Below are 57,671 nucleotides of genomic sequence, written 5' to 3' on the forward strand. Positions count from 1 at the left end.
CGAGCCACCTTCAAAACCGCGGCCGGCGTCGGTAACTCGGCTCGGCCCCCGGTGCCGGCACTGCACCCGTGCCGGCACCGGCACCGGCCCACGAACTCAGCCGAGGTCGATCTCCGGGTAGAGCGGGAAACCGGTCAGGAGGTCGGTTGCGCGGTGGGAGATCTCGTCCGCGATCTTCGGGTCGAGGATGTGCTGGGCCTTGGAGGGGGCGCCCTTCTTGGTGGTGCCCGGTTCCGTGGTGGCGAGGACGCGGTCGATCAGGCCGGCGATCTCGTCCATCTCGGTGACGCCGAGGCCCCGGGTGGTCAGTGCGGGCGTGCCGATCCGGATGCCCGAGGTGTACCAGGCGCCGTTGGGGTCGGCGGGGATCGCGTTGCGGTTGGTGACGATGCCCGAGTCGAGCAGAGCGGACTCGGCCTGGCGTCCGGTGAGGCCGTAGGAGGAGGCGACGTCGATGAGGTTGAGGTGGTTGTCCGTGCCGCCGGTGACCAGCGTGGCGCCGCGCCGCATCAGGCCCTCGGCGAGGGCGCGGGCGTTGTCGACGACGGCCTGGGCGTAGTCGCGGAACTCGGGGCGGCGGGCCTCGGCGAGTGCGACCGCCTTCGCGGCCATGACATGCGGAAGGGGACCGCCGAGGACCATCGGGCAGCCGCGGTCGACCTGGTCGGCGAGCGACGAGTCGCACAGGACCATGCCGCCGCGCGGGCCGCGCAGCGACTTGTGGGTGGTCGTGGTGACGATCTGGGCGTGCGGGACCGGGTCGAAGTCTCCGGTGAGGACCTTGCCGGCGACGAGACCGGCGAAGTGGGCCATGTCGACCATGAGCGTGGCGCCGACCTCGTCGGCGATCTCACGCATGATCCGGAAGTTCACGAGGCGGGGGTACGCGGAGTAGCCGGCGACGATGATCATCGGCTTGAACTCGCGGGCGGAGACTCGCAGGGCCTCGTAGTCGATGAGGCCGGTGGCGGGGTCGGTGCCGTAGGAGCGCTGGTCGAACATCTTGCCGGAGATGTTCGGGCGGAAACCGTGGGTGAGGTGGCCGCCGGCGTCCAGGGACATGCCGAGCATGCGCTGGTTGCCGAACGCCTGGCGCAGCTCGGCCCAGTCGGCCTCGGAGAGGTCGTTGACGTTGCGGACGCCGGCCTTCTCAAGGGCGGGAACCTCGACACGCTGGGCGAGGACCGCCCAGAAGGCGACAAGGTTGGCGTCGATGCCGGAGTGCGGCTGGGCGTAGGCGTGCTCGGCGCCGAAGAGTTCGCGGGCGTGCTCGGCGGCGAGGGCCTCGACGGTGTCCACGTTGCGACAGCCGGCGTAGAAGCGGCGGCCGATGGTGCCCTCGGCGTACTTGTCGCTGAACCAGTTGCCCATCGCGAGGAGGGTGGCCGGCGAAGCATAGTTCTCGGAGGCGATCAGCTTGAGCATCTCGCGCTGGTCGGCGACTTCCTGCCCGATGGCGTCGGCCACCCGGGGTTCGACGGCACGGATCACTTCGAGGGCGCTGCGGAAGGCGGTGGATTCGGCGGAGAGGGGCGTGGAGAGGGGATCTGACATGACGGCCTCCGGACGTGGCGTTCGGCGTTCACGGTTCGGCCCAGGCGCACGGCACACAGTTCCCGGGCCGCTCCCCGATGGTCGATCCCATCCCAGCGCGCCAGTCACGGCCCATGGGCGAGCCTACCGGGAGCGCCCGGGAGACGGGTTCGCCCGTCCACCATGCGAGCGACGGCCGAACGACGACCGAGCTACGACAGGAAGACGGCAAGAGACGACAGGAAAGGGACTGGACAGCGGCGGTCGGGGTCGGATCCGCACGAGGTGAGCGCTGCCGCGAGGACGCCAGTTCCACCCAGCCAGTTCCACCCGGTACGACCGTGCTCGACCGTGGTCTTCTGCGCTGCTCCGCCATGTCTCTCCCCCGTCCGGCCCGTCCTGTGGACTCGCCAGTCCTACAGCCTGAAGATCCCTGAACTCTCCCTCCCCTACAGTCACTTTGTGCTCTTTGGAATGGTGTGCGCCCTTGGTGCGTCGGTGTGCTTCGGGACGGCGACGGTGTTGCAGGCGATCGCCGCGCGGGCGGCCGGGCCGGGCACCCGGCCCTCAGACCCCTCCGAACCCCCAGACCCCTCCGGTGTGGACGCCGCCCTGTTCCTGCGGGCCGTCCGTGAGTGGCGGTATCTCGCCGGGCTCGCGCTCGACGGGGTCGGATTCGTGTTGCAGATCGCGGCTCTGCGGTCGCTGCCGATCTACGCGGTGGGGGCGGCACTCGCCGCGAGCCTCGCGGTGACGGCGGTGGCGGCGGCGTGGCTCCTCGGCGTGCGGCTGAGCGGGGTCGAATGGGGCGCGATCACGGTGGTGTGCGCGGGGCTCGCGATGCTCGGGCTCGCGTCCGGGGAGGAGGGAACGAAGACCGGTTCGACCGCGCTCACGTACGCGATGCTGGGCACGGCGTTCGCCGTACTGCTCGTCGGGGCGGCGGCCGGGCGGCTGCCCGGGCGGGGGCGGGCGCTCGCGCTCGGGCTGGGCGCCGGGTTCGGGTTCGGCGTGGTCGAGGTGTCGGTCCGCCTCATCGACAGCCTCGCCCCCTCGACGCTCTTCGCCAATGCGGCCACGTACGCGCTTCTGCTAGGCGGCGGTGCCGCGTTCCTCCTGCTCACCTCGGCGCTCCAGCGCGGCTCGGTGACGACGGCCACAGCGGGACTGGTCGTCGGCGAGACCATCGGGCCGGCCGTGGTGGGCGTCGTCTGGCTGGGCGACCGTACGCGCGAGGGCCTGGCCTGGCTGGCCGTGCTCGGCTTCGCGGTGGCGGTGGCGGGCGCGCTGGTCCTGGCGCGCTTCGGGGAGGCTCCGGTGGAGGGAGCGAAGCCGGGATCGGGACCGAAGTCGGAGTCGGAGCCGGAGTCGGAACCGGGATCGGCGCCGCGCACGCCGTAAAAGCTCATGGCAGCGCTTCGCACAGTGCCTCCAGTGCGCCGGGCCAGCCGCTGTCGGACGGAGTTCCGTAGCCGACGACCAGGGCGTCCAGCGGTGCGGGCGTGGCGGCGGAGTGACGGTAGCTGGTCAGTCCGTGGACGGCCAGACCGTGCCAGGCCGCCGCCCGGACCACCGACCGCTCACTGCCGGGCGGGAGTCGGAGCACCGCGTGGAACCCCGCCGCGACACCGGTGGCCGTCACCGACGGGGCGCGGGCCGCCAGGGCCGAGACGAGCTGGTCGCGGCGTCTGCGGTAGCGGAGGCGGGAGGCGCGTACATGGCGGTCGTACGCGCCCGAGGTGATGAACTCCGCCAGCGTCAGCTGGTCCAGGGCACCGCACGACCAGTCCGCGCCGCCCTTCGCCGCAGTGATCTCGGGTGCCAGATCCGGCGGCATGACCAGCCAGCCGAGGCGCAGGCCGGGGGCGAGGGACTTGCTGGCGGTGCCGAAGTACACCACGCGGTCCGGGTCGAGGCCCTGCAGCGCGCCCACGGGCTGCCGGTCGTAACGGAACTCCCCGTCGTAGTCGTCCTCCAGGATCAGCCCGCCCGTGCGCCGCGCCCAGTCGACGACAGCCGCCCGGCGGTCGGGGTGCAGCGGCACGCCCATGGGGAACTGGTGGGCGGGTGTCAGCGGCCCCGCCCCCACGGTGCCGCCCGGACCACCGAAGTCCCGGCCGCCGCCGCCCGGACCGCTGAGGCCCGGACCACCGACGCTCGGACCATCGACGCCGAAGTTACCGACGCCGGGGTTACCGCCACTCGTGCCGCCCTCGGTCAACTCGTCCGTCCGCGTGCCCAGTTCGTCGAACGGCAGCGGTACCGAACCGAGTCCTGCCCGCTCGATCAGCCCCCAGTGCACATCGAGCCCGTACGACTCCACCGCGAGCGCCCGCGCCCCGCTGTCGCAGCACCGCCCCGAGAAGCTTCAGCCCGTGGACGAACCCGGAGCAGATGAGGACGTGTTCGGGGCCTGCGCGTACACCGCGGGCCCGGGCGAGGTAGCCCGCGAGGGCGGTACGCAGTTCGACGCGGCCACGCGGGTCTCCGTAACCGAGCGCGTCGTTCGGGGCCGCTATGAGGGCCCGGCGGGACGCCTTGAGCCACTCGGCGCGCGAGAAGGAGGCGAGGTCCGGGGTGCCGGCCTATGGGGGCATGGCGGCTATCCGGCCAGCCACGGCCTCCACGTCGGCTCGTGGCCCCGTACCCACTTCTGGGCCGCCTCCTCCGGGGACAGTTTCTGGTCCGCGATCATGAGGGAGACCTCGTTCTGGTCCGCGGTCGTCCACTTGAACTTCTTCAGGAAGGCGGCGGCCCCGCCACCGGACTTGGCGAAGTCCGCGTTGAGGTACTTCCGCAGCGGGGTGTGCGGATAGGCGCAGGCGACCGCGTCCGGGTCCGCGTCGCAGCCCTCCTTGTAGGCGGGCAGCTTCACCTCCGTCATGGGCACCTTCTTGAAAAGCCACTGCGGCGTGTACCAGTAGGTGAGGAAGGGCTTCTTCTCCTTGGCGAACTGCCTCATCTGGGTGATCTGGGCCGCCTCCGAACCGGCGAACACCACCTGGTAGTCGAGGTCCAGGTTCTTCACCAGCGCCTTGTCGTTCGTGACGTAGGAGGGCGAGCCGTCGAGCAGTTGCCCCTTGCCGCCGCTCTCGGCGGTGCGCAACTGGTCGGCGTACTTGTCCAGGTTCTTCCAGCTCGTCACATCGGGGTGCTGCTTCGCGAAGTACGTCGGTACGAACCAGCCGATGTGTCCGGTGACGCCGAGGCCGCCGCCGTCCGCGATGGTCTTCTTGTCCTTGACGTACCGCTGTTCCTGCTCGGGGTGGCCCCAGTCCTCCAGGATCGCGTCGACGCGGCCCTGGCTGAGCGCGTCCCACGCGGGGACCTCGTCGACCTGGACGGTGTCGACGCGATAGCCGAGCTCGTGCTCCAGCAGGTACTGCGCGACGGCCACGTTGGCCTGCGCGCCGACCCAGGACTGCACCGAGAGGGTCACGGTCTTCGCGCCCTGCGCGTTGGCGAAGGGCGAGGCCTGCTTGGTCATGTCGGCGGCTCCGCAGCCGGTGGTCAGCACCAGCAGGGAACAGCCGGCCGCGAGCGCACCTGTCATACGTGTACGCATCTCAGGTTCCCTTCTTCGTACGGCGCTGCGTCGGTTGCGTCACCCGGTCGAGCATCAGGCCGAGGCAGACGATCGCCGCGCCGGCCACCAGACCGGTGGCCAGGTCGCCCTGGGCGAGCCCGAACACGACGTCGTAGCCGAGCGCGCCACCGCCGACCAGGCCGCCGATGATGACGACGGCGAGGACGAGGACGACGCCCTGGTTCACGGCGAGCAGCAGGGCGGGACGGGCCAGCGGCAGCTGGACCTGGCGGAGTTGCTGCCAGCCGGTCGCGCCCATGGAGCGCGAGGACTCCATGGCCGCCGGGTCCACCTGGCGCAGGCCCTGCGTGGTGATGCGGACGACGGCGGGCAGCGCGTAGACAACCACGGCGGCGACCGCGGGGGCGCGGCCGACGCCGAAGAGCGCCACGACAGGGATGAGGTAGACGAACTGCGGCATCGTCTGGAAGACGTCCAGGACGGGACGCAGGAGCCGTTCGCAGCGCTCGCTCCTGGCCGCCGCGACGGCGGTCCCGAAGCCCAGGACCAGGGTGACCGCCACCGCCGCGAGGACCTGCGACAGCGTGTCGAGGGACGGCCCCCACACGCCGAGCACACCGATCCCGGCCATGGCGAGGACGGCGGTCAGCGCGGTGCGCCAGGTGCCGATCAGCCAGGCCAGCGCGGCGACGATCAGCAGGACCGACCACCAGGGCAGCCATTGCAGGCCGTCGCGCACCGGGTTCAGGACCCAGGTGGTGAAGTGGGCCGCCCAGTCGGCGGTGCCGCCCACGTAGGGGACACCCGAGTAGAGGTGGTCGGTCATCCAGTCGACCGCGCGGTTCACGGGCTCGGCGATGGGCACGAGCCAGGTCTCCGGCCAGTCGAGCCGGCCGGTCAGACGTCCGGCGACCGCGACGGCCAGTGCGGCGACGGCCGCGTAGGCCCAGCCGGCCCGGCGGCGGGGTCCGGTCTTGCCGAGCTCCGCCCCCGCATCCCCCGCATCCTCCGCGTCGCCCGCCGCTCCTGCGGCTCCGGCCGCTGCCGTCACCCGGTCCAGGACGACCGCGAGCAGCACGATCGGGATGCCGGCGGCGAGCGCGGCGCCCACGTCGACCGAGGCGAGTGCCTGGTAGACGCGGTCACCGAGGCCGCCCGCGCCGATGACGGACGCGATGACGGCCATCGACAGGGCCATCATGATGGTCTGGTTGAGGCCGAGCAGGAGTTCCTTGCGGGCGAGCGGCAGCCGGGCCGTGAGGAGCCGCTGCCGTGCGGTGGTGCCCAGGGACTCGACGGCCTCCATCACTCCGGCGTCCGCGCCGCGCAGGCCGAGCGCGGTGAGCCGGGCCATGGGCGGGGCCGCGTACACGACGGTGGCGAGCACCGCGGCCGGGACGCCGATGCCGAAGACGAGGACGACCGGCAGCAGGTACGCGAAGGCCGGGAGCACCTGCATGGTGTCAAGGACGGGGCGCAGCGCGCGGTACGTGAGGTCGGAGAGCCCGGCGGCGAGGCCGAGGAGCGCACCGAGGGCGACGGACGCGAGGACCGCGACCACCATGAGCGCGAGCGTCTGCATGGTGGGTACCCACATGCCGAGCAGGCCGCAGGTCAGGACCGCGGCAGCCGTCCCGAGCGCGAGCCGCACACCGGCGACCCGCCAGGCGACCAGCGCCGCCGCGGCCGTGACGCCCGCCCAGCCGGCGGCGAGCAGGACGAGGTAGACGGCACGTACGGAGAGGACGACCGCGTTGGAGACGTGCCCGAAGAAGTAGAGGAACAGCGGGTGGCTGTCGCGGTTGTCGACGATCCAGTCGCTGGCTCTGCCGAGGGGTTCGGAGAGGTCGACGGTGAGGGCGTGGGGCCAGGTGCCGCTCGCCCAGCGGGCGTCGGCCAGCGGGACGAGGACGGCTGCCGCGACGGCGAGCAGGACGAGCTTGCCGACGGCCGGGTGCCGGAGGAAGCCGAGGAAGCCGGGCAGGACGGTCCGGGGAGCGGACGCGGTGACGGTGGCCATCAAACCGCCCCCTTACGAGCCGATCCGCTCGACCCGGCCGACCCGGCCGACCCGGCAGATCCGGTGGCCGAGTCGGTCGAGTCGGTCGACCCGCTGGCCTCCTCGGTCGGCCACCCGTCGGCCGGCCCGGTCGCCCATCCGTCATCCGGCCCGGTGGACCGCTCGGAGCCCGCCGGTCCCGACCCCGCCGGTCCCGACCCCGCCGGTCCGGAGGCCACCGGTCCCGAGGGGCGTGTGTCTGTTCCCGCCACCACCCCGAGCAGCGCGTCCGAGTCCACGACTCCGAGGCAGCGCCCCTGGTCCATCACGCGGGCCGACTGTCCCGAGCGCGCGACCGCCTCGATGGCCTGCGAGACCGTGGCCTGCGGCGACAGGGCCGGGCCCTCGCCGGCTTCCTCCGCCGACGCGGCCCGCATGGCCCCGCGCACCGTCATGACCTGCTCGCGCGGCACGTCCCGTACGAACTCGCGTACGTAGTCGTCGGCGGGCGAGCCCACGATCTCCTCGGGCGTGCCCAACTGGACGATGCGGCCGTCCCGCATGAGGGCGATCCGGTCGCCGAGGCGCAGGGCCTCGTTCAGGTCGTGCGTGATGAACACCATCGTGCGGCCCTCCTCGCCGTGCAGCCGGATCACCTCCTCCTGCATGTCCCGCCTGATCATCGGATCGAGCGCACTGAACGGTTCATCGAACAGCAGGACCTCGGGGTCCACCGCGAGCGCCCGCGCGAGTCCGACGCGCTGCTGCTGCCCGCCGGAGAGCTGGCCGGGGCGCCGCTGCTCCATGCCTTCCAGGCCGACCTTCGCGACGACTCGCTGCGCCTTTTCCCGACGCTCGCGCCTGGGCACTCCCTGGACCTCCAGGCCGTACGCGACGTTGTCGAGCACGGAACGGTGCGGCAGCAGGCCGAAGTGCTGGAAGACCATCGCGGCGCGGTGGCGGCGCAGTTCACGCAGCCGCGCCTTGTCCATGGCGCGCACGTCCTCGCCGTCGATGGCGATCGTGCCGGCGGTCGGCTCGATGAGCCGGGTCAGGCAGCGTACGAGGGTGGACTTGCCCGAGCCCGACAGACCCATGACGACGAAGACCTCGCCCTTGCGCACATCGAAGCTCACGTCCCGGACCGCGACCGTGCAGCCGGTACGGGACCGGAGTTCGGCGGCGGGGAGGGAGGCGAGTTCGGGGTCGGCGGGGACCCGGTCGGCCTTCGGCCCGAAGACCTTCCACAGTCCTTCGACGGAGAAGACGGGCTCGTCACCCCGGCGCTCGACAGCGGCGGTGTCAGCGGCGGCAGCGGCAGCGTTCTGAACAGCGGTTGACGTACTCATCACGCACCGCCTGCCAGCAGGTCCACGCACTTCTCGCCGACCATGAGCACGCCGATCATCGGGTTCACGGCGGGCATCGTCGGGAAGACGGACGCGTCGGCGATCCTGATGCCGTCGAGGCCACGGACACGCAACTCGGGGTCCACGACGGCGAGTCGGTCGTCCGGCGCGCCCATCCGGCACGTGCCCGCCGGGTGGTACACCGTGTGGGCGACCTTTCGCGCGTACTCGCCGAGTTCCTCGTCCCCGGTGACATCGGGTCCGGGGCACACCTCGCGCTTGAGCCAGTGCGCGAGCGGCTCGGCCTTCGCGATCTCGCGGGCGATCCTGATGCCGTCGACGAGGGTGCGGCCGTCGTAGTCGTCCTCGTCCGTGAAGTAACGGAAGTCGAGGGCGGGCTTCTCGGCCGGGTCGGCGCTCGTCAGATAGAGACGGCCGCGGCTGCGCGGCTTGGGGATGTTCGGGGTCATCGAGACGCCGTGCTCGGGGCGTTCGTAGCCGAGTCGCTCCGGATTGTCCGTGAACGGGATCTGGTAGAAGTGGAACATCAGGTCGGGGCCCGCCTGTTCGGGGTCCCGCCGCACGAACAGGCCCGCGTCCGAGTCCATCGCGGAGTTCTCGGGGATCGGCCCGTCGGTCTCCCAGACGATGACCGACTCGGGGTGGTCGAGCAGGTTCTCCCCCACGCCCGGCAGGTCGTGGGCCACGGGTATGCCGAGCTTCTCCAGGTCCTCGCGCGGCCCGATGCCGGAGTGCAGCAGCAGCCGGGGCGAGTCGACGGCGCCGGCGCACAGCAGGACCTCGTTGCGCGCTTGTAGGAGGAGTTCGTCCCCGTCCTTCGTCGTCACGTGGACGCCGCGGGCCCTGGTCCCGTCCAGTTCCAGCCGGTGCGCCCAGGTCTCCAGGAAAAGGTGCAGGTTGGGCCGCTCGTCCATGACGGGGTGCAGATACGCGACGGACGCGCTGGAGCGCTTGTTGGTCTCCGGGTGGTACGCGAGGTCGAAGAATCCGGCACCCTCGGTGAAGGGCTTCTTGTTGAACCCCTCCACGCGCGGCACGTTCAGCGTCGACTGCGCGGATTCCACGAAGTCGCGGGCGATGGCGTTCCGGTCCTTCTCATCGACCGGGACGATGTTGTTGCGCAGGCGCGGGAAGTACGCCTCCATGGGGACCGCGCCCCAGCCCTCGGCGCCCGCCGCCTCCCATTCGTCCCAGTCGGACGGCAACGGCTTGAACGCGATGAGGGTGTTGTGCGAGGAGCAGCCGCCGAGGACCCGGGCGCGGCTGTGCCGGATGTGCGAGTTGCCTCGCGGCTGCTCGGTCGTCGGGTAGTCGTAGTCCAGGTCCCCGCCGAGCAGGCCCATCCAACGGCGCAGGGTCAGCACGTCGTCGCGGTCGACGTCACTGGGGCCGCCCTCGATCACGGCGACGGTGACGTCGGGGTTCTCGGTGAGACGGGAGGCTATGACGGATCCCGCGGTGCCGCCGCCTATGACGACGTAGTCGTACGTGTGCTCAGGCTCATGCTGATGCTCGTGCTCGTTTTCGGGCATGCGAGGGCGCTCCAGGGTGCCTTGTGCTGTGGGGAGTTGATGAAGGGGGTCGTGACGGCGGCCGTGCCGAGGGCTGTGAAGGGGGGCTGTGAAGGGGCCGGGGGCGATCGGGGGTGGGGCGTCAGCCCGCGAACCACCGGACCGGCTTCGGCGCGAGGTTCTGGTACACGTGCTTGGTCTCGCGGTACTCGGCGAGCCCCGCGGGCCCGAGTTCGCGCCCGACCCCGCTCTTGCCGAAGCCGCCCCACTCCGCCTGCGGAAGGTAGGGGTGGAAGTCGTTGATCCAGACGGTGCCGTGCCGCAGCCGTCCGGCCACGCGGCGGGCACGTCCCGCGTCGGCGGTCCAGACTCCTCCCGCGAGCCCGTACTCCGTGTCGTTGGCGAGCGCGACGGCCTCGTCCTCGGTGCGGAAGGTCTCCACCGTCAGGACCGGCCCGAACACCTCTTCCCGTACGACGCGCATGTCGCGGTGGCACTGGTCGAGGACGGTCGGCTCGTAGAAGTAGCCGGTGGCGGGACGCTCGGCGGACGGCTCGGGGCGGGCGCCGCCGGTCCGCAGCACCGCACCCTCCGCCAGGGCGGAGGCCACGTAGTCCTCGGTCTTCTCCCGTTGTTCGGCGGAGACGAGCGGGCCGCACTCCACGCCCGCCTCGGTGCCGCGGCCGAGCCGGATCCGCTCGGCCCGCCGCACCAGTTCGGTGACGAAGCGGTCGCGTACCGACTCCTCGATGATGAGCCTGGAGCCGGCCGAGCAGACCTGGCCGCTGTGGATGAACGCGGCGTTGAGGGCCTGGTCGACGGCGGTGTCGAAGCTCTCCTCGGTGGCGCAGGCATCGGCGAAGACGACGTTGGGGTTCTTGCCGCCGAGTTCGAGGGCGACCTTCTTGACGGTGACGGCGGCGGCCTGCGCGACCTTCGTACCGCTGGCGAGACCGCCGGTGAAGGAGACGAGGTCGACGTCCGGGTGCTCCGCGAGGCGGGCGCCGACGCTGTGCCCCGGGCCGGTGACGATGTTGGCGACTCCGGCGGGCAGCCCGGCCTCGACGAGCAAGTCGATGAGGGCGACGGTGGTCAGCGGGGTGATCTCGCTGGGCTTGATCACGAAGGTGTTTCCCGCGGCGAGGGCGGGTGCGATCTTCCAGCTTGCCTGCAACAGCGGGTAGTTCCAGGGCGTGATCATCGCGCAGACGCCGAGGGGTTCGTGCACGACGACGCTGTGGATGTCGTCCGAGCCGGCGTCGACAACCCGTCCGCCGCCCTCTCCGACGACGAGATCGGCGAAGTACCGGAAGGCGTCGGCGACGCAGTCGATGTCGACCCGCCCCTCCTCCAGCGTCTTGCCCGCGTCCCGGCTCTCCAGGAGTCCGAGCCGCTCACGGCCGCGGACGAGGAGGTCGGCGACACGGCGCAGAAGCTCGGCCCGCTCCGTGACGGGCGTGCGGGGCCACACGCCGTGGTCGAAGGCGTACCGGGCGGCCTCGACGGCGGCGTCCGTGTCCGGCACGCCGCCTTCGCTGACCGCCGCGAACGGTTTCGCGTCCGCCGGGTCGAGGATGTCCCGGGTGGCTCCCGACGTGGCCGCACGCCACGTTCCGCCCACATGAATCGTCTGCTGCGCCTGGTGTCCCGACATGATCGGCCTTGCACTTCCGTTCCTGTGTTCGTGCCCCTGTGTCACACCGCGTCGCTCTCGGGGGGCCGGGACCACCTGCCCCCCGACCCGGAATGCATGCGCACTCCGTGGACGAAGTGCGCGGCGTCACTGACAAGCCGCCCGAAACAGGGGCAGAAACGACAGACAGTCGCGTGCGCAGCCGCATGGACTCCCCATCTTCCTTTGACTAAAGTCAAAGGTTATGAGGTCAAAGTCAGAGGCGGGGTCAGAGCCGGTGTCACAGTCGGCGCCCGCGCCGGTGTCCGCGGCGCACGTGACCACTTTGCGTCGCTTCAACCGCTACTTCACGCGTCGGATCGGCGTGCTGGACGATCACTACCTCGGGCAGGACCGGCCGCTCGGCGAGGCCCGGCTGCTCTTCGAGATCGGGGCCGGCGCGTCCCTCAGGGATCTGAGGACCCGGCTCGGCCTGGACGCCGGATACCTGAGCCGGATGGTGCGCGCGCTGGAGAGCCAGGGGCTCGTCCGGGTCACCGTGCACCCGGCGGACAGCAGGCTGCGCCTCGCGGAACCCACACCCGCAGGGCAGGACGAGCTGGCGGAGCAGAACCGCCGTGCGGACGACCTCGCCGAGGGGCTGCTGCGCGGGCTGAGCGAGACCCAGCGGGGGCGGCTGACCGAGGCCGTCGCGGTCGCCGAGCGGCTGCTGCGCCTGGCCGCGATCACGGTACGGACCGTCGACGCCGCGTCGGCCGACGCACGTGCCTGCCTCGCCGGCTTCGCCGCCGAACTCGACGAGCGGTTCCCCGAGGGATACGACACGGCCGACCTCGTACCGCCCGGGCGGATCACCGCCTTCCTCGTCGCGTACGAGGAGGAGCGTGCCGTCGGCTGCGGGGCGCTGTGCGCGCTCGACACCGCGACGGCCGAGATCCGGCACCTCTGGGTACACCCGGACGGCCGCGGGCTGGGCCTGGGGCGACGGCTTTTGACCGAACTGGAGCGCACGGCCGCCGAGCGCGGACACCACGTCGTACGCCTCGACACGCACAAGGTCCTCAAGGAGGCCGCGGCGATGTACCGCACCGGCGGGTACACCGAGATCCCGGCGTACGACGACAACCCCCACGCCGGATACTGGTTCGAGAAGACCCTGCCCCGCTGACCGCCTGGCCGTCACCTGAGCGCCACCGGGTGCGGAACGCACTGATCCCCGGGCGGCTGCCCGGGGATCAGTGGAAGAACAGCGTTCAGCGGGAGAGCGGTGCTCAGATGAGGCCGAGGGCGCGGACCGCCTCGCGCTCCTCCTCCAGCTCCTTCACCGACGCGTCGATGCGGGCGCGGGAGAACTCGTTGATGTCGAGGCCCTGGACGATCTCGTACGAGCCGTCCTTCGTGGTGACGGGGAAGGAGGAGATGAGGCCCTCCGGAACGCCGTACGAACCGTCGGACGGGATGCCCATGGAGGTCCAGTTGCCGTCCGCGGTGCCGTTGACCCAGGTGTGCACGTGGTCGACGGCGGCGTTCGCGGCCGAGGCGGCGGAGGAGGCGCCACGGGCCTCGATGATGGCCGCGCCGCGCTTGGCGACGGTCGGGATGAACTCCTCGGCCAGCCACTTCTCGTCGTTCACGGTCTCGGCGGCGTTCTTGCCGGCGACCGTGGCGTGGAAGATGTCGGGGTACTGGGTGGCGGAGTGGTTGCCCCAGATGGTGAGGCGCTTGATGTCCGCGACCGTCGAGCCCGTCTTCTTCGCGAGCTGCGTGAGCGCGCGGTTGTGGTCCAGACGGGTCATCGCCGTGAAGCGCGCGGCCGGTACGTCCGGGGCGGCGGCCTGGGCGATGAGGGCGTTGGTGTTGGCCGGGTTGCCGACGACGAGGATCTTGACGTCGTCGGCGGCGTTGTCGTTGATGGCCTTGCCCTGCGGCTTGAAGATGCCGCCGTTGGCGGAGAGCAGGTCGCCGCGCTCCATGCCCTTGGTACGAGGGCGGGCACCGACGAGGAGACCGACGTTCGTGCCGTCGAAGGCGACGTTCGGGTCGTCCGTGATGTCGATGCCCTGGAGGAGCGGGAAGGCGCAGTCGTCGAGCTCCATGGCGGTGCCCTCGGCGGCCTTGAGCGCCGGCGTGATCTCAAGGAGACGCAGCTTGACCGGCACGTCCGCGCCGAGCAGTTGGCCGGAGGCGATGCGGAAGAGCAGGGCGTAACCGATCTGGCCGGCCGCGCCGGTGACGGTGACGTTCACGGGAGTGCGGGTCATGGCGTTCTCCGTATGGCAGCTGACGGTGGGGCGTCCCTGCCCCGGGGTACGGAATCCCGGCCCTGTCGCCGCGATGATCGATCACCGGTGCCGATGATCGATCTCTCGGCGTCAAGAGAGATCCAGCGGTCAGGCTATCGCGCATCCGGGATCCCGGACGGCCGGGTCCGATGTGGCCCACCCCACAAGGCCGAGCCCTGGTCACGAACCCGCCGCGAACCGACGCGAACGGGACGCGAACCCGAGGCGCCGGGCCTCACCGAGAGGGCGCGAAGAAGGCGGCCGTCGATCCGGGAGAGTGGGCCGACGACCGCCAGGTGGGTGTGCCGGTCGGCAGAGAGGGCTGTACGCCCTCCCGACGTGATGCCGGACTCCCGTGGGGGTAACGTGCGCCTGCCCCGAAGTACGGCAGGCATGCCTACCTCTCAGCGATCGATCGCTGACACGCCGCGAGCGACGGCTGACACGCCACGATGGATGGCCGGCGCGCCGCAACGCGAAGGGGCGCCCGACTCGATCGAGTCTGGCGCCCCTTCGACCGCGTCCAGTGAGGGCCGGCCCGTATCGCACGCGCTCGCACGATCTCACGACCGCACGTGGTCGCACGTGGCGCACGTGGTTACTTCGTGCACCCCTTCTGACCCGACTGGAGCGTCGCGCAGGCCTTCGCCCCGGTGGCGTTCTTCACCGCGACCATCGGGGTGTAGGCGTCGGTGTCCGTGTCGACCTCCGCGGTCTGCGGCGCGGCCGAGCCCGCCGTTATCCGGACCGCATCCCCGGCTCCGGCCGCCGTGATACGGGCCCAGGCGGCACCGCATGTCTCGCTGTATCGGACCTCGACCTGGGTGGTGCCGACGACGGCCTTCTCCACGGTCTGCGCCAGCGTCCCGCCACAGCCCATGTTCTCCGGGTCCTTGCCCGCGCAGTCCGCGCCGCTGCACTCGACACCGGGCGGCAGCTCCTTGCTCACTGTCGGGCTCGGGGTCGGCTGCTTGGCCTCGTTCCCGCCCTTGCCGTCGTCGCCGGAGTTCGTGAGGAACACGGCCGCGGCTATCACCACGAGCGCGCCCACGACGCCGGCGAGGAACATGGTGAGCCGCCGCTTCCGCCGCTGCCCGTCGGGCGAACCGCCGGGCTGCGGCCGCGCGTCCTGTGGCGGCCCCCCGACCGGACCGTAGGAACCGGCCGGGCCGGCCGGGCCGGCCGGCCCGAAGGCCCCGGACGGACCGAGGCCGGAGGCCTCGGACGCACCAGCGCCTCTGGGTCCGGCGGCCTGGGGCGCCCCCGGAGGCGAAGCGACGACTCCCCAGCCGCCGCCACCCCGCGAACCCGCACCGGCACCCGCTCCGGCACCGGCACCGGCACCGGAGCTTGCGCCCTCGCTGCCGCCGGCATCGGAACCGGCGCCAACACCGGCACCGGCACCGGCACCGGCCTCGTACGGCGGCCTGCGCTCGTCCCCGTCCCCCTGTACAGGGGGCTGCGGAGGCATGGTGGGCGCCACCCCGGCGGGACCTGCGATACCCGGCTTGGGCGCGGCCGTCGCGCTCCCCCCGGCACGCGCCTGCTTCCCGTTCTTTCCCCCCTTGGCCGGAGCCGGCCCGAACTCTCCGAGCGCGGCGCGCGCCTGGGAGATCCGGATCGCCTCCATGGTCATGTCGTGACGCGCCTCCGAGCGGCTCCAAGCCCGCTCGGCCAGCTCCCACATGGTCGTCATATGGAGCGGATTGGTCCCGGTCACCTCGGCCAACGCCACGATCGCGCCCTTGGGTGCGAGCAGCCGGCCGTTCAGATACCGCTCCCAGGACGTCTTGCTGTACCCGGTCCGGTCGGCCACGGCGGCGATACTCAGTCCGCTGCGGTCGACGAGCCGGCGCAGTTGGCTGGCGAACTCCCTGACCTGCGGATCGAGTTCATCCGGCAAGGCCCTCCAACGAGGCATTGCTACCCCCCTCTTTCCCCCGTACGTGCTGGTCTCTTCCCGCGCGTGAAGCCCTGTGCCGAGTCCCCGCTCTCGCTACCCGCAGGGATGCGCCCAGCCAGGATCTCAGTTCCCGGGATGGGGGCGCACGGGAGCATTCAGGCCTGTGGGCACGCACCGTTGCATGCCCGCTGGTCAGCGGTCCAGTGTCCCACCGACTTCCCGCTCGGCTGACGAGAGGGCCCGGCCGGCGCGCAGGACGTCCCGGAGCATCCCGATTGCCCAGATTATCGATGATCTCGGGGGTGATCGACGCACATCCTCGCAATTGTCAATTCATCGACACGCGGGGAACACACGCACGGTCTCCTGCGTCACTCGCGTCTTCAGGGGGATCACACGCACACCTGGGGCAGCGCGGATCGTCGACTGCTCACCTCCGTCACCTTCAAGCGACGGCCGCGGTCGGTCAGCCAGGCTATCGACGGAAGCGGCGGCGCGTACGGCGTCCGGTACGACCGGTGCCGACAACGGCGTATTTTCCGGTCGGCCGCCCCAGAGCGACGGGTCCCTGCGCGTGGGACGTACCGGAACCGTCACCTTCGCGCCACAGGCAACGGACAGGTATTGAAGCGCCGTCGGCATCTCCATGACCCTGGATTCCAGGCGGCGCCCCTCCGTACTCGGGGGAGTGGACGGGCGCCACTCCCACTGACCGGCCCGACGGGACCACCGGTCAGTCTCCGGGCACCGACACCCGACCACGGTTCGTCCTGGTCCGGCGTGTGGTGCGTGGTGCACAGTGGCCCGCCCTCCTCCGGGGGGAGAGGGCGGGCCACTGACTGTCCCGAAGGGGAACGCTCACGTCCTGATCGTGAAGTGCAGCGTCTCGTCCAGGAACGGGAGTTCCAGCCAGGGGTTGGGCTGAGCCATCATCGCGAGCAGTGCGATGGTCATTCCCAGGACGCCGTACGTGACGAGGTCCGTGAACCGGGAGCGGACGGCGAGCATGCCCACGTCGGGCAGCATCCAGCGCATGGCGGCGCCCACGAGCAGCGCGACGCCGATCAGCAGGGTGCCGAGCTTGAACGCGTCCAGCGCGGTCAGCAGCAGTCCGAGTCCGACCATGCCGGTGACCGCGAGGATCGGCCACTGCCGTGCGGGCGCGGGCGCGCCGCGGGGGGCCGCCCTGCCGCCGCCCTCGGGCCGCGCGGTGTCCCGGGTGAAGAGCGGAAATCGCCGCGTGACGCGTCGGGGCTGCCCATCGGGGCCTGGCGCGCTGACGGCGTCACGAACGGTGAAATCGTCGTCCTGGGCGGGAGGGCCGGCGATGCCATCGGCTTCGGCTTTGACTCCGACTCCAGCTTCGGCTGCGGCCGCAGGCTTGCCCTCGGCTCCGGTTTCAGACTCCGACTCCGACTCGGACTCCAGTACCGGTTTCGGTTCCGAGCCCGGTTCCGATGCTGCGGCCGCGTCCGTTCCCGTCTCCGTCTCCGTTCTCGTCTCCGCTTCCGACACCGGGCCCGAAGAACCGGCTTGTGCCGCGGCGTCCCCTTCTGCCGGGGCTCCCGGCTCGTGCTCAGCCGGCACTGCGTTCCGCCGCCTCGACCACGTTGACGAGGAGCTGGGCGCGGGTCATCGGGCCCACTCCGCCCGGGTTCGGCGAGATCCACGCGGCGACCTCGGCCACACCGGGGTGGACGTCGCCGACGATCTTGCCCTCGGCGTTGCGGGAGACCCCGACGTCGAGGACGGCCGCCCCCGGCTTCACGTCCTCGGGGCGGATGAGGTGCGCGGAGCCCGCCGCGGCGACGATGATGTCGGCTCCGCGCAGGTGCGAGGCCAGGTCACGCGTGCCGGTGTGGCACTGCGTCACCGTCGCGTTCTCCGAGCGTCGTGTGAGCAGCAGCGGCATCGACCGGCCGATGGTCACACCGCGGCCGACGACCACGACTTCGGCGCCCTTGATCTCGACTCCGTACTGGCGGAGCAGGGTGAGAACGCCGTTCGGGGTGCAGGGCAGCGGGGCCGGCTCGTTCAGCACGAGACGGCCGAGGTTCATCGGGTGGAGCCCGTCCGCGTCCTTGTCCGGGTCCATCAGTTCGAGGATGCGGTTCTCGTCGATGCCCTTGGGGAGCGGCAGCTGGACGATGTACCCGGTGCAGGACGGGTCCTCGTTGAGTTCACGGACGACCGCCTCGATCTCCTGCTGCGTGGCGGTCGCGGGCAGTTCGCGCTGGATGGAGGCGATGCCGACCTGGGCGCAGTCGCGGTGCTTGCCCGCGACGTACTTCTGGCTGCCGGGGTCCTCACCCACCAGCACGGTGCCGAGTCCGGGCGTGATGCCCTTCTCTTTCAGGGCCGCCACGCGGACGGTCAGATCGGACTTGATCGCGGCTGCGGTGGCCTTGCCATCGAGAATCTGGGCGGTCATGGCCCCTATCCTCGCGGATGACCGGGTCCCGGTTCCAATCGGGCCGGGCAACTACGGCCGCTCGACCCGTGCGCCCCGGGCGCATGGTGCCGGAGGACACTGCTGCGAAGATCACGCAGGTTGCAGCTGCACAACACCTGATTCTCCGGGCTGGACAAGAACTCGCCCTTCCTAGAACGATGAACAGTGCAGTACTGCGGTCAGCGTCGGGGGACAAACCGCTCACATCATCATGTTCCTCCGCGCATGTCCGCCTCGTCCCCGCATGTGCAACGGAGGAAACCCACCATGAGTTTCGGCCCGCCCAACGATCCGTACGGACAGCCGCCCAACGATCCTTACGGACAGCCGCAGAACCCTCAGTACGGACAGCCGCAGAACCCCCAGCAGGGCTACGGCCACCCGCAGCAGGGTCAGCCCCAGCCTCCCGGTTACGGATACCCGCAGGCACCGCAGGGCGTCCCGCCGCAGCAGGGGTACGGCTACCCCCAGCAGGGCCAGCCTCCCGGCTACGGCTACCCCGGAGGGGCGGGCCCCCGGGTCGCCTCCATGGGCCGCCGCTTCGGAGCCCGTTGCATCGACGCCGTGGCCTTCTTCATCATCTACTTCGTCCTGGGCGCCATCGGCCTCGCGAATTCGTTCAACGCGGCCAGCGACTGCGACCCGAACGCCGCCGACTACAACACGTGCATCGACAACGCCAGCTCGGACATCGCGGCCAAGGTGGGAGCCGTGATCGGCGTCCTCGCGGTCGTCGGTCTGCTCTACGAGTGGCTGATGACCGGCCTGGTGGGCGGCACGCTGGGCAAGCTCGCCGTCGGCATCCGCGTCGTGAAGGTCGACACCGGCCAGAAGCCCGGCCTGGGCTCCTCGTTCATCCGCTACATCATCCCGATCGTGGGCAGCCTGGCCTGTGGCATCGGCCAGCTCCTGGTCTACCTCTCGCCGTTCTGGGACAAGTCCGGCCGCCAGCAGGGGTGGCACGACAAGGCCTCAAGCACGATGGTCATCCAGCACTGACCCAGTACTGAACCAGCACTGATCCAGCGCTCATCACCGCATCAGGGCCGTGTCACGACGTGACACGGCCCTGATGCGTTCGCTCGACGGCGCTGGTGGGACTGGTGGGACTAGTGGGACTGGTGGAACCAGCTGATGGGACTTGGGACTAGTGGAAGAAGTGCCGCGTCCCGGTGAAGTACATGGTCACGCCGGCCTTCTTGGCCGCCTCGACCACCAACTCGTCACGGACCGAACCGCCGGGCTGGACCACCGCCTTGACACCGGCCTCGGTCAGGATCTCCAGGCCGTCGGGGAAGGGGAAGAAGGCGTCCGAGGCGGCGAAGGAGCCCCGGGCACGCTCGGCGCCGGCGCGCTCGACCGCGAGCTTGGCGGAGTCGACGCGGTTGACCTGGCCCATGCCGACACCGACGGAGGCGCCGCCCTTGGCGAGGAGGATCGCGTTGGACTTGACGGCCCGGCAGGCCCGCCAGGCGAAGGCCAGCTCGTCCAGCTCGCCCTGCGACAGGGGCTCGCCGGTCGCCAGGGTCCAGGAGGACGGGTCGTCGCCGTCGGCCTGGAGGCGGTCGGTGACCTGGAGGAGCCGGCCGCCGTCGATCTGCTTGACCTCGACCCGCGCGGACGGGCCCTGGTGGGCGCGCAGCACCCGGATGTTCTTCTTCTTGGCGAGAGCCTCCAGCGCGCCGTCCTCGTACTCGGGGGCGACGATGACCTCGGTGAAGATCTCGGCGACCTGCTCCGCCATCTCCTTGGAGACCGGGCGGTTGACGGCGATGACGCCGCCGAACGCCGACATCGGGTCGCAGGCGTGCGCCTTGCGGTGCGCCTCGGCGACGTTCGCGCCGATCGCGATGCCGCACGGGTTGGCGTGCTTGATGATCGCGACGCACGGGTCGTCGTGGTCGTACGCGGCACGGCGCGCGGCATCCGTGTCCGTGTAGTTGTTGTACGACATCTCCTTGCCGTGCAGCTGCTCGGCGTCGGCCAGACCGCCCGACCCGTCAACGTAGAGCGCGGCGCCCTGGTGCGGGTTCTCGCCGTAGCGCAGGGTGTTGCGCTTCTCGAAGGTCAAGCCGATGAACTCGGGGAAGCCCGAGTCGTCGGCGGGCGCGTACGAGCTCGCGAACCAGGAGGCCACGGCCACGTCGTACGCGGCGGTGTGCTGGAACGCCTCGGCCGCCAGACGCTTGCGGGCGTGCAGGTCGAAGCCGCCATCGCGGACGGCGGACAGCACGTCGGCGTACCGCTCGGGGCTGGTGACCACGGAGACGGACGGGTGGTTCTTGGCGGCGGCGCGGACCATCGACGGGCCGCCGATGTCGATCTGCTCGACGCACTCGTCGGGGGTGGCGCCCGAGTCGACGGTCTCCCGGAACGGGTAGAGGTTCACGACGACCAGCTGGAACGGCTCGACGCCCAGCTCGCCGAGCTGCTGCCGATGGGACTCCAGCCGCAGGTCGGCGAGGATGCCCGCGTGCACGCGCGGGTGCAGGGTCTTGACGCGGCCGTCCAGGCACTCGGGGAAGCCGGTGAGCTCCTCGACCTTGGTGACCGGGACCCCGGCGGCGGCGATCTTCGCGGCGGTGGAGCCGGTGGAGACCAGCTCGACGCCCGCCCCGTGCAGGCCGCGGGCGAGCTCTTCGAGTCCGGTCTTGTCGTAGACGCTGACGAGCGCGCGCCGGATGACCCGCTTGGTGCTCTCGGCCGTGCCTGTGCTCTCGGCGGTCACTGGATAACTACCTTTCGTCCCTCAATGCGATAGCCGTTGCGGGCGAGCCGCCCCACGACATCGACGAGCAGCCTTCGCTCGACTTCCTTGATGCGCTCATGGAGAGCGGAACCATCGTCTTCGTAGTCCTCGTTCCGGACCTCGACCACGCCCTGGGCGATGATCGGGCCGGTGTCGACGCCGTCGTCGACGAAGTGGACGGTGCACCCGGTGACCTTCACGCCGTGGGCGAGGGCGTCACGGACGCCGTGCGCCCCCGGGAAACTGGGCAGCAGAGCGGGGTGGGTGTTCACCAACCGGTTGCCGAAACGGGCCAGGAACTCCTTGCCCACGATCTTCATGAACCCAGCCGAGACGACAAGATCCGGTGCGTACGCGTCGGTGGCCTCGGCCAGAGCCGCGTCCCACTCGTCACGGGTCCCGTAATCCTTCACCCGGCACACGAAGGTCGGCAGCCCGGCCCGCTCGGCGCGCTCCAGGCCGGCGGCGCCGTCGCGGTCCGCGCCGACCGCGACGATCTCGGCTCCGTAGGCGGCCGCCCCCTGCGACGCGACCGCGTCGAGGAGAGCCTGCAGATTCGTACCTGATCCGGAGACCAGCACGACGAGGCGCTTGGCCTTGGCCACGGCGGGGCCCTTTCTCGGGGAGTGCCTTTGTACGGTCGTACGAATACTTCGCGCTCCCTGATACGGGGAAGTCTACGAAGCGGCCGACCGTCAGCAACGATACCGGCACACCGGGCGGCCCCCACGGGACGGGGGCGTGGCCGGAAGGTAGCGTCTGGGGAGGATCCGCCCGGGGAAGACAGTCCGCGCAGGGGAACGCCTTTTGCGCACGGGACGTTGACCAGGGACGGGTACGAACGTCCGGGGCATGGTCTCAGGACACGTAACCAGCACCAGCTCTGTGGACACCGACCTGTGGACACGTTGCCCGCCGAATACCACCAAGGGGAAGACGCACACCTGATGCCGGACCGAAGTCTGCGACGCCCTCCGCTCCTGCTGCGCGAGCGGCGCTCCTCTCCCACTCCGCCGCGGGAGAGCGACGACGTGCCCGAGAGCGGGCAGGGCTCCGCGGGCGGCCACGGTTCCGCAGGTGGGGACTCCGGTGCGCCGGCCTCCGGACAGCGGCCCGAGCCGCCCCGGGTGCCGGAAACCTCCTCGGACGACAACCCCTTCGCCCCGCCCCCGGAGGGCTCCCCCGACCAGCCGTGGCAGCCTCGGCGGCCCGCGGGCGGCCAGGGTCAGGACGGCCGGAACAGCCAGGACGACGGAGACACCCCCTGGGGCAGCCAGTGGAGCGACCGGCAGCCCGGCCCCGCGCAGGACGGCCGTTTCGGTGACAAACCCGGTTCCGGTTCCTCGGGCGGCCCTGGTGGCGGCCAGGGCGGTCCGGAGGGGCGCGGCGGGCCGGGGACCGGTATGCGCTGGGATCCGACCGACCCCGCGCAGCGGCACGCTCGGTTCGCCTTGCTGTCCGGCATGTGGGCGTTCTTCTTCGCCCTCTTCAGCTGGCCGTACGTGGCGCTGCTGCTCGGCGCGCTGGCCCTCCACTGGGCGATCAGCGCGCTGCGCGCCAAGTCGCGTCCACCGAACCCGGACACCCCGGCGCCGTCGTCCCAGGGCTCGAAGCCCCAGGCCACCGCGGCGATCAGCGGCCTGGTCACGGCGTCCCTGGCGCTCGTCCTGGTGGCGATGACGTTCACGGCACAGCTCGTGTACCGCGACTACTACACCTGCGTGAACGATTCCCTCACCAACACGGCGGAGAAGTCCTGCGACGACCTTCTGCCGGACCAGTTGCAGGGGCTGCTGGGAACGCGCAGCTGACCAGCAGTCGGTAGAGAGAATCGATCGTCAGTCCGGGGGGGCGATCCGGTCGCCGGGGATGGACGCCTTCTTCAGCGCTGCCCAGCGGGCCTCGCGTGCGACGTCGTCGTGCCAGAGAGAACCGAGGGAGCCGGAGGTGGGCAGGAAGTCGTACGGCTCGAGGTCGGGATCGAGGGCCGCACGACTGTCCCCGGGTGCCCCGGGCGCCTCCTCCGCACGCCGCCCGAACCGGAACCGCGAGAACCATGGGGACGAGGAGGACGAGGAGGACGAGGAGGCTGGTGGCGAGGGCGTAGGTGAGGGCGTGGGAGGACGGCTCTGCGACTTCTGATCTGAGGTCGCCCGCGCTGAAGGCCCCTCCGCCGAGAGTCCCTGGACCGAGAGCCCCTGGGTCGACGGCTGCTGGGGCGACGGCCCTTCGGCCGACTGCCCTTCGGCCGACTGCTCGTGGTCTCGTTCATGCCGAGCCCGGAGTCCGGGTACCGGAAGTCCCCGTACCCGGTGCTCTCGGCCTCGTTCTCGGTGCTCTCGTCCCCAGAGCCCCCGCCCGCCTGACGGCTGTTCCCCGGGCGCGCGTCCCCAGGGTGCCCGGGGCTCGCGCAGGCGCCAAGCGCGCAGGGCCAGACTCGTCGGCAGTCCCACCACCGCGATCCAGCCCGCCGCAGCCGGCCCCGTCCGCCACCAGACGGGGCCGAAGTCGGCGAGTGCGGCCACGCCGAGGGGCCCGCCCGCCAGGGTGGCGAGCACCGCGAAGGCCAGGCCGCACAGAATCGCCGCGAGTGTCAGGGTCTCGGCGGTCCGCCCGCATGACCAGGCCGCCGCGCGCCGGGCAGCCGCGTCCTCTCCTCTGGCCACCGAGGCCGTACCCGCCCTCCCCGCGGCACTCACCTCTCGCACCGCACTCGCCGCGCCCGCGTCCTTGCGTCCCGGCACTCCCGCCCCGACCGTGAACCAGGCCACCACGACCCCGGCAACCAGGGGCACGGCTCCCGCCGCCCAGTTCAGCGGTGTACCCGATCCCGCATCCGGAACGGCTGCCAGCAGGGGAAAGGGTGGCAGCCGCGAGCCGGGGTCCGACAGCAACGGCCCCGCCGCGTGCCCGGCTCCGAGCGCGAACCCGGGGCCGAGGGCGTACGCGGCACCCCAGACCGCCGCGTTCGGGATGAGGGCCAGCGCCAGCAGCAGCACCGAGACCCGGCCCGACCAGCTCTCCGTCAGCTGCAGGAACGACTGCCGCGCCGGGCCTCCGTGCCACACCAGAGAGGCACCGGCGAGCACGGCCCCTCCGCCCACGAGCGCCGCGGCCCCGGCTGACGCGGCACGCACAGCGTCCGGGAGCCGGGACCCGGCGGCGACGGGAGCAAGGGGAAGACCGTCCAGGACTTGGCGCAGGGACGGCGGCAGAGACCCGAGCGGTCGCCCGTACGCCGACCAGACGCCGACCCCCGCCGCGGTCACCGCGAGCAGCGGCGGCCACAGGACGACGGACGTCCACGACGGGCGTGGCTCCCCGCCCGACGCGTACACCGCTGCGGCGGCGCCGACCACCAGGTAGCCCACGACGGCTCCGCCCCACGCCGTGCTGACGGGGGGCGGCACGGAGCCGTCGTCGCCGTCCGCCGCGTCGCGCCCCGCGCGGTACAGCAGCCACGCGGGCAGCGCGACCAGGAGCAGCGGGGTCACACCAATGGGTGCGGGTACTCCGGACAACGTGTTCGTGCGGACGAGTTCGGCGCCGTGCGCCAGCAGCCACAGCGAGGCGGCGACGTGCAGCGTCCCGTCGGGGCCTCTGTCCGGATAGGGCGAACTGATCCACAGGACCGTCACGAGTACGGCGAACGCGCCCAGCCCGAGGGCCGCCGCGAGCGTGCCGCCCACCAGGCCGGCGGCCAGTCCGGGCGACCGTACCCGCAGCCGGGAGGGCACGGGGGGCAACGACGGGCTTCGGTCCGGGCTTCGGTCCGAGCTTCGGTCCGGACTGCGATCCGGGTTTCGATCCGGGTTTCGGTCGGTCATCTGGGTCACGCCCGCCATGCTCCCAACGACACGCGCTTTCCCGTCGTAACAGGCGAACCTCGGATGTGTCGCCCAATATATGTTTTATGTACTTTTACGTACGAAAGGGTGCCCGGTGACGCAGACCGCTGCCCCGGCCGCTGCGGCTGCTGACGCCGATACGGCTGCCGATGCCGAAGCCGATGCTGCGGCTCCTGGTGATGCTGCGGCTCCTGGTGATGCTGCGGCTCCTGGTGATGACCTGGCTCCCGCTGCCACCCTGACGGCCGCTCAGGCCTTCGACGCCCTCTACACCTTCGCCGCCCCCGCCCTCGTACGGCAGGCGTATCTGCTCACCGGGCGGCGTGAGCTGGCGCGGGAGTCAGTTGAGCGGGCCTTCCAACTGGTGTGGCAGCGCTGGCCCGAGGTGGCGGTCGACCGGGATCCGGCGGGCTGGGCGCGTGCGGCGGCGTACGAGTACGCGATGTCCCCCTGGCACCGGGTGCGGGTTCGCCACCGTCTCCCGGAACCGCCGCCCGTAGCCCTGGACGACCGCCGGCTGCTGTCTGCCCTGCTGAGTCTTCCGCCCGTCTACCGGCGGACCCTGCTCCTCTACGACGGGATCGGGCTCGGGCTGCCGGAGACCGCGGCCGAGACGGAGGCGAGCACTCCGGCGGCGGCGAACCGGCTGCTGTACGCGCGCGCGGCCATCGCCGCGCGCCTCCCGGAGCTGGCGGAGAATCAGGAACTGCGACGGCGGCTGACGGAACTCGGCAACACGGACCGGCTGCGGGCCGCCCCGAAGCCCGTCGTCGTGCGCATGGGCAGCGAACGCCGGGCCCGCCGCTGGACCCGCACGGCCATCGCCTTCACTGTCCTGATCATCGGTTCCACCGCGTTCACGCTCCACACGGCTGCCGACCACTACGAGGCCCCGCAGGTTCCGGCCACGATGGTGCCCGGGGCGCCGCCGCGCTCGGGGCCCGCCCCGCTGTCGGTGGAGGAAGTGGAGCTCCGCGGCAAGCTGCGCACCATGTTCGGAGACGGTCCGCAGAGGCTCCTTCCACAGCTTCGCTGAGATGCGCCGGTGCCGGTGCCGGCGCCAGCGCCGCGGTCGCTGCCGCTGCCGGGTAACGCGGATGGGCCCGCACCCCGAGTGAGGGTGCGGGCCCATCCGCGTACGGCTGACGACGTACGGCTAACGGCAGACGGTGAAGATGCCTGATCAGCCGGCGAGGATGGCGCGGGCCAGCTTCGCCGTCTCGGTCGGCGTCTTGCCGACCTTGACGCCGGCGGCCTCAAGGGCCTCCTTCTTCGCAGCGGCCGTGCCGGAGGAGCCGGAGACGATGGCACCGGCGTGGCCCATGGTCTTGCCCTCGGGCGCCGTGAAGCCCGCGACGTAGCCGACGACCGGCTTGGTCACGTTCTTCGCGATGTAGTCCGCCGCACGCTCCTCGGCGTCGCCACCGATCTCACCGATCATGACGATCAGGTCGGTGTCGGGGTCGGCCTCGAACGCGGCGAGCGCGTCGATGTGCGTCGTACCGATGACCGGGTCGCCACCGATGCCGACGGCCGACGAGAAGCCGATGTCACGGAGCTCGTACATCATCTGGTACGTCAGCGTGCCGGACTTCGAGACCAGGCCGATACGGCCCGGCTTCGTGATGTCGCCCGGGATGATGCCGGCGTTGGACTGTCCCGGGGTGATGAGACCGGGGCAGTTCGGGCCGATGATACGGGTCTTGTTGCCCTTCGACTTCGCGTACGCCCAGAAGGCGGCGGAGTCGTGGACGGCGATGCCCTCGGTGATGACGACCGCGAGGGGGATCTCGGCGTCGATGGCCTCGACGACGGCGGCCTTGGAGAAGGCCGGCGGCACGAAGAGGACGGACACGTTGGCGCCCGTCTTCTCGATGGCCTCCGCGACCGTGCCGAAGACCGGGATGTCGGTGCCGTCGATGTCGACCGACGTGCCGGCCTTGCGCGGGTTCACACCGCCGACGATGTTCGTGCCGTCGGCGAGCATGAGCTTGGTGTGCTTCATGCCCGTGGCACCGGTCATGCCCTGGACGATGACCTTGCTGTCCTTGTTGAGGAAGATAGCCATGGCTGTTCTGTCCCTCGTCCCTTACTTCGCGGCCGCGAGCTCGGCGGCCTTGTCGGCCGCGCCGTCCATGGTGTCCACGCGCTGCACCAGCGGGTGGTTGGCGTCGGAGAGGATCTTGCGACCCAGCTCGGCGTTGTTGCCGTCGAGACGGACGACCAGCGGCTTGGTGACTTCCTCGCCCTTGTCGGCGAGCAGCTGCAGCGCCTGGACGATGCCGTTGGCGACCTCGTCACAGGCGGTGATGCCACCGAAGACGTTGACGAAGACGGACTTGACGTCCGGGTCGCCCAGGATGATCTCCAGGCCGTTCGCCATGACCGCGGCGGAGGCGCCGCCGCCGATGTCGAGGAAGTTGGCCGGCTTCACGCCGCCATGGTTCTCACCGGCGTACGCGACGACGTCGAGGGTGCTCATGACGAGACCCGCGCCGTTGCCGATGATGCCGACCTCGCCGTCGAGCTTGACGTAGTTGAGGTTCTTCTCCTTGGCGGCGGCCTCCAGCGGGTTGGCCGCGTCCTTGTCCTCAAGCGCCGCGTGGTCCGCCTGGCGGAACTCGGCGTTCTCGTCCAGAGAGACCTTGCCGTCCAGCGCCAGGACGTCGCCGGAGGCGACCTTGGCGAGGGGGTTGACCTCAAGGAGAAGCGCGTCCTCGGCGACGAAGGTGGCCCACAGGGTCACGAGGATCTCGGCGACCTTCTCGGCCACCTCGGCCGGGAACTTCGCCAGGGCCACGATCTCGCGGGCCTTCTCGATCGAAACGCCTTCAACGGCGTCGACCGGGACCTTCGCGAGGGCCTCGGGGGTCTTCTCCGCGACCTCCTCGATGTCCATGCCGCCCTGTACGGACGCCATGGCGAGGAAGGTGCGGTTCGTGCGGTCGAGGAGGTACGAGACGTAGTACTCCTCCAGAATCTCCGGGGCCGTCTCGGCGATCATCACCTTGTGGACCGTGTGGCCCTTGATGTCCATGCCGAGAATGTCCGTCGCGCGAGCGACGGCCTCGTCCGGGGTGCCGGCCAGCTTCACGCCGCCGGCCTTGCCGCGGCCACCGACCTTGACCTGCGCCTTGACGACGGACTTGCCGCCAAGTCGCTCGGTCGCCGCGCGCGCCCCTTCAGGCGTGTCGATGACTTCACCGGCCAGCACCGGTACACCGTGCTTGGCGAAGAGGTCCCTCGCCTGGTACTCGAACAGGTCCACGCGCGTCCGTCCCTATCAGGTAATTCGCGGTTCGTTGTCTGCGTGGGCGTGCCGCGAGGGCAACGTGACTGCGCGGTCACAAGGAGGGCGTGAGCACGGTGGCCGACACGCGGCATGTCCGTCTCGCAGGTTATCTCCGCCGACGGCAGGGTCGTAAATCGCAGATCACACCTGGGCGGTGATTACGGTCACAGATTGCCAGTCGAAAGGGCCTCACCAGGCTGGGGTTTGCCTGGTGAGGCCCTTCTAACAGCCCCTAAAACTGACCTAAGGGGCGCAGGGCGGCCGGTCCTCACCCCAATGAGGACCAGCCGGCCCCGACCGCAGGGTCTCGGCCGCACGAACCGAACGGCTTTCGGCCGTACGGAGCCTGTGCCCTGCGGAGTCGTGGGGTCGTGGGGTGTCCCGGACGCCGCCGACCGCGTTTTCGACCGGTGGGCCGGCGGACCAGCGGCGGCAGCCCACGTCCGGGTCGCGCCCGGAGATCGGAGGGACGTCCGGACAGACGGGCAGACCGGGCCCGGTCCTAGCCGGGGGACGCCGGAATGTTCCGGTGCCGGTCCCTGATCCCGGCCGCGGTGACGTCGGCGGCGGCGCCGGGCACCAGCGTCGGCCGAACCCTCCCGTTGAACGTGACGGCCTGCGCATCGCCGTGCCGCGGCGATCCGCTGTCGACCGCGGAGTGACACCTCAGCGCACCCGTGGGGTCACCGCCGGGAACTTGGTGCACGGGTGCCTTCGCGGCCCGGGTGACCTGGGCGGCGCCCCGGGCGTGCGCGTGATGGCGCACGTCGTCGTCGGCCACCGCCGCGCGGCCGCCGGCGAACCGCGGCCCGAACTCCGCCGCCACGCTCTCGCCCCGCGCGTGCTTCTCGGCCGCCCGGTCCTGGTCCTTGCCCGCCGCCCCACCCTGCTGCTGTTCCTGCGCCGCCGTACCGGCCGGCAAGGTCTGGCCGGAAAGCGCGGGCGGTGACAGTCCCGGCGGCTCCGGGAGCCCGGGAACGGCCGGCAGTGTGGGCGACTGCGGCTGCGGCAGCGGCAGCGACGGCCACCACTGCGGCGGGGCCGGCTGCTCGGCGACCCCATCGGTGATCTGATCCACCAGATCACCGATGGGCCGTACGACGTGACCGACGGCCGGGGCCACCACACGTTCGGTGACCGGCCGTACGACCTGCTCGATGACAGGCCGTACAACGCGCTGGACTTCGTCGGTGGCGGGCACGACCGCCTCGGGAAGCCCAGGTTGTTCGGAAACAGCGGCGGAGGCAGGGGCAGAGGCGGCCCCGGAGCCGGAGCCGGGGCCGGAAGCCGAGGCGGACGCCGACGAGGCAGCCGACAACAACGAGGTTGTCGAGGTCATCGAGGGTGCCGAGGGCGTCGTCGCCGTCATCCGCTCGACCGAACCCGTCACCGACCGCACCACACCCGTGGGCTTCGAGGCCGACACGACACCGTCCGCCGCGCGTGCCTGCTCTGCGCTCAGGAGCCCCAGCACGAACAACCCGCCCAGCAGCAGCATCAATCGCAGCGCACGCCGTCCCATCGCTCTGCGCGTCACGCGCAGAGCGATACCGGGCAGAGCGGCTGACAGGGCCAAGGCAGGAAGAGTCTCCCGTGCGGAGGGACGAGGCGGAGCGAGGTGCGGAGCGAGGTGCGGTGGAGCGGAGTGAAGTGCGGTGGGGGCACGGCCACAAGGCTGCACGCCCCCCGAAGGCCTGCCGATCCTCGCACGGGACTCCCGAGGTTGCGCAAGCCCCCTGTTACCGATGGATACTCATGTCCGCTTTTTCCGCCGTCTCACCCTTCGCCGCCTCCCCCTTCGCCGCCTCCCCCGTCGCTACCGTCCCGGGCTTCCCGTGTCCGGTATCGGCAGTGGGCGCTTCTCGATCGCCGCCGCCATCACGTCCGGAAAGAGGTCGGGCGTACAGGCGAACGCCGGTGCGCCCAGCCCCGCGAGTGCCGCCGCGTGCTCACGGTCGTACGCGGGAGCCCCCTCGTCGGACAGCGCGAGCAGCGTCACGAACTGCACCCCCGACGCCTTCATCGCGGCGACCCGCTTCAGCATCTCGTTCCGGATGCCCCCTTCGTAGAGGTCGCTGATGAGCACGACCACGGTGTCGGCGGGACGCGTGATCTGCGCCTGGCAGTACGCGAGCGCCCTGTTGATGTCCGTGCCGCCGCCGAGTTGGGTGCCGAAGAGGACGTCGACCGGGTCGTCGAGCTGGTCGGTGAGGTCGACGACCGCCGTGTCGAAGACGACGAGCCGGGTGTCGATGGACCGCATCGAGGCCAGGACGGCGCCGAACACCGACGCGTACACGACGGACGCCGCCATCGAACCCGACTGGTCGATGCAGAGGACGACCTCCTTCTTCACGGACTGCGAAGCGCGTCCGTAACCGATGAGCCGCTCAGGCACGATCGTGCGGTACTCGGGCAGATAGTGCTTGAGGTTGGCCGCGATGGTGCGGTTCCAGTCGATGTCGTGGTGGCGCGGCCGGTTGATCCGGGCACTGCGGTCCAGGGCTCCCGTGAGAGTCGCCCGGGTGCGTGTGACGAGCCGCTTCTCCAGGTCGTCGACCACCTTGCGTACGACGGCCCGTGCCGTTTCCTTGGTCGTCTCGGGCATGGCCTTGTTCAGCGACAGCAGGGTGCCGACCAGGTGGACGTCCGCCTCCACGGCCTCCAGCATCTCCGGTTCGAGGAGCAGGGTGGACAGGCCGAGGCGGTCGATGGCGTCCCGCTGCATGACCTGGACGACGGAGGACGGGAAGTACGTCCGGATGTCCCCCAGCCACCGGGCGACGGAGGGCGCGGACGCGCCGAGCCCGGCCGCACGATCCTGTCCCGACCGCGCCTTGCCGCCCTTCCCGTTCCCGTACAGCGCGCCGAGTGCCCCGTCCATCGCGGCGTCCTGCCCAGCGAGCGCGCAGCCGGTGCCGTCCGCGTCCTCCCCGCCGAGTACGAGCCGCCAACGTCGCAGCCGCTCGTCACCGGCACCGGCACCGGCACCGGCACCGGCCTGACCGGGCGCACCGGTGTGATCCGCCGTTCCCGTACTCATCGGCCCACTCATCTGCCCACCCCCACAAGGTCGTTGTCGTCGACGCTGTTGCCGTCGGCCTCGTCCGGCCCCAGCAGCAGGCGCAGCACCGGCAGTACGGCGTCGGCGCGGTCCGCGTCGAGGTCGGGCGCGAAGCCGGGTGTCCCGGAGACGGTGGCCGCGACGCTCCCGCCCAGGCCCGGGCCACGCCGGACCAGTTCGCCGAGGGTGCGGCGCACCCCGGGTTCGTACGCCGAGAAGGTGCGGCGCAGCAGCGGCAGTACGTCGGTGAACGCGTCCCCCGGCACGCCGGTCAGCCAGGAGTCGACCAGCCCGAGCAGCCGCTCGTCGTGCACGAGCAGCATGCCGCCGCCGGATCCTCCGCCGACGAATCCCTCGATCCAGGCCGCCGCGTCGCCCGGTGCGGTCCCGGGCGACAGGACGAGCCCCATGAGCCGGGCCGCCTGCTCCTGCCCCAACTCCCCGTCGTCCAGCAGCAACCGGACGGCCCTTCCCCGGATGACGCCGGGGACGGTGTCCCGTGCGCTGAGCGTGCCCAGCACGGAATGCCACCGGTCGCGTATACCGGCACGGGCGTCGTCCTCACCTCCCTCCGCCAGCAGCCCCACCGCGCCGTGCACCGCGTCGACGTGCCCCCGCATTTCCTCGGCTGCCTCCGTGTCGAGAGCCGCGCACGCCGGGGGCAGTCCGACGAAGACCCGCTCGGCGAGCCTCGCGGCGACCTCGGCCAGGGCGTGGGTTCCCGTGCCCCGTACGTCGCCGTAGCGGAGGGAGCGGACCAGGGCGGGCAGCGCCTGGGCGAGGTGGCCCACGTCGGCGTCCAGAGCGGCGCGGTCGGCGAGGACGCGCATCACCACCGGAAGGGCGTCCGGGAGTTCGGCGAGGAGACAGCGCTCCGCGAGGCCCGTGACGTCGGCCAGGGACCGTGCGCCGACGGCGTCCGTCTCGGCCTTCGCGGTGGCGGCGGCGATCACGGTCGTTCCCCACACACCGGCCTCGGCGACCCGCACCGCGAGTTCCGGCTCCCAACGCAGTCGCCAGGTCTCCCGGAACGTACCCGTGCTGCCGCGTGACGCGGCCGGCTCTCCCCACTCGACGCCGAGGAGGCGCAGCCGGTGCAGCAGTCTGCTGCGCCCGCCGTCGGTCTCCTTGCGCAGGTCGAGTTCCAGGTCCCGCTCCTGCGCCTCCGGCTTGAGCCGCAGCCGTCGCTGAAGCCGGGCGAGGTCGCGCTGCAGGGGGACCGCGGGCGCCGACGCGGGCACCTCGCCCAGGACGTCGCCGACGACCAGCCGGTCGTGCACGAGCGCGAGCGGGACGTCCGAGCCCTCGCACATCACGGCCCGTACGGCGTCGGTGGTCTCGGTGAGGCCCGGCAGGGGCCGGCCCCGCATCGCCGCGAGCGTGTCGGCGAGCCGCACCGCCTCGATGACGTGCGCGGGCGAGACGAGCCGGTCCTCGTCCCGCAGCAGCCCGGCCACCTTCGTCATCCAGCGCTCGATGGGGCGGTCGGCCGCGGCGAACAGGTGCCCGTACCAGCCGGGCGAGTCGATGCCCGCGCCGTAGCCACTCATGCGGGAGAGCCGCCGGTGGGTCCAGGGCACCCAGGTCATGTCGGCCTTCACCTTGGGTAGTCCCTTGAGCAGGGCCCGGTCGGCGGCGACGGTCGTCCGCTGCCGCAGCGCGGGCACATGCCAGGCGCCGCACACCACGGCCACGTCGTCCTCGAACTCCCGCTGGGCCGCCCGCACCTGGAGGCGCATGTAGGCCTCGCGCACGAGATCCCGGTCGTGTCCCCCCGTCCCGTAGACCTCCCGCAGTGCCTCCATGGCTTCGCCGAGTACGTCGAACGGTGCGAACGCGTCCTCTCCCCCCGCCCCCCGGTGCTCGATCACGTCCTCCCACCACCGCTCGGGGTCGTCGTACCCGGCGGTCTCGGCGAGCACGGCGAGCGGGTCGATCCGTACGGCCCGAGCGGGCTCGGCACGGAGTGCGTCCGGCCCTCCGTCCCTCTCCCTCGCCTTCTCGTCTCCGTTCTCCCCTTCCTTTTCCTTTCCGTTCTCCCCCTCTTCGCCGCCCTCGTCCTCCTCGCGTCCCCAGGCGAGCGTGTGCGTGGCCGGGAGGTCGATGAAACGGGCCGGCACCTCGTGCTCCAGGGCCCAGCGGATGGCCACCCACTCCGGTGAGAACTCGGCGAGCGGCCAGAACGCCGACCGTCCGGGCTCGTCCACGACATGCGCGAGGAGCGCGACGGGCGGCCGCATGTCCTCGTCGGCGGCGAGCGCGATCAGCGTGTCGGCCTCCGGCGGCCCTTCCAGGAGCACCACGCGCGGTTGCGCCTCGTCGAGTGCCGCCCGCACGGCCCGCGCCGAGCCGGGCCCGTGGTGGCGCACCCCCAGCAGCAGGGGCCCGGGCGCCCGGCGGGCCTCGCGCCCCGCTTCGTCCTCGCTCACGCGCTCACCTCCCGGCAGGCCCGGTAGAAGTCCTTCCAGCCGTCGCGCTCGCGGACGACCGCCTCCAGGTACTCCTGCCAGATGACGCGGTCGGCCGCCGGATCCCGGACGACGGCACCGAGGATGCCCGCGGCCACGTCGCCCGCGCTCAGGACGCCGTCCCCGAAATGGGCGGCCAGGGCGAGGCCGTTGGTGACGACGGAGATCGCCTCGGCGGTGGACAGCGTGCCGCTGGGCGACTTGAGCTTCGTACGGCCGTCGGCGGTGACGCCGTCGCGCAGCTCACGGAAGACGGTGACGACGCGGCGGATCTCGTCGATGCCGTCGGGCACGGCGGGCAGGTCCAGGGAGCGCCCGATCTGGTCGACCCGGCGCGAGACGATGTCGACCTCGGCGTCGGCGCTCGCCGGCAGGGGCAGGACCACCGTGTTGAAACGGCGGCGCAGGGCGCTCGACAGGTCGTTCACGCCGCGGTCGCGGTCGTTGGCCGTCGCGATGAGGTTGAAACCCCGCACGGCCTGCACCTCCGAGCCCAACTCCGGTATGGGCAGGGTCTTCTCCGACAGGATCGTGATGAGCGTGTCCTGTACGTCGGCGGGGATACGGGTCAGTTCCTCGACCCTGGCCGTCATGCCCTCCGCCATCGCCCGCATGACCGGGCTGGGCACCAGTGCGTCCCGGCTCGGGCCGTGCGCGAGCAGTTGCGCGTAGTTCCAGCCGTACCGGATCGCCTCCTCCGGTGTGCCGGCCGTGCCCTGCACGAGAAGGGTGGAGCCCCCGCTGACCGCTGCGGCCAGATGCTCGGACACCCACGTCTTCGCCGTGCCGGGTACACCGAGCAGAAGCAGTGCCCGGTCGGTGGCGAGCGTGGTGACGGCCACTTCGACGATGCGGCGCGGCCCCACGTACTTCGGCGTGATCACTGTGCCGTCCGGGAGAGTGCCGCCGAGCAGGTACGTCGCCACGGCCCACGGTGACATCCGCCAGCGGGCGGGCCGCGGGCGGTCGTCCTGCGCGGCCAGCGCGGCGAGCTCGGCGGCGAACGCCTCCTCGGCGTGCGGCCGCAGCTCCTCGCCCCTGTCCGGCGTGGACGGGACGGAAGCCGTGGGCACGCCTTCGGACTGGTGGTGGTTCGGGTCGACGGACATCGGGTCGACGGACACGGACATGGAGCGGTCCCCCTTGCGGCTCGGCCGGTTCGGATCTGGTTCCACCGTGCACCACGCCACTGACAATCGGTTCTGACCTGCGCAAACGTGCTCGCTGCGGGCGATTGTCAGTGGTGGGATCTACCGTCGGTTGCATGACTCAGCAGGGGGTGCGCTGGACAGCGGATCAGGTGCTGGCACTGGCGCCTGACACCGCGTCACGCAAGGCGGGCAGCAAGCTCGGCGCGGCCGGGCCATGGTCGGAGGCGGGCAGTTCTGACGAGGGGACGGTGTGGGGACTGTGCAGGGGAAGCGGCAGCAAGCCGTACCGGACGGTGATCGACATCGCGGACTCCACCGGGCCCGCGTACAAGTGCAGTTGTCCGAGCCGCAAGTTCCCGTGCAAGCACGCGCTGGGACTGCTGCTGCTCTGGGCCGGCGAGGACGGCACCGTGCCTCGGGGGCAGGCGCCGGACTGGGCGGACGAGTGGATCGAGAGCAGGAGGAAGCGCGCGGACGACCAACACGCGGCGAGCGCTGCCGGTTCCCCGCCCGCCGGTGATCCGGATGCGGCGCGGCGCAGGGCGGAGCGGCGGGCCGAGTCGATCACGGCGGGGGCGGCGGAGCTGGAGCAGCGGCTGACCGACCTGCTGCGGGGCGGTCTGGCCTCGGCGGAACAGGCGGGGTACGGGATGTGGGAGGAGACGGCGGCCCGCATGGTCGACGCGCAGGCACCGGGGCTTGCCGCGCGGGTGCGGGAGTTGGGGGCGATACCGTCGTCCGGCCCCGGCTGGCCGGTACGGCTGCTGGAGGAGTGCGCGCTGCTCCACCTCCTCGACCAGGGGTGGCTGCGCCGTGAGCTGCTGCCCGACGCTCTGGCCGCCACGGTCCGCTCCCGGATCGGGCTGCCCGGCTCGGCGGACGGTCCGCCGGTGCGCGACCAGTGGCTGGTCCTGGCCCAGTACGACACCTCGGACAGCCGCCTCACGACCCGCCGTATCTGGCTGCACGGGGCCGGGTCGGGGCGCACGGTCCTGCTCCTCTCCTACGGGGCCGCCGGGCGCGCACCGGAGCTGGCGTTGCCCGTCGGGCTGACGCTCGACGCGGAGGTGTCCGGGTATCCGGGTGCGGGGCAGTTGCGGGCGGCGCTGGGTGACCGGTTCGCGCCTCCGGCGCCCACGGAGTTCCGGCCGCCGGGGGTGGACGTGGCGCGGGCCGTGACCCAGTACGGCGAGGCGCTCCGGGACGACCCGTGGCTGGAATCCCGCCCGGTGACGCTCGGCCGTGTCGTACCGACCCCGGACGGCGACAGCTGGCAGCTGGCGGACGCCGACGGTGGACTCGCCCTGCCGCTCACCCCGGCCGCCCGGTCCCGATCCGGTCTCTGGCGCCTGGTCGCCCTCTCCGGCGGCGCACCGGTGACGGTCTTCGGAGAGTGCGGCCACCTCGGCTTCTCCCCCCTCACGGCCTGGCCGGAGGGGCCGGGCGAGGCGGTGACCCTGTGCTGACGGCCCCGCCCTCCAGCTTTCTCGGCCCCCACGGCGTACCCGGTCCGGCGCCCCGATCCGACTCGCCCCCTACAGCTTCAGCCGCTATGGCTCCACCCGCTATGGAAGGGATGCTCATGACCAGTACCCCCGCTCCCACAGAGGCGCCCGCCGGAAGCCGCTGGGAGGAGCTTGTGACCGCGGCGCTGCTGGGAACCGCGCGCCGTGCGCCGACGGGAGTCGGGCCCGGGCGCGACGCGCCGACGGCGTTGCTGGACGCGGCGGCCGTGGAGACCGTGCGGCGACGGGCCGGGATGCGGCCGGGGCGGGCGGCGGCCCGGATCGAGCCTGTGGCGGAGGACTCTCGCCCCGCGCTGCCGCCGGCGGCGGCACGCAGGCTGACGATGCTGCTCGCCGACCGGCCGGGGACGGGGAGCGGCGGACGCAGGGGTACGGCGCCCGATCTCATGGAGCTGTTGCCGCAGTGGCTCGCCACGGCGAACCGGCATGGTTTCGCGGCTCCTCCACAGGCGCTGCCCGCACTGCTGGACGCGGCCCGGGGGCGTACGGACATCCGGCCGGCGGTGCTGGCGTTCGCGGGACCGCGGGCCCTGTGGCTGGCCCGGCTGAACACGGACTGGCGGTTCGCGTTGCGGTCGACGCCGGGCGGCGGTGCGGTCCTGCCCGGGCCCAAGGAGCCGGAGCGGGTGCGGGAGCTGTGGGAGGAGGGGCTGTTCGCCGAACGGGTCGCGCTCCTGTCGTCGGTCCGGGCACGGGACGCGGCGGCCGCGCGGGATCTGCTCTCCACGACCTGGGCGTCGGAGCGGGCCGAGGACCGGTTGATGTTCCTCGACTCGTTGCGGACGGGGCTGTGCGCGGCGGACGAGCCGTTCCTGGAGGGGGCGTTGGCCGACCGGAGCCGCAATGTGCGGGCCACCGCGGCGGAGCTGCTGTCCGCTCTGCCCGGCTCGGCGCTCGCCGGGCGGATGGCGGAGCGAGCGGTGTCCTGCGTCGCGGTCGACCATACGCTCGGCGCGCCGACGATAGCGGTGGAGGCGCCGCACGAGTGCGATCCCGGCATGGAGCGGGACGGCGTGGTCTCCAAGGCTCCGGCGGGGCGTGGTGAACGGTCGTGGTGGCTGGGCCAGTTGATGGAGGCGGCACCGCTCGGTACCTGGTCGCGACGGCTCGGCGGGCGTACGCCGGAGGAGATCGTGGCACTGCCGGTGGCCGACGACTGGCAGGACGAGCTGCATGCCGCGTGGTGCCGGGCGGCGGTGCGTCAGCGTGACCCTTCCTGGTCCAGAGCGCTGCTGGGGACACCGGCGGCGCCGGAGGCGGGCGGGCCCGGAGCGGTGTCCCTCGCCGAGCGGGCGAAGCTGCTCAGCACGCTGGCGGCTTCGGAGCGGGCCCAATGGGTGGCGGGGTTCATCGCCGTGCACGGACTGTCCGAGGCGTTTCAGCTGCTCGGGGTGTGCACGGTGCCCTGGGCCGGCCCGTTGGGCGGGGCCGTGGTGGACGCACTCAACATCGCGCGGGACGCGGGGAGTTATCCATGGAGTTTCAGCGGGGTCATGGGACTGGCCGAACGCTGTCTGGACCCGGCGGAGGCCATCCGTCTCGAAGCACTCACAGCCGTCCCCGACGAGTCGGAGAACGCGGCTCCGGGCGCCGGAGGCTACTGGGCCGAATCCTTCCAACGCCTGGTCACCACACTGCGCCTACGCGCGGCAATGCAAAGCGAACTCACCCGGACATGACCCCGGCCCCTCGGGCCCCGGGCCATCAGGCCGGCGGAGCCCTACGCGGGCTGCCGGACGTTGGCGCGCACCCAGTCCACGATCGACGTCGTCGTGGCCCCCGGCGTGAAGATCTCGGCGACGCCCTTCTCCTTGAGCGGTGCGATGTCCGCCTCGGGGATGATCCCCCCGCCGAACACCTTGATGTCCTCGGCGTCGCGCTCCTTCAGGAGTTCGATGACGGCGGCGAACAGGGTGTTGTGCGCGCCGGACAGGATGGAGAGACCGATCGCGTCCGCGTCCTCCTGGATCGCCGTGCCCACGATTTGCTCGGGCGTCTGGTGGAGGCCGGTGTAGATGACCTCCATACCGGCGTCCCGCAGCGCCCGCGCGATCACCTTCGCCCCGCGATCGTGCCCGTCGAGCCCCGGTTTGGCCACCACCACGCGGATCGGACCGGTTGTCACACCCATCACTGCCTCCATGAACCGACTAGCCCACCTCGCACCATACGGCCCGGGGAAGTGAACGAACGTTATCGCCAGCATCCCGCAACCGGCAGTTTCGCGGTGGAGACCGAGGGGGAAATCACACCGTGGGACAAGTTCGCAGCGCACCGACCGCCACACCGCGACACACAGTTCGCAGGCGGGACGAGCGCAAGGGAAACCGCTACGAGGTCTCCGCACCTCCGCGCCGTCAGCCGCGCGACGGGGTGGTGCGGCGTACCGGCGATCGCACGACGACGGGCACCCCGTCGCTCCACCGGCGTCACACCCACGCCGCACGTGCACCGTCGCCGTCCTCACTCACCGGCTTCCCACTAGGGCACACGGGGGACAGAGGGTTCCTGCCGTGCGCCGACGGGAGGTCGGCCATGAAGGTCAACAGGACATTGCTGCCCCTTCTTCCACTCTGCCAGCGTCTGCTCCCCAGCAGACTGGCCGGACTCTCCCTGACCCTGCTCAAGGCGACGGCCCTGGAGATCGCGATCCTCGCGGGCCATCTCGTCCTCTACCCCTCCGGCATCACCTCGGAGCGCCGCCCGTCCCCGGTCCCGGCCCAGTCGCCGGCCGATCCGCCCGACCCGGATCTCGGCACGGGCCTCGGCCCGCACGGCACCGCAGACACCGCCCGGCTGCCCACACCGGACAAGCCCCCGGTCGTCCTGCTGCACGGCTTCATAGACAACCGCTCGATCTTCGTCCTGCTGCGCCGTTCGCTGGCCCAGCACGGCCGGCAGCAGATCGAGTCGCTCAACTACTCTCCGCTGACCTGTGACATACGGGCCGCAGCCGAGCTGCTCGGCCGGCACATAGAGGAGATCTGCGAGCGCACCGGCCGCCAGGAGGTGGACATCGTCGGGCACAGCCTCGGTGGGCTGATCGCGCGCTATTACGTGCAGCGTCTGGGGGGTGACGTCCGCGTCCGGACCCTGGTCACCCTGGGTACACCGCACGCGGGCACACGCGTCGTGCCGCTGATGAACGCGCACCCGATCGTTCGCCAAATGCGCCCGGGTTCCGGCGTGCTGGAGGAGTTGCGCGAGCCGGCGCCGCACTGCCGCACGCGGTTCGTGAGCTTCTGGAGCGATCTCGACCAGTTGATGGTCCCGTTGGAGACGGCGTGCATCGCGCACCCGGATCTGCTCGTGCAGAACGTACGGGTGAGCGGAATCGGGCATCTCGCCCTGCCGGTGCACCCGGCGGTCGCGGCCGGCATACGCCAGGCCCTGGACGCCGAGGAGGAAACCGCCCGCGCCGCCGCTCACACCGGCGGCCTGACAGTGGCGTAACGGGACAGCTTCAACGGGAACGGCGTCACCGGAAGGCGTAACCGGAAGCAGGTGTCTGGACGCGGTCCACCCTGAACCGGAGCCTCGGGAAGCGGCCAGAAGCGCCGCAAGCGGAAGCCGCATTCGGCTCCGGAGACTTCGTTTCTTCGAACATTCATCGAACGCAAGGCCAAGGCTGTGCCCATACACCGCCGAAAGGCGGCCGAATGCCCGTTTCCTGAGAGGAGGAAACCTGCCGAAGATTGTCGCGCCCTCATACCGCCGGGTACAGTCACCGCACTGCTCTGCCAGCCCCTGTTGTCGAGGCGAAAGAGAAGTTGGTGAACGACCGTCACCCGTCGGGGACCGTAACTCCCCCGGCTCCGGCTCCCGAGGCCATCTCGGCGCACTACGCGTCCTATGGCCAGCAGGAAGCCCCGTACGGCGACTTCACCATGCACGACGGGTACCCCGCCACCGGTTTTGAACCGGCCGTCACCGGCTCTTACGGCACGACGGGCGGCTACGACACGACGGGCGCCTACCCGACGACCACGTTCGACACCGATCCCCTCTTCGGCGATCTGCCCGGCAACGGAAGCGGAACCGACGGCAGCGGCGGCGCAACGGGTTCGTACGACGCCACGACCGGGGCATCTCCCAGCGGTAACTGGCGGCATTCCACCGGCAGTCATCAGACGCTGAACTACGACCCGTACGCGGCCCAGCACCACGCCGCCTACGAGACCGGCAGCTATGACACGAGCGGTGTCTGGCCGAATACCGGTTACCAGCAGCTCGGTGAGATCCCGGCGCAGGCCGGGAGCCCCGACGGCACCGGGCAGTGGGACGCGAACGCCTGGCGCCAGGCAGACCCGGTCGACCCCACCCAGCAGTGGACGGCGCCGACCTTCGAGACGGGCACGTACGACGCCACGGCGTGGAACTCGGACGGCGGCGAGCAACACCAGGGACAGCACCAGGGACAGTCCCAGGCGCAGCCCCACGCCCAGGCCGAGACCCAGCTCCACGCGCAGGCGCACCCGCAGGCGGAGCACGAGTCGTACGACCAGCAGGACGCGTACGACCGTCACGTCGCGTACGACCAGCAGGCCACCAGCACGTTCGAACAAGTTCCCTATGAGGAACAGGCCACCGCACAAGGCGAGTTCGGCCGCTCAGACCATGCCGATGACATCGCCGACTCGGACCCCGGAACCCACGCGGACGACGAGCCGTCGCCGCTCGAAGGTGCCGAGGAGATCGCTCCGGTCTCCGCCGCCGCCCCGGGCACGCGTGCCGCGTCCCGCGCGGCGGGCCGTTCCGCTTCCCGGTCGTCGCGCCGCCGCCCCCCGCCCAAGCGTTCCGCGCTGTTGACGATCGCCGTGCCCTCGGCGTGCGTGATGGGTGTCGCGGGCATCGCCGCAGCGTCCGTGACCGGTGGCGACGACGGCGGAGACGATGTCCGCACGACAGCCGCCGCGCCCGATGCGAGCCCCGTGAAGCCGTCTGCCGCGAACAACAAGCTGGACGCCCAGCTGGAGAACCTCTCCGCGGACGCGGACGACTTCGCCGACCGGGCGAGCCGTACGCAGGAACGTATCGACTTGAAGGCCGAGCGGGTCGCCGAGAAGCAGAAGGCGGCGGCGGACGCGGCCCGCAAGGAGCGGCTGCGTCCGAAGTTCGCACTGCCGGTCGAGCGGCACGGGCTCAGCGCCTACTACGGTCAGGCCGGCATCAACTGGATGTCCGTGCACACCGGTATCGACTTCCCGGTCTCGTACGGCACGACGGTGATGGCCGCGACCGACGGGACCGTCCGTACGCAGTGGAACAGCGCCTACGGAAACATGGTCATCGTGACGGCCAAGGACGGTACGGAGACCTGGTACTGCCACCTCTCCACGTACAAGGTCGCCTCGGGGACGGTCGTGAAGGCCGGCGACCCGATCGCCTACTCCGGCAACTCCGGCAACTCCACCGGCCCGCACCTCCACTTCGAGGTACGTCCCGGCGGCGGTTCGGCGATCGATCCGCTCCCGTGGCTGCGCAGCCACGGAGTGGACCCCACGTAGGCGAGCCCTCGGACCGGCGACCCCGCCTCACTCGTCCGGCAGGATCTCCCGCGTCTCCCTGTCTTTCCCGGGGACCTCCCGGCTTTCCGGTTTTCCTACAGCTTCTCAACCGGCGCGTACCGCAGTAGCAGACGCTTCGGCTTCTCGCCGCCGAAGTCGACCGTCGCCTCCGAGTTCGCCCCCATGCCCTTCACCCCGACCACCGTGCCGAGGCCGAACTGGTCGTGCGTGACCCGGTCTCCGACCGCCAGCGACACCACCGGCTTGTCCGAAGCACCCCGCCGCGTCGCGAAGCCGGACGCGCCCGAGGCCGCCGAACGGGAGAGGGAGGACGACAGGGAAGCTGCCACACCGGCGGCCGGGCCGGTGGCCACAGGCCCCATGGACCCCCTGCGCTTCCAGTCCAGATGTGCGTCCGGGATCTCCTCCAGGAAGCGGGACGGCGGGTTGTACGAGGGCTGCCCCCACGCACTGCGCATCGACGCCCGCGTCAGATACAGCCGCTCACGGGCGCGCGTGATGCCGACGTACGCGAGCCGCCGCTCCTCCTCCAGCTCCTTCGTCTGGCCGAGGGCGCGCATGTGCGGGAAGACGCCGTCCTCCATGCCGGTCAGGAAGACGACCGGGAATTCGAGGCCCTTGGCGGTGTGGAGGGTCATCAAGGTGATGACGCCTGAGCCGTCCTCGTCCTCGTCGGGGATCTGGTCGGAGTCGGCGACCAGGGCCACCCGCTCCAGGAAGGCGGCAAGCCCGGCCGGCGTCTCACCCTCGCCCTCGGCTCCACCTTCACCGTCGGCCCCACCTTCACCCTCGGCTCCGCCTGCGCCTGCGGCCTCGGCGCGGCCCGACTCCTGCTCGAACTCCAATGCCACCGAGGCGAGTTCCTGGAGGTTCTCGATGCGGGTCTCGTCCTGCGGGTCGGTGGAGCTCTGCAACTCGGCGAGATATCCGGTGCGTTCGAGGATCGCCTGCACGACGGTCGCCGGGCCCGCGCCGGACTCGACGATCGTACGGAGGTCCTCCATCAGCGTGTTGAACCGCTTGACGGCGTTGGTCGAGCGAGCCGCCATGCCGTACGCCTCGTCGACGCGGCGCAGCGCCTGCGGGAAGCTGATCTTCTCGCGCTGGGAGAGCGCGTCGATCATCGCCTCGGCGCGGTCGCCGATGCCGCGCTTGGGTACGTTCAGGATGCGGCGCAGCGGTACGGAGTCCTCGGGGTTCGCGAGCACACGCAGGTACGCGAGGACGTCCCGGACCTCCTTGCGCTCGTAGAAGCGGACGCCGCCGACGACCTTGTAGGGCAGACCGACCCGGATGAAGATCTCTTCGAAGACACGGGACTGGGCGTTCGTACGGTAGAAGACGGCGACGTCGCCGGCCTTCGCGTCGCCCGCGTCGGTGAGACGGTCTATCTCGTCGGCGATGAACTGGGCCTCGTCGTGCTCGGTGTCGGCGACGTAGCCCGTGATGCGCGCACCCGCGCCCGCGTTGGTCCACAGGTTCTTGGGACGCCGGGACTCGTTGCGCTCGATGACCGCGTTGGCGGCGGTCAGGATCGTCTGCGTGGAGCGGTAGTTCTGCTCCAGCAGGATCGTGGTCGCGTTCGGGTAATCCTCCTCGAACTGGAGGATGTTGCGGATCGTCGCGCCACGGAAGGCGTAGATCGACTGGTCGGCGTCACCGACGACGCACAGCTCGGCGGGCTGGAGATCGTCCTCCCCGGGCGGGATGTCCTCGGGGTGCTCGGCGGAGGGCGCGGCGGTGCCGACGAGCTCCCGGACGAGGGAGTACTGCGCGTGGTTCGTGTCCTGGTACTCGTCCACGAGGACGTGACGGAAGCGGCGACGGTAATGCTCGGCGACGTCGGGGAAGGCGCGCAGGAGGTTGACCGTCGTCATGATCAGGTCGTCGAAGTCCAGCGCGTTCGCCTCGCGCAGCCGCGATTGGTACATCGCGTAGGCCTGGGCGACAGCCTTCTCGAAACCGTCGCCCGCCTGGGCGGCGAAGTCCTCCTCGTCGATCAGCTCGTTCTTCAGGTTCGAGATCTTGGCGCTGAAGGACTTCGGAGGGAAGCGCTTGGGGTCCAGGTCCAGGTCGCGGCAGACCAGGGCCATGAGGCGCTTGCTGTCGGCGGCGTCGTAGATCGAGAAGGACGAGGTGAAGCCGAGCTTCTTGCTCTCGCGGCGCAGGATCCGCACGCAGGCGCTGTGGAAGGTCATCACCCACATGGCGTTCGCCCGCGGGCCGACGAGCTGCTCGACGCGCTCCTTCATCTCGCCCGCGGCCTTGTTCGTGAAGGTGATCGCGAGGATCTGGCCGGGGTGCACCTTGCGCTCGCCCAGCAGGTGGGCGATCCGGTGCGTCAGTACACGGGTCTTGCCGGAACCGGCGCCGGCCACGATGAGCAGGGGTGAGCCGTGATGGACCACCGCCGCGCGCTGGTTCTCGTTCAGCCCGTCCAGGAGCGCGGCCGGATCCATGAGCGGCCGGGGGGCGCCGTCACGGTAGTACCCGCCCCCGCCTTCGGCGGAGGCCTGTCGGCTCGGCGGCACGTCAAAACGCCCGCCGAACAGGTCGTCCGGAACCGGAACCGGATCCGGCGCCTCGTCCTCGGGCGGCGGCGGCTCTTCCTCATGACCCTGCGAGGGCTTGAGGTCCGCCAGGAAGCTGTCATCAAAGAGGCTGCTCATCGCTCTCCGAGTCTAGGCGCCCCCACTGACACCCTGCCGCCACCCCGGAAACTCGGCGGAATCCGACCGGCCGACCAGGACAAGCTCTCACTCACCATCACCACCTCACCACGGTCTGCGACCGACCGGTCGGGCCGGGACACACCCTCTCCACACCGCAGCCAACTCTGGCCGATTGACAGCCAACGGCGCGGAGTAGACGGAATTCACCACTCCACGCCACTGCCGCACCACTTCGGACAACTCACCCCAGACAATGACCAATTGACACCCAGAAGCGAAGCCCGAGACCCAGATAACGAAAATCTATCGGGCAAATCGCACATCAAACTTCACAGGAGCCACACGAATTGGCTAACTTTCGAGTAGGTCGCTCGACCCGCACCGGCGAACAACGCCGGGCCGAGCGGACTCCGCCGAATCCGGTACGCCCTCATGGCCTCCGGAACCGGGGACCCAACCGATCTTGGGGTGAATCGGTCCGACTCCCTCGCGGGACGAGGACCGTAGGGCAAACCTTCCGGAGCATTCGCCCGAACCCGACAGCTAACTCGGTAGGCGGATGACGGAAGGAGACGCCCTCGTGGCGCCACACCGCAAGTCGCGGCCCCCCAGTTCCATGGGCATACGGACGCCGGCCATTGCCACCGCGGCCCTGACCTCGGTGGCCCTGCTCTCCCAGACGGCGGACGCCTCGCCGGCCGCGGAGCCCGCCCCGAGCACTCCGAGCATGGAGGAAGTCCAGAAGAAGGTCGACGACCTCTACCAGCAGGCGGGTACGGCCACCGAGAAGTACAACGCGACCAAAGAGAAGACCACCAAGCAGCGCAAGCGCGTCGACACCCTCCTCGACGACGTGGCGAAGCGCACGGAGAAGCTCAACAGCGCGCGCGAGTCGCTCGGGTCCTTCGCCACCTCTCAGTACCGCACAGGAGCCTCCGCCCCCGACACGGCTCACCTCCTCCTCGCGGACGACCCGCAGGACTACTTCGACCAGACCCAGCTGATGAGCCGGCTGACCGCTCGGCAGCAGCAGGCCGTCGACGACTACGCGACGCAGCAGGCCGCCGCATCGAAGAAGCGGCAGGAGGCGTCCGAGGGCCTGGAGACGCTCACCACGACACAGAGCACGCTGAAGGCGTCCAAAGCTGACGTCCAGCGGAAGCTCGGCACGGCGCGCGAACTCCTTTCGAGGCTGACCGCCGAGGACAAGGCCCGGCTCGCGGCGATCGAGCGCGAGAGGCAGCAGGAGGCCCGCCGCAAGGCGGACGAACTGGCCCGGCAGCAGGCGGCCGACGCGGAGCGCCGACGCCAGGAGGCGGCGGCACGGGCCCAGCAGGCCCAGCAGGACACGGGCGCCACCACGAGTACGGGTACGGGAGCTGGCACAGGTACGGGTACGGGTACGGGTACGGGGAGCGTGCCGGGCTCCGATTCCGCAGCCACGGCCAAGGCCGCCAAGGCGCTCGCCTTCGCCCGCGCCCAGACCGGCAAGCCGTACGTCTGGGGCGCGAGCGGCCCCGGTTCGTACGACTGCTCCGGGCTCACCCAGGCCGCCTGGAAGGCCGCCGGTGTCACCCTTCCGCGCACGACGTGGGACCAGGTCGAGACCGGCACGACGGTCTCCGTGGACCACGCCCAGCCCGGTGACCTCGTCTTCTTCTACGACGACATCAGCCACGTCGGCATCTACATCGGCGACGGCATGATGATCCACGCCCCCAAGCCGGGTGCGTACGTCCGCGAGGAGTCGATCTACTACATGCCGATCCACAGCGTGGTGCGACCGGCGTAAGGACACCGCTCGCAGGCCGGGAGCCGGACAACAGCCTCCGCCTTCCGGCTTCTCGCTTCCGGTACTTTCCGGCGCCTTCCGGCTGTCGCTCAGGTCCAGAGCAGCGCGATGAAGATGTTCACCGTGGTCAGTCCGCCCACCAGGCCGAACAGCCCCTTCTCCACCTTCTCCTCGTCGCGTTTCACGTAGACGAGGCCGAGGATCACGACCAGCAGGGCCAGTTTCACGCCGATCTTGATGTTGTTGACGGTCTGGTCGTCGGCCTGGTTGAGGCCGACGAGGACCGCGCCGGTGACCAGCATGGTCAGTGCGCCGTGGAGCATGGCGGGGGTGAAGCGGGCCGTGCCGTCGCCCATGGCCTTCATCTGGGTGAGGAAGCCGCCCAGCAGGGAGGCGATGCCGATGATGTGCAGGGCGACGAAGACATGAATGAGTACGTCCATGAGCCCGGACCCTAACCGGACGCCCGCACCCCGCCTCGCACCACCCCGGCCGCCACAGCGTCGCGGCTGTGTGCCCAGCACCCCTGCCAGAGCCAGAGCCAGAGCGCGAACCGCATAACGCGAAGCCCATCGTGGCGCGGGCCCCGTAGCACGGTCTTTTCCGCCGTTCCCCCACAACGCACGCATCGGTCACCCCAGCACGCCAAGTCGATGGCGCCGGGTCCGGATCACGGTCGCATCCGGTCACCTCATGCCCGACTGTCACCACTTCCGTACATGCCGTTACCAACGGCCCACCGCCAGGTTTAGCGTCCTTCCCCAGGTGACCGGCTCCCCACCACAACCGCCCGGGTCAGGGGCGGCAGTCGGCACCACCGCCAGAAAGGTCCGGCGGCGGTCCGCTCCCCCTGTGCGGGCCGCCGCCGGACGTGCAACCGGCCCTTGAAACCGCCGCCGTGGACGTACCAGCGCCTCGGCGGCCGCACGGAAGGAACGTGGATCGCACGTGGCAGCGCACCGCAAGCCCAGGCAGCGCTCACTCGGCGGCGGTACGGCCCGCACCGCCTTCACCATCGCGCTCGTGGGCGCGGCGAGTGCGACCGGCTTCGACGGGACGGGGGTTGCCTCGCCCGACCTGACGCCGGCGCAGGTGAAGGCCAAGGTCGACAAGCTGTACCAGGAGGCGGAGGTCGCCACCGAGAAGTACAACGGGGCCAAGGAGAAGTCCACGAAGGCGGCCGACCGGCTGGGCACCCTCCAGGACGAGGCCGCACGCAAAACAGAACGGCTCAACTCCGAGCGTGACGCACTCGGTTCGTTGGCGACCGCCCAGTACCGGGGCGAGGGTATCGATCCCTCACTGGGGCTGCTGCTCTCCTCGAACCCCGATCAGTACCTGGACGGGGCCGCGTTCGCCGAGCGGGCCGGCCACCGGCAGGCTTCAGCGGTGTCGCGTGTACGCACCCAGCTGCGCGAGATCGAGCAGTTGCGCGGCGCCGCACACGTCGAACTCACCTCGCTCAAGGCACGGCAGGCGGATCTGAAACGGCACAAGAAGACGGTCACCGGGAAACTGGGCGAGGCACGCCAACTGCTGTCGCGGCTGTCGGACGAGGACCGGGCGCGTATCGGCGCGGACGACCCGGACACGGCACGTGCCTCGCGTTCCGGCTCGGCCCCACGCGGCCTCGGCGCGGGCTCCGCCACGACCGCCCCCGGCTCCTCCTCCCACTCCCGCTCGGCGGCGGCGGTCTCGTACGCCTACGGGAAGCTCGGCAGCCCGTATGTGTGGGGTGCCACCGGCCCCGACGCTTTCGACTGCTCGGGGCTGATGCAGGCCGCGTTCCGCGCCGCGGGCATCTCACTGCCCCGGACGACGTACGCGCAGATCAACGCGGGCCGACGCGTCTCACGTTCCGAACTCCAGCCCGGTGACCTGGTGTTCTTCTATTCGGGCATCAGTCATGTGGGGCTGTACGTGGGCAACGGGCAGATGGTCCACGCGCCCAACCCGTCGGAGCCGGTGCGGGAGGCGCCGGTCGACGAGATGCCGTTCGCGGGGGCGACTCGCGTGACGTGAGCGGCGGGACGGGGCTGCGGGCGTCACGTGAACCGGGCCTGGTCGTGCCGTCAGAGCCCCTGCCACTCCCCTTTGGCTCTCTAACCGGCCACCTCATTGGCCCTGTCCACGGAACCGTTCCCGGACCAGGCTCACGGCTATGACCACACCTGCCGACGCCACAGCCACAACACCCACTGCCACCACCCCCACCCTCGCCTCTGCCCCGTCCCCTGCCCCTGCCCCTGCCCCTGCCGTCATGAAGCCCGTCGACTACGTTCACGGCTACTCCGCCCACGAGTCCCGCCGCCTCGGCGACCAGGCCGACACCCTCGCGGAACTCCTCCACGCCGGTACGGCGTATCCACCGGGCAGCAAGGTCCTGGAGGTCGGCTGCGGCGTGGGCGCTCAGACGGTCCATCTGGTCGCGGCAAGCCCGCAGGCCCGTTTCACGGCGGTGGACATCTCGGCCGACTCACTCGCCGCGGCCCGCGCACGGGTAACGGCCGACCGCCCCCGCGCCTCCGTAACCTGGCATCAGGCCGACCTCTTCGACCTCCCCTTCCCGGAAGCCACGTTCGACCACGTCTTCGTCTGCTTCGTGCTGGAACACCTGGCCGACCCGCAGCGCGCGCTCACCGCTCTGCGCCGCGTCCTGCGCCCCGGCGGCACCCTCACGGTCATCGAGGGCGACCACGGTTCGGCGTTCTTCCACCCCGACAGCGCGGACGCCCACGCCGCCATCGGCTGCCAGGTCCGACTCCAGCGCGCGGCCGGGGGAAACGCCCTGCTGGGCCGCCAACTCCACCCGCTCCTCACCACCGCCGGATACCAAGGGGTCACCGTCCGCCCCCACCCGGTCTACGCCGACCGCTCCCGCCCGCCCCTGGTCGAGGGCTTCACCCGCAACACCTTCATCACCATGATCGAGTCCGTACGGGAGGACGCCCTGGCCGCGGGCCTGACGACCCCCGAGGCCTTCGACCGCGGCGTGACGGACCTGTACCGAACGGCGGGCGAGGACGGCACCTTCCACTACACGTTCTTCAAGGCCGTGGCCGTTAACCCGGATTGGCCACCATCGCCGCGCGCCAGTCGCTGAATTCGTTGCAGCCGGGCTGACTCTTCAACGGCTCACGCGCGCAGCGGCGGGGCCCGAAGCACGGGGCTCAGGCGTCGGCGTTCAGGTGCGGCCGGTGTACGCGACGAAGGCGGCCCAGGCGTGCGCCGGGGCCGCGAGCAGGGGGCTCCGAGCGCCGCGGAACCTCAGCAGCATGCCGGCCTCCTCTCGTCGCGCACAAGGGCATCCGTGTGATCACACACGCGCCCCCGGACGGCCATACCGGTCCGCAGTGTGGCCGGGTCGCACCAGCCGTCAGACCAGCCGTCACACCAACCTGCGTGCCGTCGCCCACCTCGTCAGTTCGTGCCGGTTCGACAACTGCAGCTTGCGGAGGACGGCCGAGACGTGGGACTCGACCGTCTTGACGGAGATGAAGAGCTGCTTGGCGATCTCCTTGTACGCGTATCCCCGGGCGATGAGGCGCAGGACCTCGCGTTCGCGCTGGGTGAGTCGGTCGAGGTCCTCGTCGACGGGCGGGGCGTCGGTCGAGGCGAAGGCGTCGAGGACGAAGCCGGCCAGGCGGGGCGAGAAGACGGCGTCGCCGTCCTGGACGCGGAAGATGGAGTCGACGAGATCCGCGCCGGTGATCGTCTTCGTCACGTAGCCGCGGGCGCCGCCCCGGATCACACCGATGACGTCCTCGGCGGCGTCCGACACGGACAGCGCGAGGAAGCGGACCGGTTGCTCGGCATCGGACATCAACGGCGAGCAGCGGCGCAGTACTTCGACCCCGCCGCCGCCCGGCAGGTGCACGTCGAGGAGGACGACCTCGGGGCGCGTCGCGGTGATGACCGTGACCGCCTGGTCGACGTCCGCGGCCTCGCCGATCACCTCGACACCGGTCTGCTCGGTCTGCCCGATCTCCGCCTGGACTCCGGTACGGAACATGCGGTGGTCGTCGACGAGCACCACACGCGCCCGCCGCCCTGGCGCGGAACCCGCCGGGTCCTCGGCCGCGCCCGCGCCGGTCGCGCCGACACCGGTCGCGCCGGCGTTCGGCTCGACCGCTCCGGTCGGTTCGTTCGCGTCGCTCATGTCTCCGCCCTCTCCATCTCCAGCTCGACTTCCGTGCCGCCGTCCGGCACCGCGCGCAGCCGGGCCGTACCGCCGTTGCGCTCCATGCGGCCGATGATCGATTCTCTGACGCCCATGCGGTCGGCGGGTATCGCGTCCAGGTCGAACCCGGGGCCGCGGTCCCGGACCGACACGAAGACGGTCCTCCCCTCGACCTCGGCGAAGACCTGCACCGCGCCGCCCTCGCCACCGTACTTGGCCGCGTTCACCATCGCTTCCCTCGCGGCCTGCATCTGGGCGCCGGTCCTGTCGTCGAGCGGGCAGTCGCCGACGACCACGACCTCGATGGGGACCCCGTGCTTGTCCTCGACCTCCGCCGCACTGCGCTTGACGGCCTCGGCGAGGGTGTCGGGCTCCTCCGGCTCGTCCTTGCCGGTGCCCTCCGGTCTGTAGAGCCAGTTGCGCAGGTCGCGCTCCTGGGCGCGGGCGAGCCGTCGGACCTCGCTCGCGTTCTCCGCGTTGCGCTGTATCAGGGTCAGGGTGTGCAGCACCGAGTCGTGGACGTGCGCGGCGACTTCGGCCCGCTCCTGGGCGCGGATACGCATCAGGCGCTCCTCGGAGAGGTCCTGGGTCATCCGCACGAGATACGGACCGGCCAGCAGCGCTATCCCGACGAGGACGGCGAGCGCGGCCTGCAGGACCGAACCGAGGTGGGCGGCGGAGCCCTGCAGGACGAATGTCCCGGAGACTCCCGCGGCGACGAGCAGGACCCCGGCCGCGGAGCGGAACAGTGTGATCGTGCGCTTGCGGCGCCCGGCCTCCATCCAGCGGGCCCGTCGCGCGTTGTCCGCCTGGCGCCAGACCAGGGCCACGCCCGCGCCGACGAGGACGGTGGGCCAGAGGTAGGCCTTGGCCCCGCCGCTCAGATCGACGTTCTCCACGAAGACCATGGCCACGACGACCATCGCGAGCAGCGCGACGATCTGCCCCTTGTCGGGCTTGCGGGCCACGAGTCTGCGGCGGCCGTCGGGCGCGGTCTCGGTGGCGAGGGCGGGAGGCCGCTCGGCGTCCACGCCACCGACGCCGAGCGGGACGAAGAACCAGAATGCCGCGTACAGCAACGCCCCCAGGCCGTCCGCCATGAACAGGCCCGCGAAGACCAGCCGCACCCAGATGACAGGCAGGCCGAGATGCCCGGCGAGCCCCCGCGCCACGCCCCCGAGCCAGCGTCCGTCGCTGCTGCGGTAGAGCTTGCGCGGAGGCCGCGGGTCCTCGACGGTCAGAGCTGCGGCATCCGGCATGCCATCGATATTCACACGCCGGGACCCGCCGGGCATCAGGGTCGACCCCCGAGACTCCCCTGATCTTCGAATCCGGCCTCGGGGCGGTGCCGGGCGGGGCCAAACAGGGCAGGATGGGGCCGGACGGGCCGTGCCGACCGGCGTCGCGCGGCATGCGGATCGTCCCCGGGGTCGAATTCAGGGTTCGACCAGGGTCGTACCCACTGCCGCCGTGCCTTCGTGGCAGTCACCATGGACGTATGAGCGATCAGCAGCACGCCGCGGCGGGCCCGGCGTCGGCAGGCCGGGCACCGACGGGCCCTGCGCCGGCGAGGGAGAAGCCGCGCGCGGCGGGCGTGAGAGGCGCACCTGAGGACCCGGTAGTGCCCGAAATCCCGCGCAGGTTCCGCCGCGACCGGCGGCACAAGATGCTGAGCGGTGTGTGCGCGGGGCTCGGGCGGCAGTGCGACATGGACCCGGTGATCTTCCGGATCGTGCTCGCGGTGCTCTCGGCGATCGGCGGCCTCGGCCTCATCTTCTACGGCTTCGCCTGGCTCTTCGTCCCGTACGACGACGAGGAGGAGAACGAGGTGCGCAAGCTCCTCACCGGCCGCGTCGACGGCCAGGCGCTGGCGGGCGTGCTGTTCGCCCTGGTCGGCTGCGGTGTGTTCCTCTCCATGCTGAACAACGCAAGCGTGCTGACCTTCGCGGCGACGCTCTCCCTGCTCCTCGCGGGCGCCGGCTACTGGTCGCGGCAGCGAGGCACCGACGACCCCGCCCCGTCTCCCAGCTCCCGGCCGCGCGCGAACAGGGGAGGTCCCATCGCCGCGCAGGCCGTCGCCGACGCCCCGCCGGAGGCCCAGGCACCGCCCGTGCCCGCCTCCTTCCCCTCCTGGTGGCGCGAGCCCATCGTCAAGGACGGGACGTATGTGGGCGGCACGGGCTATCTGTGGGGTCCCAGGAGCACACGGGACCGCGACATCGAGGCGGCGATCACCATCGCGCACGGCGGCGGCGCCGACCGGGACATACGGACGCGTGACCCCAAGCCCCGCGGCCCTCGCTGGATCGGCGGCCGGGTGTTCCTGCTCGCCCTCGTCGCGGGCGGGCTCGGTACGAAGGCAGCCTGGGACGACCACACGCTCGGCACCAGCCTCCAGACCGGCCTGGCCTGTGCCCTGGTCGTGCTCGGCCTGGGCATCGCGGTCAGCGCGTTCCTGGGGCGTACGGGAGCAGGGTCGGTCTTCCTCGCGATCGTCACAGCGGTCCTGCTGGCGTGCTCGGCGGTCCTGCCGAAGGACATCACGCCACACTGGGAACGCAGGGACTGGACGCCGGCCACGGCGGCCGCCGTACAGCGGCAGTACGACCTGGGTACGGGCGCCGGAATCCTCGATCTCAGCAGGATCAGCCTCGGCAAGGGCCGGACCGTGACGACGAACGTCGACGTGGGCATAGGCCGGCTCAAGGTCCTCGTGCCGAAGAACGCGACGCTGAAGCTGGACGTCGAAGTGGGCGTCGGCGACATCCAGTTGCCCGGGGACGACGAACAGGATGTGGACGTTGCTCCGGGCAAGCACAAACAACTGACACTCACGCCCCCGGACGGGAGCAAGGACGGCGGCACGCTCGACCTCACTCTCGACGTCGGCGTCGGACAAGCGGAGGTCACCCGTGCTGCGTCATGAATTCCAGCCCGGCCGGCTCGTCGCGGGCTTCTTCATCGCCCTCACGGGTGTCATCTACGCCGGCGACGCGGGCGGCCTCTGGGAGACTCCATGGTTCGCGGTGATCCCGCTGGTCACCGGAGGTCTGTGCCTGGCGGCCGTGACGGGCGGCCTGGCCCAGGGAATACGCCGCCGCCGGCGCCGCCGGCTGCCCTCGCGGGACAGCACGCACGCCCCGGGCTGAGCCAGGCCCCGGGCCGCCGCCCAGCCGCGCCGAGAACCGGGCGCGTGCCGTGTCGTGCCTGCCATTCCATGCCAACAGCGACGGTCGGCGGTCGGCGGTCGGCGGTCGATCTAGTAGGCGCCCGTCCGGCGCCTACGGCGGGACCGCAGCTTGGCGTCGATGGAGAACACCCCGGCACCGGCGAGCACGAGGGGGAGCCAGGCCATCAGGTAGGGGAGGTCGTTACCGAAGTAGTACGGGTCCGAGGCCCAGCTCATCGTCAGCCAGAGACTGAGAGAGATCAGTGCTCCGCCGAACGCGGCGAGGCGGGCCAGCAGGCCGATCAGGGTGCCGATCCCCACCGCGAGTTCGCCAAGGGCGATGGCATAGCCGAAACCGACGGGGTTCTTGAGAGACAGGTCGATGAGGGCGGGAACGGCCGACGAATCACGGACCGCACGCATCATGTCGCCGATCGAGCCTGCCCCGGCGTCGGACATGAACGCGCTGTCGGTGAGTTTGTCGAGCCCCGCATAGATGAAAGTGACGCCGAGGAAGACCCGCAGCGGCAGCAACGCGTACCGCGTGGCGGTGTCCCGCCAGTCCCCGCCGCCGTCGTCCGCGTACCCGGAGTGCGTGTCCATCCGCATGCCGTGAGCCATAGCCTCCGCCACCTCTCAACCGCCGAACGGTTCACCCCTCAACAAGACAATACGTACCGCGGCGCATCCCCGCTCAAGACCGGACGGACAAATTTTCACCACGTCCACCCGAACATCCCCTTTGATCCCGATCGTGTGTGAACCCGACCCTGTTTGGTCCCGCCCCTGCTTGATCCCGACCCTGTTTGATCCCGGTCGTGCGGGGCGCGGCCTCAGTCCGTCACGTCGATCTCCACCCGGTTCGTCTCCACCCCCGCCGCGGTGACGACCTGTACCTCCACCCGCCCGGGCTCCACGTCCGCGGGCACCGGCACGGTGAGCACCGCGTCGGACGGGTTACTGAACCCGCCGGGCACCGGGACCAACGGCACATGCACATGCACCGCGCCGATCCGCACCATCATCCGCGACAGCCGGTCCGCGCTCTGTGCCCCGGGCGGCACGAACCCGGCCCCCCGGATCTCGATGTCGTCCCCGGTCCGGATCGGCGCGTCCAGGTCTCCGGCCTCGCGCGCCCGCACGACCGAGAGGATCACCGGCCGCCCGCCCTCGGCGTACTTCCCGGCGACGTACGTGGCGGCCGACACCAGCACCACCACCGCGAGCCCCCACGGCAGATCCGGCAGCTGGTCGGGCCGCCGGGCCAGCCGTACCGCCGCGAAGACCAACGCGACGGCGCCCAGCACGACGTACTGCGTGTCCGCGAAGCTGCCGCGCCCGGAGTCGTCGGTCATCAGGTCGGCGGCCCGGGGCCGGTCGGCCCGTACCTTCTGCAGCCGCTGCCCGAGAACCCGCAGCCCCACCACTCGCCGTACCAGAACGGCGATCGCGCACACGACGGCGAGTACGGTCACGATGCCGGCGCCCCGGGCGAGTTCGAGCCCCGAGATGAGGGAGTCCCGCTCGGTGTGCGAGGACGCCCCGGCGAGCCGCCCCGCCAGCACCAGCACCGCGTAGACGACGAACAGCACCCAAGCGGCGGCCACCACACGGGAGGTGGACAGCCTGTTGTCCTCGCCGATGACCGGCGCCAGCACTCCGCCCCGCGCCCGGTGGAACCACGAGGCCACGGTCAGCAGTCCGCCCACCACGACCGCCGCGAGCAGTCCCGCCGTGCGCGCGGACGTCCAGCCCGCACCGATCGCGGTCAGCGTCTGCACCAGCAGCAGGATCACCACAAGGCCCCACACGGCCAGAACTGTTCGCCGCCACACGCGGCCGAGCCAGACCTCCCCCTCGGCCCGTCCGCGCTCGGCGACGAGGTCCGCGGACTGGGTCAGCGCGTCCGACACCCACTGCCGCGAGGCCCCGGCCGAGTGCGCGACCGCGGCGGGCAGCCCGTGCCCCGACGCCAGCTCGTTCCGCTTGGCGAGGAACGCGGCCACTGCCCGCCGGTGCCCCTCACGCGCCCCGTGCGGACAGTCCCCGCAGGTACAACCGCCCTCGTGCCCGCCCCGACCGGCCCCCCGGACGGCGTCTCGCCCCGCGCCCTGTCCAGTCTCCTGCACCGCCACGCCCGTTGCCGCCTTCCGCACCACTGCGTCGAATACTCATCGGCCGTACACCCGCTCACCGCTCACCGCGCATTCGCCCACCCGCACACCCGCCCACCGCACAACTGCGCAGCCGTACAACTGCCTTGTGACGACAGCGCATTGTGCCGTACCGCACACCCCCCGCGTTCGCCAGGTCTGGGTCAGCGCGGGTGAACCGGCCACCCCCGTGTTGACCGGGCTGCGAGAATTTCCGTATGGCCGAGATCATCCAGCGCGACGGGACCTGGGCCTTCGACGGCAGCACGGTCCGGATCACCCCGGGGCTGCACCGCTCCGTGCCGCTGTTCCGGCAGACGTACGGAGAGGTCGCCGTGCCCCTCGAAGCGGTCGCGGGCGTCGTGTACGAGCCCGAACGCAAGCGCGGCCGCCTGCGTCTGAGGCTTCGCGAGGGCGCCGACCCGCTGCTCCAGGCGACCGGCGGCCGACTGCCCGACGCCGCTGACCCGTACCGGCTGTCCGTGGACATCGACCGTTCGGGGGTCGCCGAGTACGTCGCCGAGGAGATCCGCCACGCCCTGCTCATCGAACAGATCCCCAAGGAACCGGCCGGGGCGTACCTTCTGCCCGGCCCGCCGGTGCCCGTCTCGGTCCGCTCCAGCGACGGCACGGTCTCCTTCGACGGCGCCCGGGTCCGTATCGACTGGAGCGACACCTCGGACCGGGTGAAGCGCGCGACGGGCCCGCGCATCATCGGCCTGCCGGATGTCGTGCAGGTGGAGTGGCTGCCCAACTCCGGTTACGAGGACGGCTACCTGCGCTTCGTGACGCGCGACTCGGTGTTCTCCAAACTGCCGCCGGAGAAGGACCCGTTCACCCTCGACCTGTGGGGCAGTGCGCGCCGCGACCTGCTCACGGCCCTTGTCGCCACCGCGGTCATGGCCCGCCTCCCGCACCCGTCCACCGGCACCGGCGAGCATGTGCAAGGCGATCCGCTCCAGACGTCCGAGACACGCCAGCAGTCCCAACAGCCCCAGCCGCCTCAGACGTCCCCGCAGAACACCCCGCAGAACATCCACGACGTACTCCTGCGCCGACTGCGGGAGCTGGGCGAACTGCACCGCGACGGCGTGCTCACCGACGAGGAGTTCGCGACGACGAAGGCGGCCGTGCTCCGCGGCTTCTAGCACTTCGCGACTCCCAGGCACTTCGCGACTGAGCAAGCGCGACTGAGACAACTGCGACTGACAAAGCCCTGCAGGCGAGGCACGTCAGGACAGCATGTCCGGCTCGCTGCGGCTGATGTCCTGCCACAACGGCTGGTAGTTGATCCACGCGACCAGGTCCCCGCCGGCCTGCTCCCGTGTCGCGACCGCCTGCTTGTGGTCGATCAGCACCGGGCGCCCCGCCGCACGCGCGGTCAGCTGCACCTGGCAGGACCGCTCCATCGACAGGAACCACCAGGCCGCCGCGTCCACCGAGTCGCCGACCGTCAGCAGCCCGTGGTTGCGCAGCACGAGCGCCTTGAACGAGCCGAGCGCGGAGGCGATCCGCCGCCCCTCCTCGGTGTCCACGGCCACGCCCGAGTAGGCGTCGTACAGCGCGTGGTCCTCGTAGAACGCGCAGCTCTCCTGGGTGATCGGGTCGAGCAGGTCGCCGAGCGCGGACAGCGCGCGCCCGTTCACCGAGTGGCAGTGGGCGACCGCCACGACATCGGGACGGGCGGCGTGGACCTGGGCGTGCACGGTGAACGCCGCCTGGTTCACGTGGTAGCGGCCCTCCAGCACCTGGCCGTCTCCGTTGGCCATGACCAGATCACTGACGGTGACGTGCTTGAAGGGCATCCCGAACGGGTTGACCCAGAAGCAGTCGCTGTACTCCGGGTCGC

Annotated in this window: 42 protein-coding genes, 1 pseudogene and 2 riboswitches (1 of these 45 only partly in view); of the genes and pseudogenes, 15 read left to right on the forward strand and 28 right to left on the reverse strand. The window is 71.2% G+C overall.

Going from position 1 to position 57,671, the window contains the following annotated elements; genetic code table 11:
* Positions 1-96: 96 nt before the first annotated feature.
* Positions 97-1,554 carry a glycine hydroxymethyltransferase gene (locus AB0D14_RS11415; protein ID WP_362777137.1) on the reverse strand — a complete coding sequence of 486 codons (1,458 nt, stop codon included), beginning with the start codon at positions 1,552-1,554 and terminating at the stop codon, positions 97-99.
* A gap of 31 nt (positions 1,555-1,585) precedes the next feature.
* Positions 1,586-1,672, reverse strand: a riboswitch (ZMP/ZTP riboswitch).
* A 335-nt stretch (positions 1,673-2,007) separates the two neighbouring features.
* On the opposite strand from AB0D14_RS11415, the gene AB0D14_RS11420 reads away from it, so the two are divergent.
* A complete protein-coding gene (locus AB0D14_RS11420; RefSeq protein ID WP_362777419.1) occupies positions 2,008-2,934 on the forward strand; it encodes a hypothetical protein in 927 nt (308 codons plus the stop codon).
* A 4-nt stretch (positions 2,935-2,938) separates the two neighbouring features.
* Here the strand turns inward: AB0D14_RS11420 and AB0D14_RS11425 are convergent.
* From AB0D14_RS11425 to AB0D14_RS11450, 6 genes and pseudogenes are all read right to left on the reverse strand, one after another.
* Positions 2,939-4,109 (reverse strand): annotated as a pseudogene (locus tag AB0D14_RS11425) (PLP-dependent aminotransferase family protein); the annotation flags it as partial.
* Between the two features lie 26 nt (positions 4,110-4,135).
* On the reverse strand, positions 4,136-5,098 hold the full coding sequence (locus AB0D14_RS11430; RefSeq protein WP_362777140.1) for an ABC transporter substrate-binding protein: 963 nt from the start codon (positions 5,096-5,098) through the stop codon (positions 4,136-4,138).
* A 1-nt stretch (position 5,099) separates the two neighbouring features.
* Positions 5,100-7,100, reverse strand: a complete 2,001-nt coding sequence (locus tag AB0D14_RS11435; RefSeq protein WP_362777143.1) for an ABC transporter permease subunit — start codon at positions 7,098-7,100, stop codon at positions 5,100-5,102.
* Entirely contained in the window at positions 7,100-8,428 is a 1,329-nt protein-coding gene (locus tag AB0D14_RS11440; RefSeq protein WP_362777146.1) for a glycine betaine/L-proline ABC transporter ATP-binding protein, read from the reverse strand. Before AB0D14_RS11440 ends, AB0D14_RS11435 begins: the two co-directional genes overlap by 1 nt.
* A complete protein-coding gene (locus AB0D14_RS11445) occupies positions 8,428-9,981 on the reverse strand; it encodes a GMC oxidoreductase (protein WP_362777149.1) in 1,554 nt (517 codons plus the stop codon). Before AB0D14_RS11445 ends, AB0D14_RS11440 begins: the two co-directional genes overlap by 1 nt.
* A 121-nt stretch (positions 9,982-10,102) precedes the next feature.
* Positions 10,103-11,614, reverse strand: coding sequence for an aldehyde dehydrogenase family protein (locus AB0D14_RS11450; RefSeq protein ID WP_362777151.1), 1,512 nt, complete (start codon positions 11,612-11,614; stop codon positions 10,103-10,105).
* A 295-nt stretch (positions 11,615-11,909) separates the two neighbouring features.
* Between AB0D14_RS11450 and AB0D14_RS11455 the strand changes: the two genes are divergently transcribed.
* Positions 11,910-12,761 (forward strand): GNAT family N-acetyltransferase, encoded by an 852-nt coding sequence (locus AB0D14_RS11455; RefSeq protein ID WP_362777153.1) that lies wholly within the window; start codon positions 11,910-11,912, stop codon positions 12,759-12,761.
* Between the two features lie 103 nt (positions 12,762-12,864).
* Here the strand turns inward: AB0D14_RS11455 and AB0D14_RS11460 are convergent, their stop codons facing one another.
* The 4 genes from AB0D14_RS11460 to AB0D14_RS11475 form a co-directional block, all read right to left on the reverse strand.
* The gene (locus AB0D14_RS11460; protein WP_362777155.1) at positions 12,865-13,854 is read right to left on the reverse strand and encodes a malate dehydrogenase; all 990 of its coding nucleotides are present in this window, start codon (positions 13,852-13,854) and stop codon (positions 12,865-12,867) included.
* A gap of 619 nt (positions 13,855-14,473) precedes the next feature.
* Positions 14,474-15,796, reverse strand: a complete 1,323-nt coding sequence (locus tag AB0D14_RS11465; protein WP_362777156.1) for a DUF2690 domain-containing protein — start codon at positions 15,794-15,796, stop codon at positions 14,474-14,476.
* Positions 15,797-16,636: 840 nt separating this feature from the next.
* The gene (locus AB0D14_RS11470; protein ID WP_362777157.1) at positions 16,637-17,293 is read right to left on the reverse strand and encodes a DUF3017 domain-containing protein; all 657 of its coding nucleotides are present in this window, start codon (positions 17,291-17,293) and stop codon (positions 16,637-16,639) included.
* Between the two features lie 61 nt (positions 17,294-17,354).
* Positions 17,355-18,209 (reverse strand): bifunctional methylenetetrahydrofolate dehydrogenase/methenyltetrahydrofolate cyclohydrolase, encoded by an 855-nt coding sequence (locus tag AB0D14_RS11475; protein WP_362777160.1) that lies wholly within the window; start codon positions 18,207-18,209, stop codon positions 17,355-17,357.
* Between the two features lie 288 nt (positions 18,210-18,497).
* Between AB0D14_RS11475 and AB0D14_RS11480 the strand changes: the two genes are divergently transcribed.
* On the forward strand, positions 18,498-19,229 hold the full coding sequence (locus AB0D14_RS11480; RefSeq protein WP_362777162.1) for an RDD family protein: 732 nt from the start codon (positions 18,498-18,500) through the stop codon (positions 19,227-19,229).
* A 148-nt stretch (positions 19,230-19,377) separates the two neighbouring features.
* Here AB0D14_RS11480 and purH read toward each other — a convergent pair whose 3' ends face one another.
* The gene (gene purH, locus AB0D14_RS11485; protein WP_362777163.1) at positions 19,378-20,958 is read right to left on the reverse strand and encodes a bifunctional phosphoribosylaminoimidazolecarboxamide formyltransferase/IMP cyclohydrolase; all 1,581 of its coding nucleotides are present in this window, start codon (positions 20,956-20,958) and stop codon (positions 19,378-19,380) included.
* Positions 20,955-21,584, reverse strand: a complete 630-nt coding sequence (purN, locus tag AB0D14_RS11490) for a phosphoribosylglycinamide formyltransferase (RefSeq protein WP_362777165.1) — start codon at positions 21,582-21,584, stop codon at positions 20,955-20,957. The genes purH and purN overlap by 4 nt, the downstream gene beginning before the upstream one ends.
* A 342-nt stretch (positions 21,585-21,926) precedes the next feature.
* Between purN and AB0D14_RS11495 the strand changes: the two genes are divergently transcribed.
* A complete protein-coding gene (locus AB0D14_RS11495; RefSeq protein WP_362777168.1) occupies positions 21,927-22,790 on the forward strand; it encodes a hypothetical protein in 864 nt (287 codons plus the stop codon).
* 27 nt (positions 22,791-22,817) lie between these two features.
* Here AB0D14_RS11495 and AB0D14_RS11500 read toward each other — a convergent pair whose 3' ends face one another.
* The gene (locus tag AB0D14_RS11500; RefSeq protein WP_362777170.1) at positions 22,818-24,725 is read right to left on the reverse strand and encodes a DUF6350 family protein; all 1,908 of its coding nucleotides are present in this window, start codon (positions 24,723-24,725) and stop codon (positions 22,818-22,820) included.
* Positions 24,726-24,921: 196 nt separating this feature from the next.
* Here AB0D14_RS11500 and AB0D14_RS11505 point away from each other — a divergent pair, with 196 nt between their 5' ends.
* On the forward strand, positions 24,922-25,863 hold the full coding sequence (locus AB0D14_RS11505) for an RNA polymerase subunit sigma-70 (RefSeq protein WP_362777172.1): 942 nt from the start codon (positions 24,922-24,924) through the stop codon (positions 25,861-25,863).
* Between the two features lie 147 nt (positions 25,864-26,010).
* On the opposite strand, the gene sucD is transcribed toward AB0D14_RS11505, so the two are convergent.
* From sucD to AB0D14_RS11535, 6 genes are all read right to left on the reverse strand, one after another.
* Entirely contained in the window at positions 26,011-26,895 is an 885-nt protein-coding gene (gene sucD, locus AB0D14_RS11510) for a succinate--CoA ligase subunit alpha (protein WP_362777175.1), read from the reverse strand.
* Between the two features lie 21 nt (positions 26,896-26,916).
* Positions 26,917-28,095 (reverse strand): ADP-forming succinate--CoA ligase subunit beta, encoded by a 1,179-nt coding sequence (sucC, locus tag AB0D14_RS11515; protein WP_362777178.1) that lies wholly within the window; start codon positions 28,093-28,095, stop codon positions 26,917-26,919.
* A gap of 526 nt (positions 28,096-28,621) precedes the next feature.
* Entirely contained in the window at positions 28,622-29,656 is a 1,035-nt protein-coding gene (locus AB0D14_RS11520; RefSeq protein ID WP_362777180.1) for a hypothetical protein, read from the reverse strand.
* Between the two features lie 279 nt (positions 29,657-29,935).
* Positions 29,936-31,162 carry a VWA domain-containing protein gene (locus tag AB0D14_RS11525; RefSeq protein WP_362777182.1) on the reverse strand — a complete coding sequence of 409 codons (1,227 nt, stop codon included), beginning with the start codon at positions 31,160-31,162 and terminating at the stop codon, positions 29,936-29,938.
* An 8-nt stretch (positions 31,163-31,170) separates the two neighbouring features.
* Positions 31,171-33,612, reverse strand: a complete 2,442-nt coding sequence (locus AB0D14_RS11530; RefSeq protein WP_362777185.1) for a DUF5682 family protein — start codon at positions 33,610-33,612, stop codon at positions 31,171-31,173.
* The gene (locus AB0D14_RS11535) at positions 33,609-34,781 is read right to left on the reverse strand and encodes an AAA family ATPase (RefSeq protein WP_362777188.1); all 1,173 of its coding nucleotides are present in this window, start codon (positions 34,779-34,781) and stop codon (positions 33,609-33,611) included. The genes AB0D14_RS11530 and AB0D14_RS11535 overlap by 4 nt, the downstream gene beginning before the upstream one ends.
* 134 nt (positions 34,782-34,915) lie before the next feature.
* Between AB0D14_RS11535 and AB0D14_RS11540 the strand changes: the two genes are divergently transcribed.
* Together AB0D14_RS11540 and AB0D14_RS11545 are read left to right on the forward strand one after the other, a co-directional pair.
* Positions 34,916-36,268: an SWIM zinc finger family protein gene (locus AB0D14_RS11540; RefSeq protein WP_362777191.1), complete on the forward strand. Its 1,353-nt coding sequence runs from the start codon at positions 34,916-34,918 to the stop codon at positions 36,266-36,268.
* 116 nt (positions 36,269-36,384) lie between these two features.
* Entirely contained in the window at positions 36,385-38,007 is a 1,623-nt protein-coding gene (locus tag AB0D14_RS11545; protein ID WP_362777193.1) for a DUF5691 domain-containing protein, read from the forward strand.
* Positions 38,008-38,048: 41 nt separating this feature from the next.
* Here AB0D14_RS11545 and AB0D14_RS11550 read toward each other — a convergent pair whose 3' ends face one another.
* Positions 38,049-38,459, reverse strand: coding sequence for a cobalamin B12-binding domain-containing protein (locus AB0D14_RS11550; protein ID WP_362777196.1), 411 nt, complete (start codon positions 38,457-38,459; stop codon positions 38,049-38,051).
* A 404-nt stretch (positions 38,460-38,863) separates the two neighbouring features.
* Here AB0D14_RS11550 and AB0D14_RS11555 point away from each other — a divergent pair, with 404 nt between their 5' ends.
* Together AB0D14_RS11555 and AB0D14_RS11560 are read left to right on the forward strand one after the other, a co-directional pair.
* Positions 38,864-39,781: an alpha/beta fold hydrolase gene (locus AB0D14_RS11555; protein ID WP_362777198.1), complete on the forward strand. Its 918-nt coding sequence runs from the start codon at positions 38,864-38,866 to the stop codon at positions 39,779-39,781.
* A gap of 320 nt (positions 39,782-40,101) precedes the next feature.
* Positions 40,102-41,835 (forward strand): M23 family metallopeptidase, encoded by a 1,734-nt coding sequence (locus AB0D14_RS11560; RefSeq protein WP_362777200.1) that lies wholly within the window; start codon positions 40,102-40,104, stop codon positions 41,833-41,835.
* Positions 41,836-41,930: 95 nt separating this feature from the next.
* Here the strand turns inward: AB0D14_RS11560 and pcrA are convergent, their stop codons facing one another.
* Positions 41,931-44,525, reverse strand: coding sequence for a DNA helicase PcrA (gene pcrA, locus AB0D14_RS11565; protein ID WP_362777201.1), 2,595 nt, complete (start codon positions 44,523-44,525; stop codon positions 41,931-41,933).
* Positions 44,526-44,929: 404 nt separating this feature from the next.
* Positions 44,930-45,102: riboswitch (cyclic di-AMP (ydaO/yuaA leader) on the forward strand.
* 6 nt (positions 45,103-45,108) lie between these two features.
* Between pcrA and AB0D14_RS11570 the strand changes: the two genes are divergently transcribed.
* Positions 45,109-46,320 (forward strand): NlpC/P60 family protein, encoded by a 1,212-nt coding sequence (locus AB0D14_RS11570; protein WP_362777203.1) that lies wholly within the window; start codon positions 45,109-45,111, stop codon positions 46,318-46,320.
* Between the two features lie 89 nt (positions 46,321-46,409).
* Here AB0D14_RS11570 and AB0D14_RS11575 read toward each other — a convergent pair whose 3' ends face one another.
* Positions 46,410-46,763, reverse strand: coding sequence for a hypothetical protein (locus tag AB0D14_RS11575; protein ID WP_362777206.1), 354 nt, complete (start codon positions 46,761-46,763; stop codon positions 46,410-46,412).
* Between the two features lie 505 nt (positions 46,764-47,268).
* On the opposite strand from AB0D14_RS11575, the gene AB0D14_RS11580 reads away from it, so the two are divergent.
* Positions 47,269-48,342 (forward strand): NlpC/P60 family protein, encoded by a 1,074-nt coding sequence (locus AB0D14_RS11580; RefSeq protein WP_362777208.1) that lies wholly within the window; start codon positions 47,269-47,271, stop codon positions 48,340-48,342.
* Positions 48,343-48,580: 238 nt separating this feature from the next.
* Positions 48,581-49,423 (forward strand): L-histidine N(alpha)-methyltransferase, encoded by an 843-nt coding sequence (locus AB0D14_RS11585; RefSeq protein ID WP_362777210.1) that lies wholly within the window; start codon positions 48,581-48,583, stop codon positions 49,421-49,423.
* Positions 49,424-49,708: 285 nt separating this feature from the next.
* On the opposite strand, the gene AB0D14_RS11590 is transcribed toward AB0D14_RS11585, so the two are convergent.
* A complete protein-coding gene (locus AB0D14_RS11590) occupies positions 49,709-50,479 on the reverse strand; it encodes a response regulator transcription factor (protein ID WP_362777212.1) in 771 nt (256 codons plus the stop codon).
* Positions 50,476-51,759, reverse strand: coding sequence for a PspC domain-containing protein (locus tag AB0D14_RS11595; protein ID WP_362777215.1), 1,284 nt, complete (start codon positions 51,757-51,759; stop codon positions 50,476-50,478). Before AB0D14_RS11595 ends, AB0D14_RS11590 begins: the two co-directional genes overlap by 4 nt.
* Positions 51,760-51,998: 239 nt before the next feature.
* On the opposite strand from AB0D14_RS11595, the gene AB0D14_RS11600 reads away from it, so the two are divergent.
* A complete protein-coding gene (locus AB0D14_RS11600) occupies positions 51,999-53,426 on the forward strand; it encodes a PspC domain-containing protein (protein ID WP_362777217.1) in 1,428 nt (475 codons plus the stop codon).
* Positions 53,413-53,649 carry a hypothetical protein gene (locus AB0D14_RS11605; protein WP_362777218.1) on the forward strand — a complete coding sequence of 79 codons (237 nt, stop codon included), beginning with the start codon at positions 53,413-53,415 and terminating at the stop codon, positions 53,647-53,649. The genes AB0D14_RS11600 and AB0D14_RS11605 overlap by 14 nt, the downstream gene beginning before the upstream one ends.
* A 110-nt stretch (positions 53,650-53,759) precedes the next feature.
* Here AB0D14_RS11605 and AB0D14_RS11610 read toward each other — a convergent pair whose 3' ends face one another.
* On the reverse strand, positions 53,760-54,290 hold the full coding sequence (locus AB0D14_RS11610) for a DoxX family protein (RefSeq protein WP_362777219.1): 531 nt from the start codon (positions 54,288-54,290) through the stop codon (positions 53,760-53,762).
* A gap of 212 nt (positions 54,291-54,502) precedes the next feature.
* Positions 54,503-55,804: a hypothetical protein gene (locus tag AB0D14_RS11615; RefSeq protein WP_362777221.1), complete on the reverse strand. Its 1,302-nt coding sequence runs from the start codon at positions 55,802-55,804 to the stop codon at positions 54,503-54,505.
* A gap of 236 nt (positions 55,805-56,040) precedes the next feature.
* Here AB0D14_RS11615 and AB0D14_RS11620 point away from each other — a divergent pair, with 236 nt between their 5' ends.
* Positions 56,041-56,970 (forward strand): DUF4429 domain-containing protein, encoded by a 930-nt coding sequence (locus tag AB0D14_RS11620; RefSeq protein WP_362777223.1) that lies wholly within the window; start codon positions 56,041-56,043, stop codon positions 56,968-56,970.
* Positions 56,971-57,054: 84 nt separating this feature from the next.
* Here AB0D14_RS11620 and AB0D14_RS11625 read toward each other — a convergent pair whose 3' ends face one another.
* Positions 57,055-57,671: the 3' portion of a class II aldolase/adducin family protein gene (locus AB0D14_RS11625; protein ID WP_362777224.1), read on the reverse strand. It continues 178 nt past the right edge of the window; only the last 617 of its 795 coding nucleotides appear in the window; its start codon lies off the right edge, out of view — the gene reads right to left on this strand; the stop codon is at positions 57,055-57,057.

The organism is Streptomyces sp. NPDC048484 (assembly GCF_040651415.1).
Taxonomy (GTDB): domain Bacteria; phylum Actinomycetota; class Actinomycetes; order Streptomycetales; family Streptomycetaceae; genus Streptomyces.

Bases quoted from the DNA above. Each gene is read 5' to 3' on its own strand.
- AB0D14_RS11415 (WP_362777137.1), bottom strand. From the start codon at position 1,554: ATGTCAGATCCCCTCTCCACGCCCCTCTCCGCCGAATCCACCGCCTTC.
- AB0D14_RS11420 (WP_362777419.1), top strand. From the start codon at position 2,008: ATGGTGTGCGCCCTTGGTGCGTCGGTGTGCTTCGGGACGGCGACGGTG.
- AB0D14_RS11430 (WP_362777140.1), bottom strand. From the start codon at position 5,098: ATGCGTACACGTATGACAGGTGCGCTCGCGGCCGGCTGTTCCCTGCTG.
- AB0D14_RS11435 (WP_362777143.1), bottom strand. From the start codon at position 7,100: ATGGCCACCGTCACCGCGTCCGCTCCCCGGACCGTCCTGCCCGGCTTC.
- AB0D14_RS11440 (WP_362777146.1), bottom strand. From the start codon at position 8,428: ATGAGTACGTCAACCGCTGTTCAGAACGCTGCCGCTGCCGCCGCTGAC.
- AB0D14_RS11445 (WP_362777149.1), bottom strand. From the start codon at position 9,981: ATGCCCGAAAACGAGCACGAGCATCAGCATGAGCCTGAGCACACGTAC.
- AB0D14_RS11450 (WP_362777151.1), bottom strand. From the start codon at position 11,614: ATGTCGGGACACCAGGCGCAGCAGACGATTCATGTGGGCGGAACGTGG.
- AB0D14_RS11460 (WP_362777155.1), bottom strand. From the start codon at position 13,854: ATGACCCGCACTCCCGTGAACGTCACCGTCACCGGCGCGGCCGGCCAG.
- AB0D14_RS11465 (WP_362777156.1), bottom strand. From the start codon at position 15,796: ATGCCTCGTTGGAGGGCCTTGCCGGATGAACTCGATCCGCAGGTCAGG.
- AB0D14_RS11475 (WP_362777160.1), bottom strand. From the start codon at position 18,209: ATGACCGCCCAGATTCTCGATGGCAAGGCCACCGCAGCCGCGATCAAG.
- AB0D14_RS11480 (WP_362777162.1), top strand. From the start codon at position 18,498: ATGAGTTTCGGCCCGCCCAACGATCCGTACGGACAGCCGCCCAACGAT.
- AB0D14_RS11495 (WP_362777168.1), top strand. From the start codon at position 21,927: ATGCCGGACCGAAGTCTGCGACGCCCTCCGCTCCTGCTGCGCGAGCGG.
- sucD (WP_362777175.1), bottom strand. From the start codon at position 26,895: ATGGCTATCTTCCTCAACAAGGACAGCAAGGTCATCGTCCAGGGCATG.
- AB0D14_RS11525 (WP_362777182.1), bottom strand. From the start codon at position 31,162: ATGAGTACGGGAACGGCGGATCACACCGGTGCGCCCGGTCAGGCCGGT.
- AB0D14_RS11535 (WP_362777188.1), bottom strand. From the start codon at position 34,781: ATGTCCGTGTCCGTCGACCCGATGTCCGTCGACCCGAACCACCACCAG.
- AB0D14_RS11540 (WP_362777191.1), top strand. From the start codon at position 34,916: ATGACTCAGCAGGGGGTGCGCTGGACAGCGGATCAGGTGCTGGCACTG.
- AB0D14_RS11545 (WP_362777193.1), top strand. From the start codon at position 36,385: ATGACCAGTACCCCCGCTCCCACAGAGGCGCCCGCCGGAAGCCGCTGG.
- AB0D14_RS11550 (WP_362777196.1), bottom strand. From the start codon at position 38,459: ATGGGTGTGACAACCGGTCCGATCCGCGTGGTGGTGGCCAAACCGGGG.
- AB0D14_RS11555 (WP_362777198.1), top strand. From the start codon at position 38,864: ATGAAGGTCAACAGGACATTGCTGCCCCTTCTTCCACTCTGCCAGCGT.
- pcrA (WP_362777201.1), bottom strand. From the start codon at position 44,525: ATGAGCAGCCTCTTTGATGACAGCTTCCTGGCGGACCTCAAGCCCTCG.
- AB0D14_RS11575 (WP_362777206.1), bottom strand. From the start codon at position 46,763: ATGGACGTACTCATTCATGTCTTCGTCGCCCTGCACATCATCGGCATC.
- AB0D14_RS11585 (WP_362777210.1), top strand. From the start codon at position 48,581: ATGAAGCCCGTCGACTACGTTCACGGCTACTCCGCCCACGAGTCCCGC.
- AB0D14_RS11590 (WP_362777212.1), bottom strand. From the start codon at position 50,479: ATGAGCGACGCGAACGAACCGACCGGAGCGGTCGAGCCGAACGCCGGC.
- AB0D14_RS11595 (WP_362777215.1), bottom strand. From the start codon at position 51,759: ATGCCGGATGCCGCAGCTCTGACCGTCGAGGACCCGCGGCCTCCGCGC.
- AB0D14_RS11600 (WP_362777217.1), top strand. From the start codon at position 51,999: ATGAGCGATCAGCAGCACGCCGCGGCGGGCCCGGCGTCGGCAGGCCGG.
- AB0D14_RS11610 (WP_362777219.1), bottom strand. From the start codon at position 54,290: ATGGCTCACGGCATGCGGATGGACACGCACTCCGGGTACGCGGACGAC.
- AB0D14_RS11620 (WP_362777223.1), top strand. From the start codon at position 56,041: ATGGCCGAGATCATCCAGCGCGACGGGACCTGGGCCTTCGACGGCAGC.